This is a genomic window from Streptomyces sp. HmicA12 (assembly GCF_000373565.1).
Classification (GTDB): domain Bacteria; phylum Actinomycetota; class Actinomycetes; order Streptomycetales; family Streptomycetaceae; genus Streptomyces.
The window spans coordinates 1-57,671 of the sequence record NZ_KB891852.1 but is presented as its reverse complement, the minus strand read 5'-3'; the positions used below and the strand labels follow the sequence as shown (position 1 = coordinate 57,671).

The following is a 57,671-nucleotide window of genomic DNA, read 5'->3' as shown; positions in this document are numbered from 1 at the left end:
CTACCAGACCGAGCCGTACGGGCCCGGCGACGGCCGCCCCGAGGGGTCCCGCCGCCACCTCCTCTACGAAGCCGGGGACGTCGTCCCGCAGTCCGTCATCGACCGCCTGTTCACCGCGGCGACCATCGCCACGACCTCCCCGGCAACCGGCCCGGCGGCCGGCGGCACACTCGTCACCATCACCGGCACGGCGCTCGACGGAGTCTCCGCCGTGAACTTCGGCTCCACTGCCGGTACGAGCCTGCAGATCAAGTCAGCCACCCAGCTCACCGTGAAGGCCCCGGCGGGATCGGCCGGAGCCGTCAACGTCGTGCTCGTCGACGACGCGGGCAACATCACCAAGAGCGGCGGCTTCACGTACTCCTGATCGTGACGAAGGCCCGGCGGAGCGTGCGGTCAGCTCCACCGGGCCCTCACGCCCCCCCAGGCGGATCACCCACGATAGGCGCCGCTTTGAGCGCACGGAATGAGAACGCGACACAACGCTGTCCCGCTGTGCAGGGTGCGCCCGATTGGACCCGACCCTGCTGAGGAGCCTTCTTCCATGGCCACTGCCTCCCGCCCCCGCAAGACCGCCGCCAAGCCAGTCGCCGAGGACGTCCCGGCCGCGCCGACCGCCGAAGCAACCGCAACCGCCGAGCCGACCGCCGAGGCGAACGCAGCCCCGGCCGCGCCGGACGCCGCGCCGCTGGAGCCGCCGGTTGTCCACGAGGCGCCCGAGCCCCCGGCGCACCGCCTGTACGTCACCCCTACCGAGGTCATCCCGGACGATGAGAACCTGTCCGACGTCATCCTCGACGACGCCACGGGGCAGCCGCCCGTCGACGTCGACGCCGTGTTCGTGCCGCTGACCCCGCTCGGCTCCACCCTCCAGTGCACCGTCCGCCTGGTCGAGCGCACCTTCCTGGGCCCGCACCGCAACCCGGTCACCCGGCTCCTGCAGCCCAAGGGCGCCGTCGTCTCGGAGGGCATCGCCGCCCGCATCCGTGAGCAGCTCGCCGCGCAGGCCGCCCGCGTCGTCGCCGACAGCAAGTAAGGAGGGACGGGGTGTCGGTCTACGACCACAAACCCATGTGGGCCGGGGCGTTCTGCGACCCGGCCCCTGCCGGCGGCGCCGTGACCCGCCTCGCTCTTTTCTCGACACCGGGCCGCGACGGCGATGCAGCCGCCACGATCGCCACCGCCACCCGGGTACGGGCCGGGGTGTACCGGTTCGAGCTGCCCGACGTCGCACCGGGCCGCTACTGGGGCGTGGTCACCTTCACCCCCTCTGCGTCCGCCCAGCCCGTCACCGACACGTCGGTGCGCCTGGACCTGCCCACCGGTCAGGGCCTGGTCGGCTCGCCCGAGCAGATCGCCGACGCTCTCGGCGTGCCCCTGCCCCTCAGCGACACTCAACGCGCCGCGTACGCCGAGGAGATCCGTACGGCGCAGGCCGACGTCGCCATCTACCTGAACCGGCCGCTCGTGCCCAGCGTGACGACGATCCCCGGCCTCACACCGCGCTGGACCAGCGAACTCGACGACGTCGACACCTGGGGCGGTCTCCGCTTCGACGACGTTGCCGAAGTGCTCTCCTACCGGGCCAACCCGGATGGCACGTACGACGTCGACTTCCTGGTCGGTCTCGACGGAGCCAAGGAGGACGGCGTCGTGCGGTACGTCATCGCGCACGCCGCCGAAGGCATCCGGCAGCGCCCCGACGGCGGAGGCGGGTCCGGGCGCCGAGTCACCTCGGTGAGCGCCGAAGGACAGTCCATCTCCTACGATGCCGCGCCCACCGCCGGGCAGGCCGGAGCCCTGCCGACGCTCGACAGCCTCAAGAGGCTGCGTCGCCTGACCTTCCAGTCCATCGGACGCCCGGCCCACGCACCGTGGCCGTACTCACCCGGCCGTACGCGCCGCTGGTACTAGGAGGCAGTGATGGCGGTGGTCCTGGCAGACCGGCAACTGACGGTCCGCGTCCTCGATCACCCGTGGGCGCGTGACGCCAACGGGGTCCCCATACCACCGGACCCGAACCAGAAGCCCGCGGCGCGCGGCACCTGGCCCGGGGCCGCGCTGGAGCAGCAGGACGGTTCATGGTCCCTGCGCCTGGACCCGGCCGCGTGGCCGGTCGAGCCCGGCGACACCGTGGAGGACGAGACCGGGATGACGTGGACGATCACCACGGCCCGGGTGCACCGTGTGCCCGGCGTCCCGGCCGTCGACTACGTCCAGGCCACCGCCACCCTCAATCCGCCCGAGGTGCCGTGATGGCGAAGTTCCACCCCAACCCCGGCCTGGAAGCGGCGCTCGCTCGGATGATCGCCCCGCACGTGCAGCGGATCGCCCACCAGGTCGAGGTCGAGGCGAAGCGGCTCGCCCCGCCCACGAAGCGATGGGTCACCGTCGCCGACGACAAGGTGCGCCCCACGCACGTGGAAGCGCAGGGGCAGGTCGTGCCGGACAACTTGCGCTTCACGATCAACTCCATGGAATGGGACCGCAAGCACCGCGGCGTAGGCCCCAACACGTACATGCGAGTGCCCCGGGACCATTCCTCGCGCGCCGTCGCGAATATCAAGCACTGCCGGTGCAGTACGACCATCGACCCGGACGGCATCGCCCGGAACATCACCACCGGGCAGTCGATCATCACCGGGAAGAAGGTCACCGTGACGGTGTCCGTACGTGCCCCGATGGTCGTCGAGGCGGAAGTCGGCACGGTCTACCCCGGGAACCTGATCGCCGAGGGAACTCACTTCATGGCCCGCGCTGCCGCGGCCGTTGCCGTCCGAAGGTGACCCGCAGCCCCGAAAGGGGGGCGACTGGTAGTCACCTCCTCTGCGACAGGCCGCGACACAAGACGTTCCGGCTCCTCACAGTGCGCGGCATGACAACCAAGAGCACCGCCAAGAGCGCACCCGACACCGCGGCGGAGGTCGCCCCCTCCGACGAAGTGAAGACGGTCAACGTCACCACCCACATCGGCGCCACGATGGAGACGATCAAGCTGTCCCACCACCTCAACATCGAGGGCACCAGCTTCGCGCCCGGCGACAAGATCCGCGTGCCGGCCGACTACGCGCGCCGCCTGCGCCGCTCCGGCTACGTCGCCCGCACCTGATGGCCGACGCCTTCGCCGACGCCGACCCGGTCTCGGCGGTCCTGGCCTGGCTGCAGGCCCACCAGAGCGTGGCCGAGGCCCTGGGCGGGCCCGGCCGCGTCTCCGGGATCTCCGAAGCGCCCTGGCCCCACCTCCTCGTCGGGCACGGCTCCGGCGGCGACTTGCGCACCCTCACCTGGGCGACCGAGCCCGAGGTGACGCTGGAGGTGTACGGCGACCCCGGCGGCTGGCCCGGCAAGGCCGAGCTGCGCCGCATCATCCTCACGTGCGCAGCCGCGGCCACTGGGATACCCGAAGCACCTCAGCAGCTCGACCAGCCCGTGATCAGCGGCGTCCGCCCCTCCGGCACCCTCCTGTGGTCCCCGCTCGTCGACGGCCAGCCCCGCTGGATCCTCGGGCTGCTCGTCACCATCCACCCCTGAGGTGCTGTGTCAATGGCTTGGAGTCAAGGCCCATTCCTAAACCGGCACGATGTCTGATCGGTCCAGGGTCGGGTCGCTGCGGACCCGGTAGAGACCCGGGCTCACCTCATCGGACTGCTCGAAGACAACCGATTCCAACTCGGCAGGCCATTCCGTTCGCTCGTCCCAAGTTGCTCCCGGCGGAAGACGCATGTTCCTGGCACGTCGGAGACGGGTTCCGGTCAGATTCGCGCTACGCAGAGCAAGGTGGGCCAGATCCGTGGCGGTCAGATCCGCGCCCTTCAGGTTCGCGAGGACCATCACTGTGTCGTTCAGGTTCGCGCCGTTCAGGTTCGCGCCATCCAGGTTCGCGCGGAGTAGGTTCGCACCGCTCAGATCCGCGCCGCTCAGGTCCGCGCCGCTCAGGTCCGCGGCTCGCAGCTCCGCGTGGCTCAGGTTCGAGCCTCTCAGTGTGGCGCCGCGCATGTGAACAGAGGTGCGCTCCAGGGGCTCGCCAGACCTGGTCGATTTCACGCCGCTCAGATCCGCACCGTTCAGGTTCGCGCCGTTCAGGATTGTGTGCCGCAGGTTTGCGCGGATCAGGGTTGCATTGCTCAGGTCCGCGCGGATCAACCTCGCATAACCCAGCTTCGCGTTGCGTAGGTTCGCATGCGTGAGGTTCGCGCCGTTCAGGTTCGCGCTGTGCACGTCTGCGCCATGCAGGTTCGCGCGGGTCAGGTCCGCACCGCTCAGGTCCGCCCACCGCAGGTCCAGAGGGACGGGGCGATCTCCGGGTGGGTCTGTGAGGTGCGCGGCTTCGGGGACTGGGGCTAGGGGCGTCTGATCTGCGCACTCCGTGATGGCCCGAGCTGTTTCGTCGATCGCCGAGGGGAGGGCGTCGGGGCATGCGAGGTAGAGCAGCCCGCGCAGGGCCGCGGCGTGAGCTTCACGTTCGGCGTGAGTCACCACGCCTCCAGGGTAGGCTGAGAAGTCACAGGATCTCCCGCCCTTGTCTCTTGACGCAGATGGGACAGCGGTAGTCCGGCAACGTGTGCAGCGCAAGTAGAAGCTGGACGGCTTCGTTTTCGGCCCGGCGAATGATCCCCTTGATATCGGTCTGTGCAGGTGTGGCCGCCGCCATGATCACCTCGATCAGCTGAGTGAAATGCCTCTCTGCCCCATTCCAGTCCGGGGCGGAATTCGCGGCAGAGGCTGGGCCGTGACGATCGCCGAACGCTCGAACTGCACCCTTGACGGCCTCGTTGCCCCGCTCGTACACCTCATGCAGGGAGATCAACAGTCGTCCCCCGACGTCGCGGGCGGGCCGGGCCGTTCGGCAAGGCGGCGTAGCTCGTTAATAACGTCGCGTAGTTCCCGTGAACGATGCGCTTGGATCTGTTCGGTAATGACGTACCCCGCCGCCGCTCCCACAACTGCGGGGATCGCGGCCCAACCGGCCAGCGACAGCGGCCACGCACACCACTGAGGGTGGACAGCCGCAGGCGAGGTGATCCCTATGAGTAACTCATAGGCGCCGGCCCACCCGATCAGAAACCCGTTGAGTAGGTACAGCACCCCGGAGATCCCTAGGAGTAGGGTGCCTCGACTGAGTAGCCAGTAGCCGAACCGAGGCAGGGCGTGCCGATCAGCCCACCGCGCCCGTAGGCGCTGCCGCAGAGCAGGGCGCGGGGGGCCGCCTGGTGGCGGGGAGGCTGCTGTGGACACCCTGATCACGGTAGAGGCCGAACAGCCCGTACGGGAGGCGAAGGGTCAACTCCGAGGCGGAAATCGACCCTGAGCACGCGACGTTAGCTTCCTGCTCTCCTCAAGGTTCTGGTGCCCCCGATCACCGGACCCCAGGGAGAAGCCCTTCATGGCGAACGAGACCGCCAACAACAACGAGATCGTCATCCCGTCGATCACCCGCGTCTGGCTCGCCGAGGTCGGCACCACCGCGCCGGCCGACGCGACCTCGCCGATGCCCGAAGGGTGGTGGGCCGTGGGGCTCACCACAGAGGACAGCCTCAAGTTCAACTCCGAGCCCAACTTCGAGCAAGTCAAGAGCGCCCAGTCCTCCTACCCCACCCGTACGTTCCAGACGTCGGACGCCGCGACGATCGAGGTCGACCTGCAGCAGTGGTCCGGCCGGAACTTCCAGGCCGTGTACGGCGGCGGTGAGATCACCGTGGCCGGGCAGACCGGCGTGAAGCACTACAAGTTCACGCCGCCGCGCATCGGATCGCGCACCGAGATCGCCGCGTGCATCGAGGTCATCGATGGCGGCAAGCACTACCGCTACCCCATCCCGCGCACGATGCAGATGGAAGGCGTGTCCAAGGACCTCGCCAAGACGAAGGAGGCCATCCTGCCGCTGCGCCTGGCCGTCCAGGGCGGCGACGACACCGACGCCTGGTACGTGATCACGGACGACCCGGCGTTCGCCCCGGTGGCCGCCTGACCTCTCGTCGCGGCAGCGCGCGACGCAACCCCTACGGGCTTGCGAGTGTCCGCGCGCTGCCGCACTCCGCGACTCAGCTACGCACACACGAGAGGCCACCCACCATGTCGTTCGTCATCGACCTGGACGCCGAGCGCCGTGAGGTCCAGTACCCCAACGGCATCCCCGTCCTCTTCGGCGGAGAACAGTTCCTGTTCCCGGCGGAGCTGCCTGCCGAGGCCCTGGACCCGATCCTGTCCGACGAGCTCGACCTGACCGGCCTCCTCATGGAGATCGTGGGGTCGGCCGACGGTGACGGCGACGCCGGGTACCGGGAGATCGTCAACGCCCTGTTCCGGCGCCCCAAGCTGCCGCGCCGGTTCCTGGGCGCCGTACGCGACGTGTACGCCATCCTCCTGGGCGACGAGCAGTACGACGAGTTCCTCAAGGCCCGCCCGTCCATTGGCGACTACGTCCGCCTGACGACCGGCCTCGCGCGGGTCTACGGAGTTGAGCTGGGAAAGCTCTTTCGGTCGGCCGGCTCCTCCAACACCGATGGAGCGACGTCGAGTCCGACCTCAGCCGATTCCACGGAATCGACGCCCGACGAGTCTGGCTCCGCCCCGGCGAGCCCGGGTTCCTCGGACTCCGACGCCTGACCGTCCTTCTCGACGGTCTGCCGGAGGACTCCCGCGTCCGCTCCGCCCCCGTGCAGGGGTGGACGACGTCACTGGAGCTGCTGGCCCTGGCCATTGAGGAGATCGGGCTACTCGCCGCGGAGAAGCGGCGCGAGGAGCCCATCGTCATCGTCCGCCCCAAGCGCTCCCAGACGCCCGGACGGACTCGCTCCAACCGCCCGGCGCGGCAGCCGAATCCGGCTCCGCAGCCAGCGGCACCCCGCATGACCGGCCATCACGCGATGCTCGCGGCCGCCATGCAGAGAGGAATGATCCGCCGTGGCTGAGGGCCTGCAGGCCGGCCGCCTCGACGTCCCGGTCATCGCCGATCTGGCGGGCTTCGCCGCGAAGCTCCGCACGGAGGTCGAGACGGCCGCCGAGGGCCTCGCCGCGAAGATCAAGGTCGAGATCGACGGCAAGGGGCTCCGGCGGCGCCTCAAGGACGTCGTCAAGGAGGCCTCCAAGGGCGTCACCTCCACCGTCAAGGTCAAGGTCGACGAGGAACGCTTCCGGGCCGAACTCGACGGCATACGGCGGCGCCTCGACGACGCCGGCCTACGCGTCCCCGTCCGCACCGACGGGGACGGCGACAGCAGCCGTCGAGGCGGCCTCCTGGGCGGCCTGCGGGACCTGATCAGCGGGGCGCAGGGCGAGGCCGACCGGACACCGGTCAACGTGCCGGTACGGATGAACCTGCCCGGCGGCGGCCGCGGCTCGCTGCGGATGCTCGGCATCGGCGCGATCGTCTCCCTCCTGCAGCCCGCAGTCGCCCTCATCGGGCAGTACGGCGCGGGCCTGACCGCGCTGGTCTCCGCGGCCGCCCCCGCCGTCGGCGTCCTCGGCGCGATACCCGGACTGATCACTGCGGCGGGCACAGCCGCGATCAGCACCAAGGTCGCGTTCGCCGGGTTCGGGGAAGCTCTCAAACAGTCGCTGAAGGCGCAGCAGCAGCTCGCCGACGGCAGCAAGCTGACCAAGGCCGAACAGCAGAAGCTCGACCAGGCCGTCGGCAACCTCTCCAAGTCCGCCCAGAAGTCGGTCCGCACCGTCACGGAGCTGTCCGGCGCCTGGAAGGACGTCCGCAAATCCGTGCAGGAACGTTTCTTCTCACGGATCGCGGGCGAGATCAAGCCGCTCAGCAACGCGGTCCTGCCCCTGTTCAAGGGCGCCCTGTCCAGCACGTCGGACGCCATGGGACTGCTCGCGCAGCGCGGCGCGAAGGCGATGCAGTCCGGCCCGTTCAAGGCGGGCTTCCAGAAGGTCGCCACGACCAACGCCCGGCTCATGGGCAACATGAGCGACGGGGTGTCGAACCTGGCGGTGGCGGCCGGGCACTTCCTCGTCGCCGCGGGCCCGTTCACCGAGCGGGTCGGCCGGGCGGGCGAGCGGTTCACCCAGTACGTCCGGTCGTCCGCTCAGGCGGGCCGGGAAACCGGCAGCCTCGCCACGTTCCTGGACCACGCCGGAGACAAGGCCGCTCAGCTCGGCCGCACCACCGGCTCCCTGATCCATGGGCTCGGTGGGGTCGGCAAGGCCGCCATGGAGACCGGCAATGCGCTGCTCGACGGCCTGGAGGGCAGCGCGCTTCGGTTCGAGCGGTGGGCGAAGTCCGGTGTTGGCCAGAGGGCCATGAAGGACTTCTTCAGCGACGCAGAACCCGCGTTCCACGAGGTCAACCTCCTCTTCGGTGACCTCATGCGCGGGATGGGCCGGTCGATGAAGGACGGCGGCATCACCGACCTGGTCCGCCAGATCCGAGTCGAGCTGGTGCCGGCGCTCGGCACGTTCTTCAACGCGCTGGGAAAAGACGTCGGCCCCGCGGTCATATCCGTAATCTCCAACATCGCCACGGCCATCGGGCACGTGTCCGAAGCAGGGTCCGGGCTCGGGGTCCTCCTCGTGGCCTTCAGCGGGCTGCTGAACATCTTCAACTCGCTGATGAGCGTGGTCCCCGGCGCGAACACCGCACTGGCCGTGCTCCTGGGCACGATGCTCGCCCTAAAGGTCGTCACCGCAGTCGGGAACGCCCTGCGGTCTTTCGGCACGTCCGTCGCCGCCGCGGGGACCTCTGTCCGCGGGCTCGGCACGACGATGGCCGGGACCACGACCGCCGCCGGAGGCCACCTCAGCCTCTGGGGACGCATGTCCGGCGTCTACAGCCGGGTCTCGCAGCAGGGCAACCGCCTGACCGGCACGCTGCGCGGGATCGGCGCCGCGAACGCCGTCGCCTCGCGCGCCATCGGCGGCATCACCTCTGCGCTCGGCGGCCCGCTCGGTATCGCGATAGCCGGAGTCACCATCGGGCTCGGTCTACTCGCCTCCAAGCAGGAGGCCGCCGCCCGCGCCGCGCAGGCCCACAAGGAACGCGTGAAGTCGCTGACGGACGCCCTGACCGACTCCGGGGGCGCCATCGACGCGAACGTGCGCGCTCAGGCGTACCAGGTCCTCAAGAACACCGAACTCGCCGACGGTCAGGGCAACCTCATCGACGTCATGAAGGAGGCGGGTGTCGGGGTCGGCACCCTGACCGACGCCTACCTGGAGCAGGGCGGGAGCGTCGGCGGCCTGCAGAAGGACCTCATGAAGCTGGCCGAGGCGAACAAGGAGTACGTCGAGCACGGCCGCGACATGTACGTCCTCGACTACACCGACCAGGGCAAGAAGTACAAGGCCGCGGCTGACGCCCTGGGTGGCCTGAACGGCAACATCAAGGAGTCCAAGAAGAACGCCGACGAGCAGCGCGAAGCGCTGGAAGGCGCCGGGAATGCGGGGGCCACCAGCTTCGACCGACTTAAGTCGTCGATGACTCTCTTCAACGCCGAGACCGGTACCGCCGACCAGCGTGTGACCGCCCTGAAGTCGGCGCTCGATGCGCTCTCCGGCAACACCGAGTCCGTGCACGACGCGACCGCGCAAATGAACCAGGCGATCCTCGGCGCCAAGGATGCGATGGGGCAGGAGATCGCGAAGACGGAGGGCTGGGGCAAGGCCCTCATCGACGCGTCCGGGCAGGTGGACACCTCCACGAAGAACGGTCTCGCCTTCAACTCGCAGCTCCAGTCGATCCGAGACGGCATGCTCGGCGTGGTGGCGTCCGCGAAGCAGGCGGAGAGCGACGGCTTCATGACCATGTCGCAGGCCATGTACACCAGTTCCCAGGCCGCGAGCCGCAGCCGGCAGAGCGTCCTCGACCTGGCCGCCGCTTACGGCATCCCGAAGGCCGAAGCGAAGCAGCTCGCCGACCAGCTCGGTCTGGTCCCCGACGTCATCGAGTCGACCGTTTCCCTCAAGGGCGGCGACGCCGTGGACGTCGAAGTCGCCAGCATCATCGGCCGCTTGTCCTCCATGAAGGACAAGACGATCCGGGTCACCGCGCCCTCGGACGCGGCGCGCGCACAGCTGGAGGCCCTCGGCATCACGGTGCAGCGCGTGCCCGGCACGAAGGACCTCGTTCTCACTGCGAAGACGAAGACGGCCCGGGACAACCTCGCAGCCGTCAAGAGCGACATGAACAGCGTGCCCGGCGGCAAGAAGCTGACGGTCGACGCGGTCGTGAAGAAGGCGACCGGTGATCTCAAGGGTGTCCAGTCGTCGGTCAAGAACCTCAAGGGCAAGTCGGTAGAGATCAAGGCGCCGACGAAGACCGCGCAGGCCGCGCTCAAGGACCTTGGGTTCAAGATCAAGGACGTCGACAAGGGCGGCAAGCGCGTAAAGATCACCGTGCCGACCGGCTCACCGAAGGCGAACGTGGCCGCGATCCAGGGCGCCATTGACCGGCTCAAGGGCAAGACGGTCAACGTCGTCGTGAACTGGTCCGCCAAGGGCAAGGGCGCCGCGCTGTCCAAGGCGGACGGCGGGATCATTCAGTACGCCAACGGCGGTATTCGGCGCGCCGCGAGCCGCGTCCAGGCGTTCGCGAATGGCGCCGAGAACCACATCGCGCAGATCGGCAGGCCCGGTGACCTGCGCATATGGAATGAGCCGGAGACTCAGGGCGAGGCTTACCTCCCTTTGGCCAAGGCGAAGCGGCAGCGGTCCGAGGAGATCCTCGACTGGGTCGCCCGCTACTTCGGCGGCATGGTCGTCTACCCCGGGCGCGCGCTGCAGCAGTACGCCAACGGCGGTGTGCGCTCGACGAGTCCGGCCTCCAGCAGCCGTACCGCCACCACGCAGCAGGCGACGGCCGCGCTCGTCGGCGGCGACCTGAACCTGACGATGACCAGCCAGCCCACGACCCCGGGCGAGGCCCTCAACGACGCTCTGTTCGAGCTGCGTCGCATGCGCCGGGGCGGCGTGTATGTGTAGGAGAGGAGCGGCCGCATGGCGCTAGCAGAGGGCGAGTGGAACCTGTCCTACTCGGCGAACGGAGTACTGCCCGCAGCCAGTTTCACGTTCGGCACGTTCGACACCGGCTACTGGCTGATCGAGCCGTACGAGATCACGTACGCCGACCCGGATGTTGGCGACGCCGCGATGCCGCGCGAGGACAACACGCGCTTCGGTGAGGACTACCGCGGGCAGGCCACCCTGACGTTCGAGGTCGGTGTCGACACTGTCGATGCCGCATCCACACAGCGTGGGCGGCACGGCGCGAACCTGGACGCCGTGTCCGTGATGATGCAAGCGTGGGACGGCGAGGCCGTACGCAAGCGGGTGGCGACGCCGGCCGTGCTGCGCACCACGCAGGGCGGCCGCGCGCGCCGCTTCTACGGCAGGCCCCGCAAGGCCGCACCCGCGGGCTCCAAGCTCACCTGGCACGGGTACACGCCGGTCGTCGCGACGTTCGTGTGCGTGGACCGGACGGCGTACGACGACACCGAGAAGTCGATCCGTGTGGACCTGGTTCCGCCGCCGCACCGGGGCCTGGTCGGGCCGCTCAAGGAACCGCTGTCGATGACAGGTGAGGGGTCCTCCCTCAAGCCGGGCGCCGTCGTCATCGGCGGGCAGCGCCCCACGTGGCCGGTCATCCGGATCTACGGACCGATCTCGTCTCCGGCGTGCGAGGTGGCGGGGAGTTGGAAGGTGGAGCTGTCCGGGCTGTCGCTCGCTGCCGGGCAGTACGTGACGATCGACCCCCGGCCGTGGGCGCGCACGGTGGTCCGCAACAGCGGCGCGTCGGTGGCCGGGCAGTTGACCCGGGCGTCGCCGCGGCTGCGCGATCTGCGGCTCCCGATCGGCCGCCACGACTTCATCCTGCGCGGCACGGACCCGACGGGCAATGCGTACATGACGGTGGCGTGGCGGGACGCGTACTCGTACCTGTAAACCAAGATCGTTCTTGCCCAATTGTGCAAGGGCGATCTTGAACGCCGGGAGCGCGCGACACTAACGCCCGGCCCCGGTGAACCTCCGCAGTCCAACGACGAGCGGAGGAAGACTTCATGGCCTGGGACAGCGTGCCGTGGTTCACCGAGGGCGGCGCGGAGCACTCCAGCGAGGTGGCCCGCCTCCTCGCCTACGCCGCGTTCGGAGGCTCCGAGGGAATCATCGGCAACTCCGACCTGCAGGTGAAGGCCCTCTCCACCCCCGGTTCGAAGATCCAGGTCATGACCGGGGCCTGCGCCATCCTCAACAAGGGGACCGGCGGCAAGTACCAGGCGTACGCGGCCCGCCTCCCGTCCGCGGACAGCATCAGCATCGCCCCGACCACGAACAGCGCCCGCAGTGACCTGATCGTCGCCCGCATCGAGAACCCGTGGTCGGCCGGAGAGTCCTGGAACGAGCCCTCCGACGTCACGGTCGGCCCGTACGTCTACACCCGGGTCATCTCCTCGGTGCCCTCGACGACCAAGCGCGTCAAGCAGGTCCGACCCAGCGACAGCGCGATCACCCTCGCCCGCATCGACATCCCGGCGAACACCACGAACATCACGCAGTCGATGATCAAGGACCTGCGGGAGATGGCGAACCCCCGGCGCCGCCGCGTCGTCCGCGCGCTGCGTGGTGTGTGGGACGAGCCGGACGCCGTCGGCAACATCAAGTACCCGTCATGGGAGGAGTTCCCGCAGGGCGCCCGCTGGGACATTGAGGTCCCGGAGTGGGCGACGTCCGCCACGATCATGGCGACCTTCGCGGGCCTGGACCAGCGCAACGCCAAGGACGCGTACGGCAGATTGCGAGTCGACCTCGGGTCGTTGAGCACCGCAGAGACGCGCTTCAACTGCGACTGGGTCGGGAGCGCGCAGAGGTTCACATTCGTGGCGGGCGGGACCGTGTCCATCCCTTCCAGCATGCGCGGCAACGTCTACGACGCCGTCCTCATGGGAACCGGCGACACGTCGGCGGCCGGGCAACTCGAGGCCGACGGCGGCGCTTCGGTGTTCCTCGACATCGAGTTCGTTGAGGACCCGTCCGAGGACGCCATCTGATGCAGGGGTGGCGGTTCATCGCACAGCGGGCGACCACGGACCAGATCATCGACTGGGAGGTCCCGTTCGCGCTGTCGACCAACCCGAAGCGTGATCTGTCCGGGCCAGGCGCCATGGCGGGCACCATCACCCCCGAGTACGCGCGCATGATCGGCTCTGACGGTTCCCCGGTCCTGGAGGAATGGGGCACCAAGTTGTACTTGGAGATCGACGGCGATCTCCGGTGGGGCGGCCTGGTCACGAAGTGCGCGTTCGACGGTCCGCAGTTCACCGTGGGCTGCGAAGGCTTCTCCTCCTACCCGCACGGCATTCCGTACGAGAGCTACCTGATCTCCGGAAAGAAGATCACCCCGAAAGATCCGAACGCCGGCAAGGACAAGAATCATGACGGCTATTTCGATGGCGTGAAGCCGAAGAAGAAGGTGCCCAAGCCGCCCAAGAGCTATGGCGGGCCCCGCATCGACGTCTACGACGCGTTCCGTCACGTGTGGAGTCACGTCCAGTCCAAGCCCGGCGGTGACATCGGCATCGACGTCGACAGCCACGACCTTGGACAGCTCCTCGGCACGTCCGACGGTGAGGACCCGTGGGAGCTGGCCTGGTTCAACAACCCCGACTGCGGCGAGACGTTGGACACCTTGACCACGCAGACGCCGTTCGACTGGGTCGAGACCCACGAGTGGGCGGGCGACACGGGGAACACGATCAAGCACCGAATCCGGCTCGGCACGCCACGGCTGGGCCGTAAGCGGACCGACCTGCGGTTCATGGACGGCGAGAACATCAACGCCATCGCCAAGCCGGAGGGCCTCGGGGACGACTACGCCAATGAGGTCCAGGTCCTCGGCAAGGGCGAGGGCACGAAGATGAAGAGGGCGCAGGTCTACCGGCCGCGCGGGGACCGGCTGCGCCGCGTCGTCACCGTCACCGACAAGACCCTGTCGTCGGCGTCCGCGCTCCGCTCGCGCGGCGAGAAGGAACTCGCCGACCGCTCCGCCGAGCTGCAGATCCCTGCGATCCAGATCATCGACCACCCCAACGCACGCTTCGGCTCGTGGTCCCTGGGCGACGACATCCTCGTCCAGGTCGAAGTCCCCTGGCTCGGCGACGTCTCCATCTGGCACCGGATCGTCGGCGACGAGATCAGCGCAGACGGCTCCTGCACTCTCTCCCTCAAGCGCTCCAACAGCTTCCACTATTAGGGCACGTATCGGGTCGCGATCAATGAGCGGCTTTCCCCTCGCGCGGATCTTCGATCCGGTAGATCGTCTTGCATGACACGTGCGCAACTGGCCGACGTGGAGTGGGAGTTCATCGAGCCGTACCTGCCGGTCGGCGAGTATGGCCCGTACCCGGTGCGGCTGTGGCAGCAGTTCGAGGGGGTGCTGTGGCGCTCTCGGACGGGCGGGCAGTGGCGGGAAGTGCCCGCCGAGTGCGGTGCCTGGTCGACCGTCCACGACCGATTCCGGCAGTGGCGCGATGCCGGTGTCTTCGAGGCCCTGCTGGAGGGGCTGATAGCCGAGGCCGCGAAGCGGGGCAAGGTGGATCTGTCGCTGGTCAGTATCGATTCCACCACCGCCCGAGCCCACCACGACGCCGCCGGAATGCATCTCGATCCCTGCGTGCTCGACGCGCTGGAGAAGGCCACCGAGGAGAAGAGGCTCAGGTCAAAAGGGGCGGTTGCGAAGTGCAAAACGGGCGAAAGGCCGAAGGCGATTCCGGCGGGAGGAGCGACGACGCATCCGGCGCCGTCGCAAACTCCGACTGAAGGCTGCGCTCCTGGGACGCTCCCGGGGCGGGCAGACCAGCAAGGTCCACCTCGCCGCCGACCGCAGGTGCCGCCCACTGGCGTTTGTCCTGACTGCGGGGCAGGCCGCCGACGGCCCGCAGTTCATCCCCGTACTGGACAAGGTGCGCATCCACGGGCCCGTCGGCCACGACGCCGAGCTCTACAAGGAGAGAAACACCGTCGAGCGCCTGATCAACAAGCTCAAGGCGTGGCGGGGCATCGCGACCCGCTACGACAAGACCCCGGAAAGCTACCTCGCCGGGCTTCATCTGCGCGCCTCGGTGATCTGGATCAAAGACCTCACCCGAATGAGAGCCGAGAGCCGCGCAGGTCATCGAGGGACGTAGCTTGTCGGGATCGCAGTTGTGGACTCTCAGCGACAGCCGCATTCCCGGATGTTCGGATTCCGGTGGCCCGCTGCCGCCCGGGGGGTGTGGCTCGTGCGCCACCAGCGCCGTGTCGGCCCGCGGGTTCAGACAAGGGCGGCCGCCAGGCAGACGAAGGCGGCGATGATGACGGCGACGCGGACGTAGTGCCAGCGGTCCCAGCGATTCAGCTGCTCCTTCCAGTCGTCAGGCCGGTTGTCGGCGGTCCACGCCTTGACCCGGTTGTTGATCGGGACGAGCAGCGTGAGCGACATGATCACACTGAGGATCAGCAGCGCGCCGGCGGTGACGACGAGGCCGGTGCCGGGGTGGTCCCACCCACCGATGGCCCAGGCCCCGACGAGGACGAGCGAGCCGATGTACCAGAACGGCATCACGGCGCCGCCCAGTCGGGCCCCGTGGGTGCGGGCGCGCAGGCCGTTGTCGCCCGGGAGTGCGTTGAGGATCGGGTTGCTGAAGAAGGGGACGGAGAACTCCACCCCCACCATCACGCCGACTACCACGGTGGTGACGACCTCAAGTGCGTTGAGCATGATGACCCCTCCAGGAATCTAGCGGCGCTATGTAATGTGACAACGCTAGCACTGCTGCCGCTCGATTGCCTAGCGGTGCTAGGGTCGAATCATGTCGGTACAGGAACGCAAAGAGCGCGAAAGGGCGGAGCGCGAGCGCCTCATCGTGGCGACAGCCCGAGAACTCGCCGAGCAGCAGGGTTGGGAGGCGGTCACCACCCGCCGGCTGGCCGAGCGCATCGAGTACAGCCAGCCCGTCCTCTACAGCCACTTCCGCGGCAAACAGGAGATCATCGGTGCCGTCGCCCTCGAGGGCGCCGCCGAGATGGCCGCGGCGGTGCGGGCCGCGACCTCCGCCGCGACCAGTACGCGCGGCCGGGTCACGGCCCTCGCCCGCGCCTACCTCGACTTCGCCGAACGCAACCCGGCGCTCTACGACGCCATGTTCCAGCTCGACGGCGGCCTGGCCTTCGCACAGGAGGACACCCCGGAGCCGCTGAAGAACGCCTTCGCCGCCCTGCTGGAAAGCCTCAGCGAGGTCGCCGGGGACGGCGTCCACCCGGGGTTGTTCACCGAGCTGTTCTGGGCGGCCCTGCACGGGATCGCGACCCTGACCCGGGCCGGACGGCTGCCGCCGGAGTACGTCGAGCAGAGGGTAGAGCTCCTGGTGGACCGTCTCGCCGTGCTCTGACGCACCGTCTCGGATGGCAGGCAGCCGGGGCCCGTACCCCCGACGGGGCACCCGCCCCGGAAGCTTCGGTGCTCATTGATCACGACCCGATACGCGCCCTAGGTGCGCTCCCTAGCCTCTCGACCTTCGCGTTCGGCCCGGACCACGAACTCCCACACCGCCAGTCCGTACAGGTCGATGACATTGATCTCGCTCTCGAAGGCCAGCTTCTCAGCCCGGCGCCGCGTGTCGGCGTCCAGATAGAAGAACGTCGGCCATTCGTCCTTGGCCGGTTGCGGGCAGCACAGGCGCCGACTGCACACGTCCCTTTCCGGCTCTGTCTCTTCACTCGTCCAAGGGGGCACCGGATAGGCAGACAGCTTCTTGACTGCGGCCTGTTTGCGTTCGATCACGTCCACGGTGGAAGTCCGCAGAATCGTGCGGGCGAAATGGTGGCTGAACCAGCGGGTCCGGTCGACGTCGTCGATGGTTGCCCGGGTCGCTTCCATGCGATCGGACAGCTCCCACCAAGGGATATCCAGGACTACGCCCCGAGTTGAGCATCCGGCTTCCAGATGTACGCAGTGGCCACGACGGCAGTAGTTGGCCTGCTCCATCTCGTCGAACCAGTCATCCACGGTGAGCCGGCCCTTTGCCGAATTGCAGCGTCGGCAGACTGGAAAGAGGTTCTCGACGGCGTTCCGGCCACCCTCTGCTATCGAGTCCACGTGGTCGAGCGTCGTCGATCGCATCGCGTTGCAGTAGACGCACAGCCCTCGATTCGCGGTCAGAACCATGAGCCACACGTACTCCGGCTGATCTCTGTCTCCCATCTACTCCCCCACCAGAAGAGTGGCCTCCCCAGCCACTGGCACCGGCAGTATTCACTGCCGGTGCACGCGTGTCTCAGCTGAGGAGGCCGCGACACTAACCCTCCCTGCCGCGCAACGTGCCCGGCCATGGCGAACTTCCTCGACGACCAGACTGACGCGAAGCGCCTGGCGACCCTGCTCGCCGACTACGAACGGCGCCTCCAGGCACTGGAGCGCAGCACCCAGGCCGGATACACGTCCATTGAGGGCGGCTCTCTCGACATCTACGACGACGAGGGCACTCTCAAGGGCTCTGTCGGCGTCCAGGAAGACGGCACGGTCGCCCTCGTCCCGGTCAACAGCGGGCCGCCGCCAACGCCGACGGCGCCGGCCGTCTCGAACCAGTTGGCGGGCCTGCAGATCGGCTGGGACGGGGCCTGGGCCGACTCGTACACCACGCCCGCTGACTTCGCTCTGGTGCAGGTCCACGTCGGGCGCAGCGCCGACTTCACGCCGGACCTGACGACGCAGCTCGCCACGATCGGCGCGGCGCTCGGCGGCACCGTCACCGTCAAGGTCGACAACTACGAGCCGGTATGGGTGCGGCTGGTCGCCGAGAACACCGCCGCGGTCACCGGCCCGGCTTCCGACACGGTCCAGGGCACGCCACAGCAGGCCGTCGGCCAGGACCTGATCGACGGGATCATCACCGAGAACAAGCTTGCTGAGGCCGCGGTCACCGAGGCCAAGGTCGCTCTGCAGGCCATCTCCAACGAGAAGCTGCAGCAGGGCGCGGTCAACGATCTGATCCTCGCCGACGACGCGGTCACCGAGGCGAAGATCGCGACTGGGGCTGTGGGGTCGGCGGCGCTTGCCGACGGCGCGGTCCTGGCCGACAAGCTCGCCAAAGCGTCGGTGACGAAGGACGCGCTCGCCGCGGCGTCCGTGTCGCTGAACTCGCTGACGGGGGCGCTCGGCGACAGCATCGGCCAGCGGTACACGGATACGTTCCGCGACCCGACCGTGTGGGAGGCATTCTCCACGGCCACGGGCGCCACCTGGGCCGTGAACCCGTCCGCGACCGGCACCCCGTCCGGCGGCGGTCTCCTCATCGCGAACGGCGACGTGCAGCTCGCCGGCAAGGCGCTGATCGCCCAGGACACCGACACCCTGTACCGGGTCATGGTCCGCGTACGGGCCACGGCGCAGGACGCGTCCGGACCCGCCACCGTCTACCTCGGCGCGATCGGCGTTGCCGACGACGGCACCACGCTGGTCAACCGCTCGGGCGCGGCGTCGACGTCGATGCACTACTACTGCGCCTCCAACGGTGGCGCGCTCGCCGTCGCGGACGGCTGGAAGACGTACGTCGGCTACATCCAGGGCCGGGTCACGGACGGCGCGACGGCCCCCTCCGGCCCGCAGACCGACCCGCGCGTCCCCGGCGCCACCCACGCGAGCGTGCGCTTCCTGCGGCCCACGGTCTGGCTCAACTTCGGCAAGGGCACGGCCGCGGTGATGGAGGTCGACGCCTTCACCATCGAGCCGCTGCGCACCGGCGTCGTCGGCTCGTCGAACCTCGTCGCCGGGTCGGTCAACACGGCGGCCCTGGCGGCGGACGCCGTGGTCGCGGGCAAGGTCGCAGCCGACGCGATCACCGGCCGGGAGATCGCGGCGAACTCCGTGTCGACGTCGGAGTTGGTGGCCGGAGCGGTCACCACGGACAAGCTGACCGTCGTCGGCGGCGCGAACGTGCTCAACGATCCCTCGTTCGAGGGCGCCTACGCCGCGGCGCTCGCCGCGAAGTTCGCGTGGGCGGTCCAGGACCTCGCCTTCGGTAACGCCTCCGCCGCGTCGATGAAGGTCACCACCGACGGCACAGCCCAGTGGCGGGCCATCGAACTCGCCCTTCTGCCCGTCACCGCAGGCGACCAGCTGTACATCGCGGCCGACTACTACGCCTCCGCCGACTGGGCGGGCTCCGAGGTCAACGTCCACGTCCGGTGGGAGACCGAGGGCGGCACCACCCTCGCCACCGACAAGGGCAGCTCCCGGACGACGACACCGTCCAAGGGAGCGTGGGCGCGACTGGCCGCGACCTACACCGCCCCAGCGACCGCCACCCGGGCCCGCGTCCGCATCGAGACCGGTCTCGTCACCGCGGGTGCCACGTGGTTCGACAACGCGGCGTGCCGCCCCGTGGTCGGTGGCGTACAGATCGCGGACGGCGCGATCACCACGCCGAAGATGATCGCCAACTCGATTCAGGGAGACCGGATCGCGGTCGGCACCCTCAACGGCGACCGGGTAGTCGCCGGATCGATCACGACCAGCCAGCTGTCGGTGACCACCGCGGCGAGCGTCGTGCAGAAGCTCTACGACGCCGGCGCCGAAGCCTCGAAGTGGCGCTCCGCCGGTTCGAGCACCACGACCACGAGCGCAGTGTCCAACCTGACGTCGGTGACCGTGCCGGATGCGCAGTCCGGCGGCTACGTGATGCGCGCGGTCGGCGCCGTCAACAGCGTCTGGCGGCCGGACATCCTGATCCCGTTCGACCCGAACGTCCTCTACCGGATCAGCGTCACGGTGCGGCAGACCGTCGCAAGCACGGACACCGCACAGCAGCGGTTCTACTGCGGTGTCGCGGGCATTGCCGCAGACGGGGCGACGCTCGTCAACATCGACGGCAACGCGGCCGGGAGCTCACAGCACTACGTCGCAGCCGCGCAGCAGCCCCTCACCGCCGGAGCCGGATGGCAGCGGTACACCGGCTACCTCAGGGGCTATGCCGCGGCCGGAGCCAAGGGCACCACCGCGGCCTGCCCGTCTCCGACCGCTCCCGGCGCGCTGCACGCAAACGCCCGCTACATCACCCCCCTGTTCTACGCGAACTACCAGACAGGCACGGGCACGGCCGAGATCGACATGATCACGGTCGAGGTCCTGGAGACCGGCGCCGTACAGACCATCAACATCGCCGACGGCGCCATCACCGCGCCGAAGATCCTGGCTGGCTCGGTCACCACGGACAAGCTGGTCGCCTTGAGCGTCACGGCCGAGAAGATCGCATCGCTCGCGATCACGACGGACAAGCTCGCCGCGCTGTCCGTCACAGCCGCGCAGTTGGCCGCGAACTCGGTGACGGCGACGAAGATCCTCGCCGGGTCGATCGACGCCACCCACATCAAGGTCGGCTCCCTCACGGCCGACCGGCTCGCGCTGGGCACCGACGGCAACGTGATCGCCGACCCCAGTTTCGAGGGTGCCCTGTCCGACCAGCGGGTCGCGTCCCGCTCAACGTGGTCGATCGTTGCCGGGAACGGCACACCGCGGGCAGTGCAGACCGTGTGCACGGCGGCGGCCGCCACCACGCAGGCCCTGCAGCTCGCCGCCCTGGCGGGCATGCCGGGCCAGAAGGTGTGGCTGTCCATGGACTACCTCGCCTCAGCCGACTGGGCTGGCGAAAGCATCCGGATGTACGCGACGTGGCTGAACAGCTCCAACACGGCGCTGGGCTGGAGCACCCTCAACATCACTCCCGCGGTGAAGGGCACGTGGACCACCGTCAGCACCGTCCCCACCACCCCCGCGCCGACCGGCACGACGCAGATGCAGGTGTGGATCTCCGCCTTCCAGGCAACAACCGGCACGATCGCATTCGACAACGTCTCGTGCCGCGTCGTCATGGCCTCCGGCGCAATCGCCGGGGCGCGTGCCGAAGTCTCCCCACAGGGTCTGCAGCTGTTCGACGACAGCGGGGACGAGGCGGTCGCCCTGGTCACCGGCCGCCCCAACTACCTGACCTTGTCGACGGACGGCACGCCGGTCGCCACTATCGACCAGGACGGCGGCGCCGGATTCCAGCGCCTGGCCGTCGCAGACACCGTCTCCATCGGCGGCAGCGACCTCGCCGACGTCCTCGCCCAGTTCCCGCGCGGCATCCAGGCCATCGACTACCAGATCAGCACCCGCACCACGACCGGAACCGAGATGGGATTCGTGGAACTGGGCGCCACGATCGACACGAGCCGCATGTACCGATTCGTGTTCACCGCCCGCGCCAACCCCTCCTCGGATGGCGGGGAGTTGCGACTGCGGCTGCGCGACGGCGGCACTGGTGCACCGACGATCAACTCCCCTCAGATCTATGTCGCCGTGCATCACCAGGCGCTCGGCAACAGCTTCACCGCGGGCCTGGAGCACATTGCCTCCGGGCCGTCCCTCGGCGCAGGCGATCACCGATTCCTGATCAGCTTCGAGAACGCCCTGGCCCCGTCCGGGCAGAGCTGCGAGCTGTACGGGGGCGCCGACAACCACGGCGTCTTCTACGTCGAGGACATCGGCCCGTACATCCCGGAGACCGGCGGCTACAACAACGGCGGCGGCACGAGCGACCCGATCGTGAAGCAGTACGAGAAGACGTACACGGCTTCCTGGTCCGGCACCTACGCCAACCGCGGCTCGTACAACTCGTACTACGGGTCCAAGTGCATCCAGGGCTACTACTCCAGCACCAACGGCACGCAGGCAGCGCTGATCGGCTTCCCGTCGTCGCTGGCCAGCGACCTCGCGGGCGCCACGATCGTGAAGGCGCAGGTCTACATCTACTTCGACCACTGGTACGCGAACGCCGGCGGCAAGGCCGTCATCAAGGCCCACTCCCACACGTCGCGTCCGTCGTCGTTCTCCTCCGACTCCGAGTCGAAGACGATCTCGTGGGCCCGCAACGAGGGCAAATGGGTCGACATCACCAGTGTCTTCGACAGCACCAAGTGGCGCGGCATCGCCCTTGACCCGAACAGCAGTAGCTCGACGTACTACGGCATCGCCCGCGGCGTCGGCCAGTCCAATCCGCCCAAGCTCAAAGTGACCTACACCAAGTGAGGACCCTTGTGACGACTGTCCTGCCTCTGTCGCTGTCCGCGATCTGCACCCTGGCCTGCGAGCCGACGTTACTGCCACGCGTCCGCATGGCCATCGCGGTCATCGCGCAGGAGGTCTTCGCCGAGGACCCGACCACGCCCGGCTACCCGCTGCGTTGGAACCTGGCGAAGACCGCGCTCACCCCGACGGAGGCGCAGGCGGCGCAGATGGCAATCGGCCTCGTCGTCACCCCGCCGCTTCTGCAGGCCGCCGCGACATCAGGCAGCACGGCCGGACCCGAGATGGCGGCCGCGATCACCGACGAGCAGCTGCTCGGCGCGATACGGCGGGGCTGGAGCACCGTCGCCGGAGTCGCTCCTGCGGTGTCTGCGGCCGGCGACGGGCAGGGCGCGACGTAAACGACCGCGGTCGTGCACCGTTCGCGCTTGCGGGGAGCCGTGAGCCCTTTCCCCGGGGCTCCGGCTCCCGCGCACCCATGACCAACCGATATGAGGGAGCGCCAGTGGATGGGCTCGTCTCGCTGGCACCCGTACTTGCTCCCCTCTTCGGGATGCTCGGCGCACTCGGCGGCGCCTGGCTCGTGTACCGGCAGGGCAAGAAGAACAGCGAAGCCACGGCCGTGAAGAACCTGACCGACGGGTTCACCAGCCTCCTGGAGCAGCAACGCGCCTCCACTCAGCAGACGTTGGAGCGGATGACCACGCTGGAGGCGAAGTACGAGACGCTGGAGCGCAGCGTCGAGGAGCTGCGCGAGGAACAGCGCAAGTGGCGGCGCTGGAAGGCGGCCGCCGTCGAGTACATCCACGACCTGCAGGACGTGATCCGCGCCGCCCTGAACCGGCCCGCGCCCGCGCCGCCGGACGAGATCGCCTCCGACATCACCGGGCCGGACTGGTCCTGAGCAGGCGACGCAAGCAGTCCCCAGCGGTGACCGTGCCCTTCCGCATCACCTACGGAAGGGCACTCCCTTGTCGGACACGCTCGACTCCATCACCATCGGCGCCCAGGTCGGCGCCTTCCTCCCGATGCTCACCGCGATCGTGCAGCGGCCCGCCTGGTCGGCCGAGGTGAAGAAGGCCGTCGCGGTCGCGCTCGCCCTCATCGCGGGCGTCGGGACCGTCCTGGTCGCCGGGGGCTGGCAGCAGCTCCAGGACGGCCCGCAGGCGTGCACCACGATCCTCGCGGTGATCGCCGCCGCGCAGTCCACGTACGACCTGATCTGGAAGCCGACGACGATCGCCCCGGTCATTGAGTCGCTTACCAGCCGGAACAGCCAGGAACCGGCCGAGTAGCCGCACCAGGGCGGAGGCCCGCCGCGGGCCGGCGGGTATCATCCGCAGCGGTGGCCGTTTCGCCGCCGAACTCACTGCGTTGAGGGCAGCTGCCGGAACTCATGGGGTGTTAATCCTTTTCGTCCCAGGTCACTCCGGTGGTGACAAAGAGTCCGAGACCACTGCGCGCGTGCAGAGCGCCCAGGGCTGGAGAGCGGTCGCTCCTGCTATGACCCAGCACACGGGGTGAGTTCGGTCGCGAAGCGGCCACCGTTTACACGTCGCCGCTCCGCGCGGCACGGCTCGAGACCAGCGGGCCGCGAAGACCAGGAGGAACCCGGGGATGGCCGACGCGCAGCCGCCTGCCGAGCAGGTCACGGCAGAGGCCAAGCGCCTCACCGACATGACGCACCAGGCGTTCTACGAGGCGTGGATCGCGCACGTCCAGGACGGCGGCGTCAACGAGGTGCGGGCAGCAGCGTTCAGCTCTCCGGACGTGGCGGGACGCACGCTCCTGGCCGCTGACCGTGCAGGCCGGGAACTCAAGACCGCACTGCCCCGCCGGGACGGCGAATCGAAGCGCGAGTATCAGGCCCGCATGAGTGCCTTCCGGGAGCAGCTCCAGGCCGCGCGCGTACCGGTCGTCGCCGCGATCGAGGACTTGGCCGTCGACGAGGCCGAGTTCCTGGCGCAGCTCGACAACGAGGCGTTCACCGAGGAGTGGCTGGCGTTCGTGCAGCAGGCCGCGGGCGCCAGTGTGCGTGCCGGGCACAACTACGTGCAGGGCCTCGCGTTCCGCTCGCCGCAGGTCGCGGCGCGCACCCAAACGCTGGCCGTACGGATGATGCGCGCCACCAGTCGATTCCTTCCGCAGACCGAGGGCGAGTCCCGCAAGGCGTACGAGGCGCGCGTCTCGCAGCTCCAGTCCCGGCTGGAGGCCGAGCTGCGGTTCCTGCAGTACACGCTGAACTACATGACGGCGCGCTGGGGCCGGATGCCGACCGCCCCGAACTACCGGCTGCAGGCGATGAACCTGCTCGCCGAGAAGTACCCCGAGGAGTTCTCCCAGTTGCGCAACGCGGTGCGCGAGAACGCGGCCGAGGCGCGCGAGGAGGTCCGCCGGCAGAAGCGGCAGGCGCGCCGCGCCCAGGCGCGCCCGGCGAGCTGACGCCGCAACCAGCCTTCCCAGGGCGCGCCCGCGACGGGCGCGCCCTTCTTCATGCCCGGGCGCGCCCGCGCCACCAGGGCGCGCCACGTCGGTGCGCCTTGCTCAGGGCATGCCCTGGGTGGCGCGCTTGCCGGGGCGCGCTCCTCGTCGGCGCGCTTCGTTGGGCGCGCTTCAGGTGGCGCGCGGCCGGGCTGCAGGCGCGCCGACGAGTGGCGCGCCTGACGATTGCGCAGGTCAGAGGGTGGCGCGCCTGACGGTGTGGCGCGCCGCGAGCGTGAGCGCGCCGTCGGGGAGGGCGCGCCGTGGCGCGGGCGCGCCCGGCCGATGGCGCGCCTTCATGGCGTGGGCGCGCGGTGCGGCCGGGCGCGCCACCGACGTAGGCGCGCCCAGAGGAAGGCGGGCCTGCCAGCCGGGCGCGCCTGCGCGGAGCGCGCCGTACGGTGGCGCGCTATCGGGGAGGGCGCGCCGTGGCGCGGGCGCGCTCGGCCGGTAGCGGTTGGCGCGCTCCCCGGTGGCGCGCCTGATGATCAGGGCGCGCCATCGGTGGGCAGGCGCGCGCCACTACGTACGGCGAAGCGCGCGCCCAGACGGCGGCTGGAGCGTCCAGGCGCGCGCTTCGACGAGGTGACGTGACGTGATGTGGGGCGCGCCTCTCCTGCCCCCGTGGATCGGTTCAGGCGCGCCGGGCGCGCGTCACATCACGTCACCTCACCCGACGGTCGTCAGGTCGTTGTAGAGCGTCGAGAACATGTCGGCGATCTTCAGCTCCGGCTTGCCCGCGAGCCGGTACGCGTTGGCGATGTCCCGCTCGCCGCGATCCTCCAGCAGACCGATCACCATGGGCCGGTGCTCCAGGACGTGCGAGCGCAGCTTCGTCATCGGCGGCGGTGTCCCCTCCTCCGGTCCGGAGACCGGCTCCAGGAACTCCTGCATCGTCACGCCGAGGATGCGGGACTGGATCTCCGACTCGGTCAGCAGCACCGCCATCACCCTGTTGAGCTTGTTGGCTTGGGCGGGCCGGGGCCGGGGCAGGTCCTGCGGCTGCTCGGCCTCGCTGACGTCCTCGGGCCGCGGCTCGGGCTCGGTCGCCTCGGCCTGCGGGTCCGGGGGCGGCGGTGCCCCCTCGTCGACCGGCGGCTCGGGATCGGCCTGGGGTGTCTCGGCGGTGGCGGGCGCCTCCACGCGGGGCGTGTCCGGCGTCTCCTGCCCGCCCTCGGGCTGCCCTGCACTGCTCTCGGTGGACGACAGCTCGCCGGTCCCGGCGTCGCCGCCCTCCCTCGCTTCGGCCTCCGCGACCTTCTTCGCGAGGTAGTCGAGGGTCCGGGTGATCAGGGCGTCGGCGCTCATCACCCCCCACTTCGACTGGGTGCGCACGGCCTTGAGGGTGCGTCGGCCGTGCTCCTCGCGCACCTCGCGCAGGGCCTGCTCGGGGTCGTTGGGGTGCTTGAGCGCTTCGGCGATCAGGTGTGTCGCCTTCTGCTCGCTCAGGCCGGGGGCGGTGGGCTCGGCGGGCTCGGCCGGTTGGTCGGGCTCCTGCAGCGTGGCGTCGGGCCGCGTCTCGTACATGGCGCGGGACTCCACGGCGTCCTGCAAGCCCATGCGGCGCAGCAGCGCGTCCACGGAGAAGTCTTTGAACCGGCGGGTCTCGCCGGGCTGGAGGTCCATGTGGAGGCTGCGCACCCCGGTGAGCCAGGCTTCGCCGAGTCCGTGGAGGTCGAGGATCGCGTCGACGGCCGCGGGCAGGTTGCGCTCCGCCTTCACCTTGCGCGTGGTGTTCCGCGTCGGCTTGTCGTTCTCGAACGCGGTGACCACCTCGGTGCGGGCCAGCAGCAGAACCGGGCCCTGGTGGCGGCGCAGCAGCCACATGACCTTGCCCCACCTGTCCTTGGCGCGGTTCCACAGGTCGGGGTCGACGACGACCGGTTCGTCGGCTGCCGGCACCCGGCTGCGGTTGCGGTTCGCCTTGATGACGGCGCGGTTGCGGGCGAACATGGCGACTTCGTCGCTGAGCATGTCCCACACGGACGTCACGGAGTCCATGACGAGCATGTTGGGCTTGCCGTCGATGCGGGGCTGGGCGTTGACCCAGCGGATCGCGTCGAGGATGTCTTGGTACGAGCCGTCGTGCTCGACGATCTCGTAGTCGGCGCCGGGCACACGCCCGTAGTAGTCGGCGGTGCCCTCGTTTCCGCCGACTTCGATCCAGTACGTCTTGCCGATCAGGTCGGAGCCGCTGCCCTTGGCGGCTTCGTAGCTCTTGCCGACCTTCTCTTGACCGGTGATCAGGACGAGGGGCGGGTTCGGCAGGCCGGTGGGCTTCCGGCTCTTTCGGGTGCGTTGTGGTGCGATGAGTCCAGCCACGGAACGGGGGCCTTTCAGTTCAGGTCTTCCGGGTCGCTCTCCCGGATGCTGCGCCTGTCAGGCCCTTAGCTTCGCGTCCTGACGTGCGCTGTAATATCTTAGCCTGTCAGGGGCTGGTCTCAACCCTCGCGGAGCAGATCAGACACCGGACTTTCGGCGGCCGGATCGAAGTCCTCGCGGTGCCGCCGGTACCAGGCGTCCAGGTCGCGCGCGTCCCCCTCGGCGCCCTCGTACGCCGATGCCGGCGCCGCCTTCCACTCGGCCACCGCTTCCTCGTACTCGCCCTCGACCGTGCCCGGGTCGCGCCGCTTCAGCGCCTGGCTGATCTCCTCCCACGAGGCGCCGCCCAGGGCCTCGCCGAGCACGACCAGGTCGACGAGCTCGTTCACCATCACCCGCAGATGGCGGGCTGCAGCGATCCGTTCCGCAGGGGTGGCTGTCTCGCTGATGGCGCCAACGCCTTGCCGGGCAAGGTCCGACAGATCACGGTGCGCGCGGGCGGAAGCGAGACGGGCCAGGTTCTCGGGGGTCATGGAAAGGGGTCCGATCGTGACTGCGGCGGGCGCCCCCATGGGAGCGCCCGCCGCGAGTACCGTGCAGGTGCGGAACGTCAGGATGCCTGAGTGGCCCCGCTATTGGCTGCAAGCCCCTCGATGTCGATGCCCGCGCCGCCCTCCTCCAGCTTCTCCGCCTCGTAGCGGGACTCGAAGCGCGGCCCGACGTTCTTGCGGCCGTTCTGCGGCGACTGCCCCAGACGGCGACCGAGCTGAGAGGCGTTCAGGTCGCCGCGCGGCCCGAACCGGTGCCCCTCCCCCGCATCCTTCGCCGCCTTGTAGAGGGCGTACAGCTCCTCCTCGGTGACGACCTCCACGGGCTCAATCTGCGGGGTCTCCTCCGGCGCCGGATGCGGGCGGGGAGTCTCGGCGGGGACGGGGACAGGGTTCGCCGCGGCCTTGACGAGGCTGACCTTCTTCGGGGCGGGCCCGGGGACCTTGGCCGCGGGGCGCGGCTGCGGCGCGGGTTTCCGCGCAGGCGCGGCGGCCTGGACGGGAGCGGGCGCGGCCGCATCGAGCAGCGCGCCGGTCCCGTCTGCGTCGACCCAGTCCGATCCCGCGCCGCGCGCGCGGACGAAACCGGAGATGTGCAGGCCGAAGCTGCCGCCGAGCGGCACCATCGCGGCGACGGCCCCGCCGACGACGTACACGTACTCCTTGTGCGCGTTCATCAGCTCGGGTGCCCCGCCGGTGGCGAACCACTCCGACAGTGCGACCACGCAGTGCCCCACGTTCGCCGCGATCGAGATGCACAGCAGGAACGCGAAGATGCACCACAGCGACCAGTAGTAGCCGCCCTCACGACCGTTGTCTCCGCGCCGGCGGATCGAGGTGACCGCCCCGGCGTTGAACGCCAACAGCAGTTCGAGGGATCCGGCCATGGCGGCGGCCGCGAAGGTGGGGAACCCGATCAGCGTTCCGGCCCAATGGAGCTGGTATAGGGAGGCGAGCATCATTCCGAAGCCCGCGGCCGCGGCTCCGATACGCAGATTGCGGTGCCAATCGCGCAGCTCTCGCTCGCCCTGGGTGATGGCACGGAGGGTAGGCAGCTTCGGCAAGACACGTCCCTTTCGTTCAGGTCTCCCCGAGGGCCTACGCTCGTCGGTCCTCGGGCTGCCCAAACGATATAGGGTCCTCCGCCTCCAGCGCTGCCCCGCATTCCGCCCGACCGGTCAACACGGGGCCGGGCGGGCGGCTTTCACCAGTCGAGAGCCTTCTTGGGGGCGCGCCGGTCGGGGCCGACGACCTTCGCCAGATAGGCGCGGTCCTCGATCCGCGACAGCAGCCGCTCGCCGAGAATGGCGGCGATGCCGTCTCGGCGCAGGTTCGTGGAGAACGCGGTGGGCCGTCCGGCCGCGAGTCGGGAGCCGACCAGGTCGGTGGTCTCGCGGCGCACGAACTCGGTCTGGACGCCGTCCATCTCGCCGCACAGCTCGTCGACGATGAGCAGGTCGGGGTCCAGGACGTGACGCCTGCGGACCGCGTCGGTGCTCAGGTCGTCCGGCGCTCCGTCCGGGCGCCGCCACGCCAGGTAGGTAGAGTGCTGGACGAGCCGCACGAGCAGGCCGCGCTCGGCGGACTCGTTGCCCAGCGCGGCGAGCGACGTCGTCTTACCCGATCCGATGTTGCCCGTCATGATGAAGTGCATCGTCGAGGGGCGGGCCTTCTTCCGCTTCGCCTCCACCAGGGAGTCGAGCCATCCGGCCAGGGAACGCGGCTGCTGGTAGTCGTCGAGGTGCTCGAACCGGAACCGCAGGTAGTCGTCGTACGAGGCGCGCTTCATGCTGTTCGTCCAGGCCAGGGTGCGGGCGTGGGCCTGCGGCACGGACACGTCCTCCCACAGTTCCACGCCCTCGTCGTCCGCAGGTGCGGGAACGCCGAGCTGGGAAAGGTCCGCGCCGCCCCGCTTGAGCGCGGCGAGCAACCTGTCGGTGACCTCGAACAGTTGCTTCGGCTCTCGGCCGGGAACGATGCGCTCGGCTGCCAAGGTGCTCACCGCTCGTTCTCCTTCGTGCTAGGCGGGGTCGATGCCGAACACGGCGTCGTCGGGGGCGTCGGGCGTGGACGTGGGCGGGGCGCCGGGGCCGGGTGTGCCCCAGGTCTCCGCGTCGCTGTACGGGGCGGGACGTCCTCCGTACTGGCTGGGCATGGGCTTGTTGTTTCGCTCGTCGCTCAGCGCCCGCTGGAACTGGTGCGCGGTCGGGAAGTGGATACCGGTGCGCTGGAACGCCTTGGCGATCTGCTGCTTCGTGTATCCGGCCTCTATGGCCTGTTCGCTGAGCTTGAGGAGACCGAAGTACCAGCCGGACTTCTTGGCTCCCGCGTACGGGCCCAGGTGCTTGGTGGCGTGCTCGTAGTACCAGGTGGCGACCTCTTGGGCGGGCGTCTTCTTCTTCGCTTCGCCCTCGGTCGCCTTGTCCTCGGCGGCTGCGTCCGGCGCACTGTCCGTGTTGGCGGCGGCCTTCTTCTTGCGGGCGGACCGGGCGGCGGCCGGCGGCGTCTTCCGTGTCGGCTTCGGCTCCGGCGCTTCCTCCTGGGAGGGCTCGGCGTCGGGCTCCTGCTCCTCCATCTGGCCGGGGGCGAACCCGTCCGAGCCGAGGGTGTTGTCGGGGTAGCGGACTAGGAAGGTGCCGTCTTCCTGTTCGACGACGGGCACGTCGAGCTTCTGCCCGAAGGTGACGTAGTCCTGCGCCCACTGCTTGACGGGGTAGAAGCTGATCGCGGTGCCCATGGCGGTCGTGCCGTCTCGGAATCTTCGGCGTTCGAGCCGGTAGTACCCGGCCGCCGCCAGTTCGTGCAGGACCTTCCTTACGGCGTCGCGGCCCTCACGCTTCTTACCCTTGGACAGTTGCTCGGACCGCATCTGCCAGTCCGCGGGCTTGTTGAGCATGTGGACCAGGAGGCCGAGGGCGCGGTAGCTGATCTTGTCGTCGTTGGCCGTGTCGGACTCGATCGGGACGGTGTAGATCCGCTGGTTGACTCGGGTGCCGTCACGGCGGCTCAGGCGGGTCATGCGGCAGCCTCGCTGTTCGTCGCCGGGGCGAGACGGAAGTGGGTGTGCCACGTGGGGCGCCCCTGGGAGCCCTGCTCGTAGACGCGGCGGGACTCGACCATGCGGGCCTTGCGCAGCGCTGCGAGCGGCGCACGGACCTGGTGGTTGGTCAGGTTGCAGTCTTCGGCGACGTCTTGGACGCGGACCCATTCGCCGTCGCTGCTCAGGACGAGGACGCAGAAGACTTTGAAGGCGCGATCGGAGATGCCGTTGGCAAGTGCCGGTTTGATGGCGATGGCGGTGGACAAGTGCGTGAGTCCTTCGGGAAGGGGGCCCGGCGCCGCCGTGGAGTGCAGCGGCCGGGCCGTGGTGCGACGCGTCGGGGTGGCTACTGCTCGGGGCTCTCGTCGACCTCGGCGCCATGCGGCTCGGCGCCGGGCGGGGCGGGCAGCATGGGCACGCCGCTGAGCAGGCTGTGGAGCTGACCCGAGTGGTACGCGTCGACTACGGCTTCTTTGCCGCCGTCTTTCCAGGTCAAGGAGACGCTGCCGGTGGGCTTACCGCCGGGGATACGGACCATGCCGGGGATGACCTGGCCGGTCAGCTTGTCGACGATCTGGCCGGTCTCCTTGTCGAACTTGGCGCGCTTGATCATCGCCTCACGGAAGGAGGGGCGGGCCTGGATGATGACCTCGGCCTCGCCGCACTCCTCGGCGAACTCGTTGAACTTGTCGTCGTCGGCGACGTCGTACTTGTCTCGGGAGACGCTGACGGTCTGCGTGGCGACGGCGACGCCGTTGACCTTCACGTCGATGGACTTGGTGCCGCGCTCCGGGTCGTCGTACGCGGCGAGGAGCGGGGTCTTGACGGCGGCGATCTTCTTGTCGATCGCGGGCACCACGTGGTCCTTGAACAGCTTCGCGAAGGCCGACAGCAGCGCGACATCCCCCAGGGACATGTCGGGCTGGGGCTGCTCAGCGGCGTCGTGCGACATCGTGGGTCCTTTCTCACCCGAGGGCTCTGCCCAGGGCTTTTCAGGTCGTTTCCTGAGCGGAGCGCAACGGGCGTCACCCATAGGTACGGGCGGAAGATCAGATCCGTTACATCTAGGCTCAGGTAGCTGGGTCGCTCTCCCAGCCGTTGCCGAATAGTACAGCACACGTCACGGCGTGCGTCGAGGGGCAACCCAACTGGCGTCTTCTGCGGCCGCGCACGGAAGAACCGTGCGACACAAACACCTGGCGGCCCCTACGTTCCGCGTGGCCCTGTTCGCTCGGTGACGTCGCCGTACGGGCAGGGCCCCGGGGCGCGTCCCATCCGGAACGAGGACGAGCACCGGCCCGGTGGTGGGCGCGGCCCGGCCATGACGGCATGTCCCGCTTGCGAGGCGGGGCGCCGCGGTTGAAGTCCGCGGGCTCGCAGGCAACGCCCGCCGCCGGCACTCCCTTTGCCGCCGGAAGGACCACCGTGACCGAGACCGTGCACGCGCCCCGCTACACCACCTACGTGCCGCTCACCGACCTCAACCCCGCCCTGGGCAATCCGAAGAAGCACGAGGTCGAGCGAATCATCGAGAGCATCCGCACGCACGGCTTCGTGGACCAGCCCATCGCCGACGAGCGCACCGGCACCATCCTGGGCGGGCACGGCCGCCGCGAGGCCCTGATCGAGATGCAGGCCCGCGGCGAGCAGCTCCCCGCCGGTCTCCTCCTGGACCACGACGGCGGATGGCTCGTGCCCGTGCAGCGCGGGTGGGCCTCGCGCAGCGACGTCGAGGCGAAGGCCCTGAACATCAAGCTCAACTTGATTGGGGCCGACGGTGGTTGGCGGCCGCGCTCCCTGGCCGCGTACCTCGAAGACATCGTCACCGAAGATGCCGCCCTGTACGACTCCCTCGCGATCCCCGACGAGAAGCTGGAGGACCTGCTGCGCCAGGTCGACCCGGAGACGCTGCCCGGCGCCATCAACGAGGACCAGGCCCCCGTGCTGCACCTGCCCGACGACGGCGGTGACGGCGGCCTGGACGACGGCGGGCTCAGCGCCGACGACGAGGGCCGCGCACGACTGATCACCTGCCCTGACTGCGGGCACGCGTTCACGCCCGGACGCTAAGGAGCCTTCCAGTGTCACGTCGCAAGGAGCGCAGGCCCGCCGCGGGCCGCCCTTCTCTGCTGTCCGAGGACGTCGAGGCCCGCATCATCGCTGCATCCCGTACCGGTGTCGCCGTGGAGCTCGCCGCCGAGGCGGCGGGTATCTCGAGCGCCACCTACCGACGGTGGATGGCGCGCGGCCGCGCGGAGATCGAGGCCCGCGAGGAAGGCGCCGACCCCGACCCCGAAGAGGACCCGTACGTCGCCCTGTTCGAGCGCGTCCGTACCGCCCGCGCGATGGCCGCCACCCGCGCCATGGCGAACATCCGCAGGGTCGCCGACGGCGGGATCGTCACCAAAGTCACCACCCGCAAGTTCCGCGACCCGGAGACCGGGCAGATCGTCGAGGAGGTCACCGAGGACCGCACCGCGCCGGACTGGCGCGCGGACGCCTGGTACCTGGAGCGGCAGCACCGCCACCACTACGGCAAGGACGCTGCGCTCGCCATCGAGATCACCGGCATGCGCACCGCGGACACGCCCCGCGAGGAACACGTCGACCTGGACGCGCTCGCTGCGCGCCTCAACGAGTCGTTGTTCGCTGTGCAGTATCCCGACCCTCCCGAGCTGGAGGACGGCAGCGTCGTGGACGCCGAAGTCATCGACTGACCCCTCGGACCGGCCGACGGAACCTGAGCCACGGCGCGACGCTAAGCACCCCTCCCCTGCACGGTGATGCCTCCCCAACCGAGGAGGCATCACCACCATGACCGTCAAGGGCATCGACGTCAGCTCCTATCAGAGCTCCAGCTACTCCACCGCGGGCCTGTCGTTCGTCTTCGTGAAGGCGACCCAGTCGACCAACTACGTCAACCCGAAGATGGCCGCGCAGGCGAAGCGGGCGCGTGACGCCGGCGCCGTCGTCGGCTTCTACCACTTCCAGGTGGCGGGCAACGTCCAGGCGCAGGCGGAGTACTTCGTGGAGCGCTGCGCCAGCAAGGCGGGCGACATCCTGGCCTGCGACTGGGAGACCGATCCGAGCACCGGCAAGCACCCGTCGAACGCCGAGAAGGACGCGTTCATCAAGGCCGTCAAGAAGCTGCGGCCGGACCACAAGGTGGTCCTGTACTGCAACCTCTCGTCGTGGAAGGGCATCGACAAGACGTCGTACGTGGGCGACGGCCTTTGGATCGCGGACCCGAGCGCCCCGGCCGGGAAGCCGCGCGTGACGGCGCAGTGGCTGTTCCACCAGTACGGCATCCAGGGCACCGACGTGAACGTCGCCAACTTCAAGGACAAGGCGGCTCTCAAGGCGTGGGCCACCGGCGACCTCGACACTCCCACCGAGCCGAAGCCCAGCACGCCCAAGCCGACCACGCCGGCACCGAAGCCGAAGCCGCCGTTCCCCGGCGCCTCGTTCTTCGGCCCGGGCAAGAACAACGCGCACATCACCGCCCTGGGCAAGCAGCTCGTGAAGAAGGGCTACGGCAAGCACTACAAGACCGGCCCGGGCCCCAAGTGGACGGACGCCGACCACGACAACGTGCGCGCCTTCCAGCTCTCCCAGGCCCAGCTCAAGGGCGACCCGGACGGCATCCCCGGCCCGCTGACCTGGAAGATCCTGTTCTCCTGACCGTCCGTCCGGCCCGCCGCCGCGGGCCGATCCCTCCCCGAAAGGCCCGCTGTGGCAGGCGAGACCGTCATCACCGTCGTCGGCAACCTGGTCGACGACCCCGAACTCCGCTTCACCCCCTCCGGCGCCGCGGTCGCCAAGTTCCGCGTCGCCTCAACCCCGCGCACCTTCGACCGGCAGACCAACGAGTGGAAGGACGGCGAGAGCCTGTTCCTGACCTGCGCCGTGTGGCGTCAGGCCGCAGAGAACGCCGCCGAGTCCCTGCAGCGCGGCATGCGCGTCATCGTGCAGGGCCGCCTCAAGCAGCGGTCGTACGAGGACCGGGAGGGCGTCAAGCGCACCGTGTACGAGCTGGACGTCGAGGAGGTCGGCGCCAGCCTTAAGAACGCGACCGCGAAGGTCACCAAGTCCTCCGGCGCGGGGTTCTCACGGCCCGCCCAAGGCCAGGCGCCCGCGGGCGACCCGTGGGCGCAGGAGCCGCCGTTCTAGCCCCTCCACGACGAAGCGCCCCGTACGAACCACAAGTGTCCGTAGGGGGCGCTTCGTCGTGTCGTCAGGCTGCGGGCGCCATCCACGAGTTGGGCACGATCAGGAGATCCGATTCCTCGCCGTCCGCTGTGCTGCTCGCCGGGTCGGTGGGCGCGGGGTCCGTGGCCGGGGTCTCCTGGCTCGGGACTTCGACGGGCGGCTGCGTCTCCTGGCCCTCGTCGACGGGGTCCGTCGGCGCTGGGTTCTCCGCGGCCGGGGGCTCCGTTGGGCTCGGATCGGCAGGTTCGTCGACGGAAGGTTCGTCCGGGCCCGGCGCATCGACGGAGGGATCGGAGGGGGCGGCCCCGTCCGGCCCGGGCTTGTCGACGACCGGCTCGTCCGGCTCCGGGGTGGTGGGGTCCGGCTCGTCGACGACCGGCTTGTCCGTCGTCGACGTGTCCGACTCGTCGGCCGCGGGCGTCGGCGTGCTCGCCCCGCTCGTCGACGGGGTCGGCGAAGGGGTGCTCGCACCCGTGGACGTCGTCGCGGTCGTGGGCGGAGCCGGCGTGGTGTTCACGTCCGGCGCGGTGACCGTCACCACCACGTTCGTCGATCCCGCAGGCTCATCCGTGTTCAGGCCCGCCGCAAGAGCGACGATGTCGTCGCTGCTCCCCGCGGCCGACGGTGTCACGGTCTCGTCGAGGCCGAGCACGGCGCGTACTGCCAGGAGGACTGGCTCGTCGTCGTACGACGCCGGCACCGGGACGGTCAGCGACGTCGCGAGCATGGTGTTCAGCTCGTGCTCGTCGACGCCGAGCGTGCCCAGTGTCAGGGCAGCCAGCCGGGGCGGCAGGGGCTGCGCGCCACCCATCACGTGTGTGGCCGCGGGGTTGGCCGATTCCTTGAGCAGGGTGGCGTACTCGTCCAGCCGGTCCTTGTCGGTGCCCCAGAGCACGTAGCGACCCAACTGGGTGAGGTGGTTGTAGGACGCCTGCGAGCCGTCCTGGCGGGCCCACGTCTCGGCGTAGTCCCGGTCCTGGAAGATGCGCAGGCCGAGGCGCTCAGCCCCGTAGGAGAACGTGAAGATGGTGCTGTCGGGGCCGATCGCCGCCTTGGTCGACATCACCATCCCGTCAGCGTCCGTGCACTCGGCTTCCAGCCGTCCGCTCGCCGTGCAGTCGATCTGTCCGGCCTTGGAGAAGTCCAGGAAGTCGTGCGCGGTGAACGGTTTCGGGCCGCTGACGCTGTTCTTGTTACTGACCTCGCTCGTCGCTGAGTCCGGGGCGCTGGCCATCGTCGCCGCGTTCGTGCTGATGTTGGTGAAGTGGCCCAGTGCCCAGCTCCCTGCAAGGGCGGGAACCAGCGCCGCGGCGATGGCCCACTTCTTGCCCCGCCGAGGTCGCATCGCGGCAGCCGGGACCAGCGCCGGCGGCTGCACAGGAGCGGTGGGACGAGTCGGCTCGGCGAGTCCGAGAAGGTCGTCGAAGTCCCCCAGCTCGGCGCAATGCTCGCGCACCAGACGCTCTACCTGCTCCAAAGGCAGCTCAGGCATCACGGTGCTGACTTGCCGAACAGCAGACTCGAACGGTTGCAGAGTCAGGAACAGGTGTCGTTCACCGTTCATGTTGACCAAGCCCACATCCGCCAAGGGCACGTCATCAGCGGTCTCGGCCGGATCCACCACATGAATCTTGATCGGCGGCAATGCGGAAGTCACAGCGTCCCCCCGTCAAACCGGCCGCCAGGTATCGCGCCGCTCAACTCTGCCGGTCCCTCTGCTCACTGTCCTGAAGAATCCGCGCATAGTAGGCAGCGGTCTTCTCGGCACGTTCAGGCGTGATGCTCTCAATGTCCGTCAAGATCGCCTGCCCGCCGCCAGGAAGTTCCACTTCCTCGCGGTGGATCTCGACCTCGTCCAGGCCATCGCCGGTACCGGCATCCTCACGGGCTTCCTGCGGGTTTTGGCCTCGCATGTACTCGCGGAGCATGGCCTCACGGGTGGCTCGTACCCGAGAAGGACTCCGCCGATTGCCAGGACTCAGGGCCCCAGCGGCAGCCACCATGGAACGAGTTTCCTCATCATGGGGCGTCGGCCCGCCGTCCAGTGCGCGCTCCAGGCGCTCGCTCTCATCGCGTCGCGACATGCGCCGTAGCCTCTCCAGTTCGAACACGCGTTCCCAAAACTTTGCCTCTGCTCACGGCAACCGTCAGCAGACTCTCGACGAGCTGAGCAGAGGACTCCCCCGAGGGCATGACCGTTGCCAGCTTGCGCAGCGCCCTCAAGGTCAAGGTACGCACCGCGCCGTCCGTTTTCCCCATAATCTCAGCTGTACGCGCGGGAGTTTCCCCGTCGAAGAAGCGCAGGATCAGGACTTGCCTCTGCTCGGGGCGCAGCTTATTCAGTCGGGTCGCAACAGCTTCAGCCAAGGCCCGCATCTCTGCGTACTCCTCCGGACCCCGTCCGACGCGCGGACGGTCCAGTTCGAGGTGATCCGCGTAGAGGACTTCGGATGGGCGAGCCTGCATCGATCGCAGGTAGTCCAGTGCACGGTTCTTCGTGATCGTGCGCAGCCAAGCGTGGAAACTGGTGCCAGGACGGTACTTCCCAATGTTGCGTGCGACCTTCAGCCAGACCTCTTGGCACAGATCCTCCGCGACATGCACGTCCCGAACGTAGAAGCGGATCCAGTTGGACACCTTGTCGTTGAGCTCGTCGTACAGCGCTGCGATGGCATCCGCCCCATCCGCGCCCCCTGCTGCCGCACGTGCGGCCAGAACATCCAGAACGTCTGACACGGCGTAGTAACCCCCCATAGGCCGGATTCATGCAGATCCCCAGAACGCCGCCGACGGGTCGGCACACCCCAACTCCCCACTGGACGGCCAGATTCCGTCGCGACGTCGAGGCAGCATAACCGGCGATTTGCCGACTTGATCGAACGGGCTAGCGATACCGGTGACGCGTCCTGTGCTATATCGTCGCCGCACGCCGGGAGAGCGACCCGGCACGACCACAAAGGACCCTCCAGGCATGTCACCGCGAGCAAGTGCCACCGACCGCACCCTCATGCAGCTCCCCTTGAACCAGTGGGTCACCGTCCAGGCCGCCGCCCAAAGCGCCCGGATCGATCACCAAGCGATCCTGGGGATCGTCCGTGCGGGCCGCCGCCGAGGCGTGCTCCGCACCCGCCTGACCGGATCCGAGCAACAGGTCATGCGCATCTACCCGGCCCCCCGCCGCCCCGCGCGCGCCACGTAGCACTGCTCGCTCACAGCCCTCGCCTGGCCGGCCGCCTGATCGCTGCGATCCACAGGACGATCACTCAGGCCGCGGCCAAAGGTGTAACAGATCTTGTCGAGGCCCGTACTAACCAGTGCCGGACCGTACGTATCCGGCTCCGTCCGGCCGTATTAGTCCGCCGGGGGACCTCAACGAGTGGACAGGGACGACGACTATGCCTCGCGGTGGCTCCAATGTGCTCCTGAGCTTCGAGACGATCGCCGAGCGGATGGAACTCACTAAGCGCACGCTCCTCGAAAACTACCGAAGCTGGGAAATCCCGGTAGTGCGCGTAAGCGACCGCATCTTGCGGGTCCGAGAGCGCGATTTCGAGGCGTGGATCGACGCCCGCACGGAGTGAATTCCGCTTTCCCTGCGACGAGTTTTCCCGGCCTTACCGGGGCCTGCCCCAAGCGCCACCGCGGCACATCCGACGGCTTGACCGGTCACGGCAGCTCGTACGTACAGTCCCTGTCCCTGGCCAGGGAGACCCGAACCCATCGAGCGTGAGAGGCGTCCGTGGCCCGCAAGCCCACCGTCTACAAGCGATGCGACTGCCCCGACCAGAACAGGCCCAAGAAGTCTGGCTGTCACCACAGCTGGTCGTACAACCGCACCACCGATACCGGAAACCGCACGCGGGCGACGATCCCAGAGTCGATCGGCCTCACTCAGGCCCAAGCCCAAGCAATCCTCGACGGCATGAGCCCGGGCTCCGGGCCCGACCCCGTCGAGAAGAACCTCACCTTCCGACAGTGGGCAGAGGATTGGCTCACCCGCCGCCGCGCGAAAGAGACCAGCGTCCAGAGATACGAATCGGCTGTTCGCCTACATCTCAACCCGCGCTGGGGCTCACAACGCCTACGAACCATCAAGAAGGCCCAGGTCGAATCATGGGTCCTGGAGATGGAGGCGAACGAGCAACTCGCCAACTCGACCGGCGACGGGCACTGGAAGGTATTCAAGATGATCATCAAGGATGCTCATCTGAACGGCCAGATCCCCAGCAACCCCACCTATGGCGTCGACGGGCCCTACGTAGGCGACACGACCTTCTACGTCTTCAGCCCCGACGAGTGCTGGGCGATCTACGACGCCTTCCCGGCGCTCTACAGGCCCCTTCCGATGCTCGGGTATTCCTGCGGCGTCCGGCAAGCAGAGGCATTCGCCGTCTGCGACGACGCCATCGACAGCAAGAAGAAGCTGCTCACCGTCCACCGCCAGGTCCTGAAGATCAAGGAGCTGAGGTATCGGCCCACGATCGTCGATCGGCTGAAGACCAGTCCCCGCCTCAACACCAAGACCGTGCCGACACCCCAGCATCTGCTGGACGCCTTGGGCGAGCACGCCGAGCGATTCCCCCTGCAGCCTGAGCCGAACGTGTTGTGGGAGCACAAGAAGACCATCGCCGACTGCAAGCGCGGACTGGTACTCCCCCACTTTCGGGCCCGCCGCAACAACCTCATCTGCCGGCACCACTTCAACGAGAGTGTGTGGAAGCCCACACTGACCAAGCTCGGCATCAAGGACGAGAACGGGGACCTGCCGACCTTTCACGACCTCCGGCACACGTTCATCTCCACCTGCCTGCAGAACGGGATCCCCGAGCACACCGTGGCCGCGTGGGTCGGCGACTCCGTCGAGGAGCTGCGCCGCACCTACAGCCATCTACTGCGGGACCATGCCGATACCCACGGAGCTACCGCCGCGGCGCTCACGGCCCGTCCCGCAGCCGCGCCCCGAGCGGCCTGAGAGCACGGCGCGGCACGACCGTAGAGCACCCCCACAAGCGGGGCCCAGACCAATCCCGGTCTGGGCCCCGCTGTCGTTGCGCCGACAATCCCTGCTGGCCACCGCTCGGGCCCGCTGCATGCCCTCGCATCAGGCCGAACACGGCGGCGCGATCCGAACGACTTCTTCAACGTCTCGTAGGGCGCAACCAGCCCGGCCGCCTGGCCCTCACCAAGAGGTCACTCGAAGAGGTATTGGCCACGTAGGGCTACGTATCGACTCGATCGGTGCCACGAAGGCTGCACGACGTTCCTGGCCAGGGCGATGCTGGGGGAAGATTCGCTGGTGAGAGGGGCCACGACACATCCTGTGCCACGGCTACATTCGTGGCTACGTACGTAGCCGTGGACCCCCGTATGTACCCGTACGGACCGGGGCGATCGCACGCGCCGATCGGCACCAAAAAAGGGCCCCTGACCAGCAGATTCGCTGATCAAAAGCCCCTGGTGGCTACGGAACCGGTCAGTACCCCCCGTTCTGTTCCGTATCCTGTGCCCGCCCATTCCCAGTACGTTCGCCGGAATGCCCTCCGACCAGCTCTTCCGTGAGCAGTCCGAGCACGCTCCGTACACTCTCCCTACGGATTTCCGCCCGGTCGCCGTTCAACCGCAGCTCGAGCACTTTGCGGCTACCAGCGAAATTCCGTGCGAGTGGGGAACTGTCCGTTTCGGACTCGGTCGGGCCCGCCAGGGCGACGAAGACGGTGCCCACCGGCTGCCCGTCCTGCGGCTCGGGGCCGGCGACGCCGGTCGTGGCGATCCCCCAGTCCGCGCCGAGCGCGTCGCGCACTCCGGACGCCATCTGCAGCGCGACATCGGGGTGGACGGGCCCGCGCGCGGCGAGCAGCCCCTCGTCCACAGCGAGCAGCTTGTGCTTGAGCTCGGAGGCGTACGCGGTGACAGAGCCGCGGAAGGCCTTCGAGGCCCCCGGTACGGAGACCAGCTCCGCGGCCACGAGGCCACCGGTCAGCGACTCGGCGACGGCAAGGGTCTCCCCTCGCTCCACCAACAGCCGCAGCGCCTCGGCAGCCCCGTACGTCACTTCTCGGCCGCCTCCGAAGGTGCCGGACCGGAAGCCGCCTGACCGGCCGCGGCCTGGGAGAGGGCCGCGGCGGCCTGCGCCTCCGCCATCCCCGCGCGGCGCAGCACGACCGCCTGTCGTACGTAGTCGAGCCCGGTCACCACCGTGAGCACGACGGCGACCGCCATGACCCAGAACCGGAACGTCGCGAGCGGCCCGGTGAGCGCGAGCACGTACATGCCCACGGCCGTGCCCTGCGCGAGTGTCTTCATCTTGCCGCCGCGGCTGGCCGGGATGACGCCGTACCGGATCACCACGAAGCGCAGCAGTGTGATCCCGAGCTCCCGCCCGAGAATCACCCCGGTGACCCACCAGGGCAGGTCACCGAGCGACGACAGACAGATCAGCGCCGCGCCCATGATCGCCTTGTCGGCGATGGGGTCGGCGATCTTCCCGAAGTCGGTGACCAGGTTGTACGTACGGGCCAGATGTCCGTCGAAGACGTCCGTGATCATGGCGACGGCGAACGCCGCCCAGGCCCAGGCCCGCATGACCGGGTCGTACCCGCCGTCGGCGAGCAGCAGCATCACGAAACCCGGCACGAGCAGCAGCCGGATCATGGTCAGGATGTTGGCGATGTTCCACAGGCTGGCCTGATTCACGGCCGCAGCGCCCAGCTTGCCGCCGGGCGCCGGCCTACCGGTGCCACCCGCGGCGGATGCCGGCACTCCGGTCATCTGCCCGCCTCCTCAGCAACGTCGAGCGGCTCGGCGACGAGGTCCACACCCTCGGTGCCGACCACCTTTGCCACGACCATACGGCCGACGCTCAGACCTTCGCCGCTCGTGAGCCGCACCTGGCCGTCCGTCTCCGGGGCCTGGTGCGCGCCGCGCCCGAGGACACCGTCCTCGTCGTCCACCGACTCGACGAGGACCTCCACGGTCTCGCCCAGGCGCCCCTCCGCCCGCTGGGACACGAGCTGCTCGGCAAGGCGCGACACGCGCGCGAGCCGCTCGGCGACGACGTCCTCGTCGAGCTTGTTCTCGTACGTGGCCGCTTCCGTGCCCTCCTCGTCGGAGTAGCCGAAGACACCGATGGCGTCCAGCCGCGCGCCGTTCAGGAACCGCTCCAGCTCGGCGAAGTCGGCCTCGGACTCACCGGGGAAGCCCACGATGAAGTTCGACCGGACACCGGCCTGCGGCGCCTTGCTCCGAATGGTGTCGAGCAGCTCCAGGAAGCGGTCGGTGTCGCCGAAGCGGCGCATCGCGCGCAGCACGCCGGGCGCCGAGTGCTGGAAGGAGAGATCGAAGTACGGGGCGACCTTCTCGGTCCCCGTCAGGACGTCGATGAGCCCGGGCCGCATCTCGGCGGGCTGCAGGTAGCTGACGCGGATCCGCTCGATCCCGTCGACGGCGGCCAGCTCGGGCAGCAGCGTCTCCAGGAGGCGGATGTCGCCGAGGTCCTTGCCGTACGAGGTGTTGTTCTCGGAGACGAGCATGACCTCCTTGACGCCCTGCTCGGCGAGCCAGCGCGTCTCACCGAGGACGTCGGAGGGCCGCCGCGAGATGAAGGAGCCGCGGAACGACGGAATCGCGCAGAACGAGCAGCGCCGGTCGCAGCCGGAGGCCAGCTTCACGGAGGCCACGGGCGCCCCGTCGAGCCGGCGCCGCAGCGGGGCGCGCGGCCCGGACGCGGGCGCGACGCCCTCGGGCAGCTCGGTCAGGTCCACCGGCGCGTGCCCGGGCAGCGCGATCCCGGCGCCCGCCTCCTGGCGCTCGGCCGGGCTGATGGGCAGCAGCTGGCGCCGGTCGCGCGGGGCGTGGGCCTCGACGTTGCCACCGGACAGGATCGTCTGCAGACGGCTGGAGATGTCCTCGTAGTCGTCGAAGCCGAGCACACCGTCGGCCTCGGGGAGGGCGTCGGCGAGCTCCTTGCCGTACCGCTCGGCCATGCAGCCCACGGCCACGACGGCCTGGGTTCTGCCATGGCCCTTGAGGTCATTGGCTTCGAGCAGGGCGTCGACGGAGTCCTTCTTGGCGGCCTCTACGAAGCCACAGGTGTTCACGACGGCGACATCGGCGGCTTCGGCGTCCTCGACGAGCTCCCAGCCGTCCGCCTCCAAGCGGCCTGCGAGCTCCTCCGAGTCCACCTCGTTACGAGCGCAGCCAAGGGTGACAAGTGCGACGGTACGGCGTTCGGGCATGGACTCAAGACTACTTTGTTCCACTGACAGCCCTCGCCGCGAGGGTTACCGAAGGATCGCCGAGGTCAGCGGTCAGCCGACTTCGGGGTCGCCCTTCGTGTACGTGAGGCGCTCGACCTGGCCCGGCTGGAACTCGTCCTCGATCTGCTTTCCGTTCACGAAGAGCTGGACGGCACCGGCGTCACCGAGGACCACATCGACCTTCTGGTTGTCCTGGAAGGTCTTCGACTGACCCTGTTCGAGTACTCCGTCGAACAGCAGCCGTCCGTTGTGGTCCTTCGCGGAGATCCAGCTGCGCCCGTCCGCCGCGCTGATCTTCACGGTGACCTTGTCGCGCGGGGCGGCCGCGATCGCGCTGTCGGAGGGGTTCGGCTTCGGGTCGGCCGGCTTCTTGGTGCTGGGCTTCGGCTTGGGGCTGGCGGGCTTGCTGGTGCTGGGCGTCGCACCCTCGGCGGCCTGCTGCTTGTCGCCGTCGTCGCCGCTGAAGGCGGTGTAGCCCACGAAGGCGATGACAGCGACGATCGCGGCGACCATGGCCGCCGTCCAGTTGGGCCGACGGGGCTCGGAGCGGATCCGCTCGGCCTCGAACAGCGGGGTCGCGGGCGTCGGCGCGGGCTGTCCGCCGTGCTCGGCACCGAACTGGGCGAGCAACGGCTCGGGATCGATACCGACGGCACGCGCCAGGGTGCGGATGTGGCCACGTGCGTACACGTCGCCGCCACAGCGCGAGAAGTCGTCCTGTTCGATAGCGTGCACGATCGGGATGCGCACCCGGGTCGACTGGCTGACCTCGTCGACGGTGAGACCGGCGTCGATGCGTGCCTGCTGAAGGGCATGACCGATCGACGGCCGATCGTTGTCCGCGTGCGGGATGCGGTCTTCCGAAGGGCGGTCGTCTTCAGGGGAGTTGCCGATGGACACGAGGGCGCCTTTCGAGCGTGTAGCCACCTGCTGGAGGTTCAGTCTAGGGGGGGTGCGAAAGGGTGGGGCAACCGGGCGGTCGGACTTTGTACGCCATCAGAGCCACCGGAACGACCCGACGACCTGATGGTGGAAGAAGCAGTCGTCCCTCCCCTCAACTTGACGTACTCGTTGGGGAAACGGTTGCCCCGGATTCCCTTACGAGTGACATCGAAATCGAATCGTTCTAAGGCTGAGCCTCCCCGCGGATCACCGCGAGCACTCCATCGAGCTCGTCCGCCTTCACGAGCACGTCCCGTGCCTTCGAGCCCTCGGTGGGCCCGACGATGTTCCGCGACTCCATGAGGTCCATCAGCCGCCCGGCCTTCGCGAAGCCGACCCGCAGCTTGCGCTGCAGCATGGACGTCGACCCGAACTGGGTGGAGACGACCAGCTCGGCCGCGGCGCACAGCAGCTCCAGGTCGTCGCCGATGTCCTCGTCGATCTCCTTCTTCTGCTTCGTCCCCACGACGACGTCCTCGCGGAAGACGGGCGCCATCTGGTCCTTGCAGTGCTGCACGACGGCGTGGATCTCGTCTTCCGTGACGAAGGCGCCCTGCATACGGGTCGGCTTGTTGGCACCCATCGGGAGGAACAGGCCGTCACCCTTGCCGATGAGCTTCTCGGCGCCGGGCTGGTCGAGGATGACGCGGCTGTCGGCGAGCGAGGACGTGGCGAAGGCGAGGCGTGAGGGCACGTTGGCCTTGATGAGGCCCGTGACGACGTCGACCGAGGGCCGCTGCGTGGCGAGCACCAGGTGGATACCGGCGGCACGCGCGAGCTGCGTGATCCGCACGATCGAGTCTTCCACGTCCCTCGGCGCGACCATCATCAGGTCGGCGAGCTCGTCGACGATCACCAGCAGGTACGGGTACGGCTTCAGCTCCCGCTCGCTGCCTTCGGGCGTCTTGAGCTTGCCGTCCTTGATCGCCTGGTTGAAGTCGTCGATGTGCCGGTACCCGAAGGCGGCGAGGTCGTCGTAGCGCAGATCCATCTCGCGCACGACCCACTGGAGCGCCTCGGCGGCCCGCTTGGGGTTCGTGATGATCGGCGTGATCAGGTGCGGGATCCCCTCGTACGCCGTCAGCTCGACGCGCTTGGGGTCGACGAGGACCATCCGGACGTCCTCGGGGGTCGCCCGCACCATGATCGAGGTGATCAGGCAGTTGATGCAGGACGACTTGCCGGAGCCGGTGGCACCGGCGACCAGGATGTGCGGCATCTTCGCCATGTTGGCCATCACGTAGCCGCCCTCGACGTCCTTGCCGAGCGCGACCAGCATCGGGTGGTCGTCCTCGGCCGCGTCCGCGAGGCGCAGCACGTCGCCGACGTTGACCATCTCGCGGTCGGTGTTCGGGATCTCGATGCCGACCGCGGACTTGCCGGGGATCGGGCTGATGATCCGGACGTCGGGGGACGCTACGGCGTAGGCGATGTTCTTGGCGAGGGCCGTGATCTTCTCGACCTTCACGGCGGGGCCGAGCTCGATCTCGTAGCGCGTGACCGTCGGACCGCGGGTGAAGCCGGTGACGGCGGCGTCGACCTTGAACTCGGTGAAGACGTTCGAGAGGGAGTCGACGACGGCGTCGTTGGCGGCGCTGCGCGACTTCCCCGGTCCGCCGCGCGTGAGCAGGTCGAGCGACGGCAGGGCGTACGTGATGTCGCCGGCGAGCTGGAGCTGCTCGGCGCGCGGCGGCAGGTCCCGCATCTGGTCGGGCGCGGACTTGGTGAGGTCGGGCACGGCGAGCTTGGACGGCGTGTCGGGCTCCGTCGCGACCCGCTCGGCCTTCTTGGCCCGCGCGGTCGGTACGGGCGCCGTGCGCTCCGGCGTGGAGACGTCGCCCGAGCGCTCTCCCGCCTTGCGTTCCCCGCCGACACCCTGGGTGAGGTCGGCGACGAGCGGCGACGGCGGCATGCCGTGCAGCACGGCCCCGTCGAGGGCGGCGGCAGCGGCGGCCGCCACGTCGACGGCGTCCATGGGCCGGTCCATGGCGGGCTGCACGGACGTGCGCCGGGGCCTGCGCCGCTTGGAGAGGGCGTCTTCCTCTATGCGGTCGGGGTCGTAGTCCTGCGGGGCGTCCAGAGCCGCGGAGCGCCGCCTGCCCCGCACGGGGGTGGCCTCGCGCCACTCGTCGTCGTACTCCCCCGCCACGGCGTCCTCGACGATCGTGTCGTCGTGCACGATGCCGAGGCGCACACCGAGCAGCCGCAGCCGCTGCGGGATCGCGTTGACGGGCGTCGCGGTGACCACCAGGAGCCCGAAGACGGTGAGCAGCACGAGCATCGGGACCGCGAGCACCTGGGTCATGGTGAAGCTCAGCGGTGTCGCGACGGCCCAGCCGATCAGGCCGCCCGCGTCCCTTATGGCCTGCATGCCGTCGCTGCGCGCGGGCGAGCCGCACGCGATGTGGACCTGCCCGAGCACGCCGACGACGAGCGCGGACAGGCCGATGACGATCCGCCCGTTCGCCTCGGGCTTCTCGGGATGCAGGATGAGGCGCACGGCGATGAAGCCGAGCAACAGCGGCACCAGGAGGTCGAGCCGGCCGAACGCGCCGGTCACCAGCATCTCGACGAGGTCGCCGACGGGGCCGCGCAGACTGGACCAGGTGCCGGCGGCGCAGATCAGCGCGACGCCGAGCAGCAGCAGTGCCAGACCGTCCTTGCGGTGCGCCGGATCGAGCCCCTTCGCGCCACGCCCTATGCCGCGGAACATCGCTCCCACACTGTGCGCGACCCCGAGCCACAGGGCGCGTACGAGCTTGTACAGGCCCCCGGTGGGGTTGGGTGCCGGCCTGGGAGCGACCTTCTTGGCAGCGGCCTTCTTGGCGGGCGCCTTCTTCGCCGCGGTCTTCTTCGCGGGCGCTTTTCTCGCAGGGGCCTTCTTCGCCGGAGCCTTGGTCGGCGCGGCCGCCTTCTTCGCGGGCGTCTTCTTGGCTGCGGGACGTGAGGCCATAGGTGTGAGGTTACCGGGGGAGGCCACCAGGGACACGTGTGCCCGCGGCTTCACCCTTTTGTGTCGCGGACCGACGCCGTAAGAAGTGACGCTCCCTCAAAGCCTGGTCGAGGGCTCAGTTCTGGGACGGGAGGGACGGCGTACCGCTGCCCGTACCGGGCTCCAGCGCGTCGAGCGCCCTGCGCAGCCCGGTGAGTTTGCGCTCCAGATGCGCGGCCGTGGCCACCGCCGCCGCGTCCGCCGACTCGTCGTCGAGCTGCTTGGAGAGCGCCTCGGCCTGCTCCTCGACGGCCGCGAGCCGCGCCGACAGCTCGGCGAGCAGCCCCGCGGGCTCCTTCGCGTCGCCGACGGCCTTGCCGCCGCCCTCCAGCTGGAGCCGCAGCAGCGCCGCCTGCTCACGGAGTTGGCAGTTCTTCATGTAGAGCTCGACGAAGACCGAGACCTTCGCGCGCAGCACCCACGGGTCGAACGGCTTGGAGATGTAGTCCACCGCGCCGGCCGCGTACCCACGGAAGGTGTGGTGCGGCCCGTGGTTGATCGCCGTCAGGAAGATGATCGGGATGTCCCGTGTCCGCTCCCGACGCTTGATGTGCGCCGCGGTTTCGAAGCCGTCCATTCCCGGCATCTGGACGTCCAGCAAAATGACCGCGAAGTCGTCCGTGAGCAGCGCCTTGAGCGCTTCCTCCCCGGACGATGCCCGCACCAGCGTCTGATCGAGCGCAGAGAGGATGGCCTCCAGCGCCAGCAGATTCTCCGGCCGGTCATCGACCAGGAGGATCTTGGCCTTCTGAACCATGGCCCGCCCTCCTCGCCCCGGCATGGGGCCGCCCCTGTCCGCAGGACTCGGGGAGGCTCCTGTCGCCGCCCCGGGGAACGACTCCCTTGCGCCGCCCGTCCTTGTGCCGGTCATGGTAGCCGCACCCCGCCTGTCGCCACACCCTGTCACCGCGATGTCACTGTGCACGTAGCAGAAACGCAGTGGGGGACCAGAAGGTTCCCCGAATACCGCACTTCTACACGGCTTCGGCCACACTCAGTCAGCAACTCCGCGTGAATGTTCCGGTTTCCGGTCACTCACCGCGCATCCACTGCTCCATCACAGAGAGCAAATGATCCGGATCGACCGGCTTCGTGACGTAGTCGGACGCACCGGACTCGATGGCCTTCTCCCGGTCGCCCTTCATCGCCTTCGCGGTGAGCGCGATGATCGGCAGTCCGGCGAACTGCGGCATCCTGCGGATCGCCGTCGTCGTCGCATAGCCGTCCATCTCCGGCATCATGATGTCCATCAGCACGACCGTCACATCGTCGTGCTGCTCCAGGACTTCGATGCCCTCACGGCCGTTCTCCGCGTACAGGACCGACAGGCCGTGCTGCTCCAGGACGCTGGTGAGCGCGAAGACGTTGCGGATGTCGTCGTCGACGATGAGCACCTTCTCGCCGCCGAACTGGAACCCGCGTCGCACCTTGGGCGCGGCATTCTGCTCGGCCACGGCCTCCCACGGCTCCTGAGCAGGCTCGGGCCGCCCCGGAAGCGCGGCACGCTGCTCGGGGGGCGTCGTGGGCCTGCGACGGCGCCTGAAGAGCGCTGCGGCGCCGTTCTGCGTCTCCTGGTACGACTTCACCTCCGCCGGTGTCTCCACCTCGGCGGCGGGCTCCGGAGCGGCGTCGAGCGCGAGCGGCCGGCCCGGCTCGACGGCCGGGGCGAGCTGCGCGTAGCCCTGGGGCGGCAGTTCGCTCGGATGCAGCGGCAGGTACAGCGTGAACGTCGACCCGCGTCCGGGCTCGCTCGCCGCGTGGATCTCACCGCCCAACAGGCGCGCGATCTCCCGGCTGATGGACAGCCCGAGGCCCGTACCGCCGTACTTGCGGCTGGTCGTGCCGTCGGCCTGCTTGAACGCCTCGAAGATGACGCGCATCTTGCTGGCCGCGATCCCGATACCGGTGTCGGTGACCGAGAAGGCGATCAGATCGGCGTCGGCCTCCCGCAACGACCCTGCTTCCAGGAGCTGTTCACGGATCGCGTTCGGTACGTCGTTGCCGGCCGGCCTGATGACCAGCTCCACGGCGCCGGAGTCGGTGAACTTCACCGCGTTGGAGAGCAGGTTGCGCAGCACCTGCAGGAGGCGCTGTTCGTCGGTGTGCAACGTGGTGGGCAGTTCGGGCGAGACCCGTACGGAGAAGTCGAGTTGCTTCTCCGCGGTCAGCGGCCGGAACGTGGCCTCCACGTAGTCGACGAGCTGCACCAGGGCGATGCGCGTCGGCGAGACGTCCATCTTGCCCGCCTCGACCTTCGACAGGTCCAGGATGTCGTTGATCAGCTGGAGCAGGTCGGAGCCCGCTCCGTGGATCGTCTCGGCGAACTCGACCTGCTTCGGGGTGAGGTTCGCGTCGGCGTTGTCGGCGAGCAACTTGGCAAGGATGAGAAGCGAGTTGAGCGGCGTACGCAGCTCGTGCGACATGTTGGCGAGGAACTCGCTCTTGTAACGCATCGAGACGGCGAGCTGCTCGGCACGCTCCTCCAGGACCTGCCGCGCCTCTTCGATCTCGGTGTTCTTCACCTCGATGTCGCGGTTCTGCTGGGCGAGGAGTTCGGCCTTCTCCTCCAGCTCGGCGTTGGACGCCTGTAGGGCCTTCTGCCGGTTCTCCAACTCGGCCGAGCGCTCACGGAGTTGCTCGGTCAGCTCCTGCGACTGCTTCAGGAGGACCTCGGTCTTCGTGTTCACCGAGATGGTGTTGACGCTGGTCGCGATCATCTCGGCGATCTGGGCCAGGAAGTCCTTCTGGATCTGGGTGAACGGCGTGAAGGACGCCAGCTCGATCACGCCGAGCACCGTGCCCTCGAAGAGCACCGGAATCACGACGACCTGCGCCGGGGGCGCCTCACCGAGTCCGGAAGCGATCTTCAGATAGCCGCTGGGCGCGTTGTCCACGAGGATCGTGCGCCGCTCCTGCGCGGCCGTCCCGATGAGCGTCTCGCCGGGCCGGAAGGACGTCGGCATGGAGCCCATGGAGTAGCCGTAGCTGCCCAGCATGCGCAGCTCGTACGCGTCCTCCGGCGCGATCGCCGCGTCGGCGCCGTCCTCCAGCGGCATCGCCAGGAAGAACGCGCCGTGCTGCGCGGAGACGACCGGCGTCAGCTCGCTCATGATGAGCGAGGCCACGTCGTCGAGGTCGCGCCGCCCCTGGAGCAGACCCGAGATACGGGCCAGGTTGCCCTTGAGCCAGTCCTGCTCCTCGTTGGCGATCGTGGTGTCGCGCAGGTTCGAGATCATCTTGTTGATGTTGTCCTGCAGGACCTGGATCTCGCCCGCCGCGTCGACGTCGATCTTGAGGTTGAGATCACCGCGGGTCACCGCGGTGGCGACGGCCGCGATGGCGCGCACCTGACGGGTCAGGTTCCCGGCCATCTCGTTCACCGACTCGGTGAGGTCGCGCCAGGTGCCGTCGACGTCACGCACGCGCGCCTGGCCGCCCAGCTGGCCCTCCGTGCCCACCTCGCGGGCCACGCGGGTCACCTGCTCGGCGAAGCTCGACAGCTGGTCGACCATCGTGTTGATCGTGGTCTTCAGCTCGAGGATCTCGCCGCGCGCGTCGATGTCGATCTTCTTGGTCAGGTCACCCTTGGCGATGGCCGTCGTGACCATCGCGATGTTGCGCACCTGGCCGGTCAGGTTCGAGGCCATGCCGTTCACGGACTCGGTGAGGTCCTTCCACGTACCGGACACACCGGGTACGCGGGCCTGACCGCCGAGGATGCCGTCCGTACCCACCTCGCGGGCCACCTTGGTGACCTGGTCGGCGAACGAACTCAGCGTCTTCACCATCGTGTTGAACGTGTCGGCGAGCTGGGCGACCTCGCCGCGCGCCTCGATGGTGACGGTACGGGTCAGGTCGCCGTTGGCGACGGCGTTGGCGACCTGGGAGATGTTGCGCACCTGCATGGTCAGGTTGTTGGCCATCAGGTTCACGTTGTCGCTCAGGTCCTTCCAGATGCCCGTGACACCCGGAACCCTTGCCTGACCGCCCAGTTGGCCCTCGGTGCCCACCTCACGGGCGACCCGGGTCACCTGCTCGGCGAAGCTCGACAGCTGATCGACCATCGTGTTCACCGTCGTGACGAGTTCGAGGATCTCGCCCTTGGCGTCGACAGTGATCTTCTTGGAGAGGTCGCCGCGCGCCACAGCGGTAGTGACCTCGGCGATGTTGCGCACCTGAAGGGTGAGGTTGTTGGCCATGCCGTTCACGGACTGCGTCAGGTCCTTCCACGTACCCGACACACCCTGCACCTCGGCCTGCCCGCCGAGGATGCCGTCCGTACCCACCTCGCGGGAGACGCGGGTCACCTGCTCGGCGAAGGCCGAGAGCTGGTCCACCATCGTGTTGAGGGTGTTCTTCAGCTCCAGGATCTCGCCGCGGGCGTCCACGTCGATCTTCTGCGACAGGTCACCGCGGGCCACCGCGGTCGCGACCTGCGCGATGTTGCGCACCTGAGCCGTGAGGTTGCCGGCCATGCCGTTCACGGAGTCCGTCAGATCGCGCCACACACCGGCGACGCCGGGCACCTGGGCCTGCCCGCCCAGGCGTCCCTCGGTACCCACCTCGCGGGCCACACGGGTCACCTGGTCGGCGAACGCGGAGAGCTGGTCGACCATCGTGTTGATGGTGTTCTTCAGCTCCAGGATCTCGCCGCGGGCGTCCACGTCGATCTTCTGCGACAGGTCACCGCGCGCCACAGCCGTAGTGACCTGAGCGATCTGCCGCACCTGTGAAGTCAGGTTTCCGGCCATGAAGTTGACGGAGTCGGTGAGCTCCTTCCACGTACCGCTCACCCCGTCCACCCGGGCCTGACCGCCCAGACGGCCCTCGGTGCCCACGTCGCGCGCCATACGGGTCACCTGGTCGGCGAAGCTCGACAGCTGGTCCACCATGGTGTTCACGGTGTTCTTCAGCTGGAGCATCTCGCCGGAGACGTCCACGGTGACCTTCTGCGACAGGTCGCCGTTGGCCACCGCCGTCGTGACCTGGGCGATGTTGCGCACCTGCCCGGTCAGGTTCCGGAAGGCCGTGTTGACGGAGTCCGTCAGGTCCTTCCAGGTACCGGCCGCGCCCGGCACCAGCGCCTGGCCGCCCAGCTCACCCTCGACACCGACCTCGCGCGCCACGCGCGTGACCTCGGAGCCGAAGGCCGACAGCTGGTCCACCATCGTGTTGACGGTGTTCTTCAACTCCAGCATTTCACCGGCGACATCGACGGTGACCTTCTGCGACAGGTCACCGCTCGCCACCGCGGTGGTGACCGTGGCGATGTCACGCACCTGGGTCGTGAGGTTCCGGAAGACGGTGTTGACGGAGTCCGTCAGGTCCTTCCACGTCCCGGCCGCGCCCGGCACATTGGCCTGGCCGCCGAGCTGCCCCTCGGCCCCGACCTCGTTGGCGACACGGGTGACCTCGTCCGCGAACGTACGCAGCGTCTCGGTCATCTGGTTGATGGTCTCGGCGAGCTGCGCGACCTCGCCCCGCGCCGACACCGTCACCTTCTGGGACAGGTCACCGTTCGCCACAGCTGTGGTGACCTGAGCGATCCCGCGCACCTGGGCCGTCAGGTTGCCGGCCATGAGGTTCACCGAATCGGTGAGGTCCTTCCACACACCGGCCACACCGGGCACCTGCGCCTGTCCACCGAGCTCGCCCTCGGTGCCGACCTCCCGGGCCACACGCGTGACCTCGGACGAGAACGACGACAGCTGATCCACCATCGTGTTCACGGTGTTCTTCAGCTCGAGCATCTCGCCCGCGACGTGGACGGTGACCTTTCGGGACAAGTCACCCTTGGCCACCGCGGTGGTGACGAGAGCAATGTCACGCACCTGCGCGGTGAGCCGGTACGCCATCGTGTTGACGGAATCCGTCAGATCTTTCCACGAACCCGACATTCCGCGTACGCGTGCCTGACCGCCGAGCTTGCCCTCGGTCCCCACCTCGCTGGCCACACGCGTGACCTCGTCGGTGAACGTGGAGAGCTGGTCGACCAGGTTGTTGACGGTCCGGCCGACCTTCAGGAACTCACCGCGCAGCGGATGCCCGGTCCCGTCCGGCACCTGGGACCGCAGCTCCATGCGCGGAGACAGGTCACCCTCGGCAACCGCCGTGAGCACTCGGCCCACCTCGGACACGGGCCGTACGAGGTCGTCCACGAGCGCGTTCGAGGCATTGATCGCGGCGGCCCACGAACCCTCACAGGCGCCCGTCTCCAGCCGCTCGGTGAGCTTTCCCTCACGTCCGACCATGCGCCGCACCCGCGACAGCTCCCCGGTCAGATGCAGATTCCGGTCGGCCACCTCGTTGAAAACGGCCGCGATCTCCGACATCACGCCATCGCCGTTGACCGTGAGCCGCTTGCGGAAATTACCGTCCCGCATCGCGACCAGACCGGCCAGCAGCCGGTTCAGTGCCGCGGAATCGACCGTCGTCGTGCCACTGCCATTGCGCGATTTCCGCTGTTTCGTCAGGGACTGTCCGCCTTCTGCGCGCGTCTTTTTGCCCCGCGTCGCTGCGCCAGACTCCACTGTGTCCCTCCCGCAGGGATCGACCTGTACTGCTCGGGTAGCTCGGCTGTGCCCAGATGCGCTTCTACCGCCGCATCGACCGTTCGATGCGTCATCTCTTGAAGCTTGCCCAGTGTTTCACCATGGCTGAACCAGGCCATAACAGTTCGGCAGCTTCGCACACCGTCCGCACACCCTCCGGACGGAAACACTGGTGACCGGCATCCGCACGGACGGCGAAGGTAAGTAACCTTGGCAGCGGCTGTCCACCCACCCCGGTCCGCCCGGCTGGGCGGTGGCGGAAAACGAGCGGGCTATCGAGCAGGCATCGGAGGGCGGCCGAGACATGGGTACGGGAGACCTGGGCCTCGACATTCGTACAGCGAGTACAACGAGTACTGCGAGTACAACTCGTACAGGGAGTGCTGTGATCACCGCGCGCGCGGCTGCCACCTTCGAACCTGTCGGGCGGTCCGTCGCGACGGCCCGGTCCTTCGTGCGCGACACCCTCCAGGGGTGGGGCCACTCCGACATCATCGACGATGCGGTGGTTCTGACCAGCGAACTCGTGACAAATGCCGTGGTTCACGCGGGCACATCCGCGGAGGTTCTGTGTCTACGTGGTGAGGACCACGTCCGCATCGAGGTCTCCGACCGCTATCCGGAACGCGAGATCCCGCTCCAGTCCTCGGCGATCAACATGGGCAGCCCCGACCGCGAGGGGGGCCGCGGCCTCCAGCTGTGCGCGGCGCTCGCGGGCCGCTGGGGCGTCGACTATTCGGCCACGCACAAGCAGGTCTGGTTCCAACTCGACCTGCCCGAACGCTCGGTGGGCACGCGCGCCGCGGGCCCCGTGCTCCCCATCGACCTCCTCCCCCTCGCCGACGAGAAGGTCCGCGTCGCTGTCGTGCAGATCGACAAGACCGGCGTGGTGACGTCCTGGAACGAGGACGCGGAGCATCTTTTCGGGTACGCCGCCGAGCAGGTCGCCGGCAAGCCCCTCACCGATTTCGCGGCCTGGCCGCACACTCCGGGCACCAGCACCGGCATCGCCGACGCGCTCCAACTCTCGCGCTGGGAAGGCAGTTACGGCATCCGCGACGCCAACGGCCGCGTGATCCCGGTCTACGCCTCGCACCTGCGTGTCCGCGACACCGACGGCGACCCGTCCACGGTCTGCCTTCTGGTGCGCGACCACGAGCGCGCCGTCCTCCAGACGCCGCTGCGGGTCCCCACGTCCGACACGGCGTCCTCGGACGGCCAGGGCTCCGACCCCTTCGAGGTCTTCATCGGCTCGCCGGCCCCCGACGACCTGGACGGCCTGCTCCAGCGCACGGTCGAGCGCGCCCGCGACATGCTCGACGGCGACTCGGCCTTCCTGCTCCTGGCCACTGACGACGAGACGGAACTCGAGGTCCGCGCCTCCACGGGCCTGCCCTCGGCCCGCCAGCGCTTCGCCCGCGTCCCCGTCGAGGTCGGTCCGGGCCGCTACGGCTCGGCCCGCATGCCCGCCGTCCACGAGGACCTCACCCAAGTCCCGGGCGCCGTACCGCTCTTGAACGGCACCGGCATGCGTTCGGTGGTGACCGTCCCGCTCAAGGTCGAGGGCCGCCTCACCGGCTCCCTCGGCGTCGCGGCCGAATCCCCGGACCGCTACTCCAACGAAGAGGCGCTGCGGCTCCAGTTCGCCGCGGACCGCATCGCGCTGGCCGTCGAGTCGGCCCGCCTCGGCGAGCTCGAGAAGCTCCGCCGCGGTTCCCTGAGCTTCCTGGTCGAGGCGTCCGACCTCCTGGCCGGCACGCTGGATCGCGACCAGACCCTGGCGCTCATGGCCCAGATGACGGTTCCGACGCTGGCCACGTGGTGTGCGGTCTACACGATCGCGGACCAGGCCTCGGAGCCGTATCTCTCGTACGTCCTGCACGAGGACGAGGAGCGCATCGACGGCCTCAAGGCGCTCCTCTCCAAGATCGCTCCGCCGGAACCGGTCCCGACGCCGGGCGCCCGCGTCTGGCCCGCCCCCGCGGACGCGGCTCATCAGGCGGCATTGCGTACGTCGATGAGGAGCCTCGGCCTCAACGAACCGACGAGCGTCAGCTCGGGCATCGGCACCACACTCGCCACGGCGGCCGCGGTCGGCGGTGAGACGGTGGTCCTCCCCCTGGTGGCCCGCAACCGGGTCATCGGCATGTTGACCCTCGGCAAGCCCACGGACGAGCACTTCCGCCAGGAAATCCTGGAGCTGGCCGAGGACTTGAGCCGCCGAGCGGCCCTCGCCCTCGACAACGCCCGCCTGTACTCGGAGCGCATGGCGATCAGCCAGTCCCTCCAGCGCAGCCTTCTCCCGCCGGAGCTCCCGGACGTCCCCGGTGTCGAGGTGGAGGTCATCTACCGTGCGGCCGGCGAGGGCAACGAGGTGGGCGGCGACTTCTACGACCTCTTCCCGATCCGCGACGGCGCGTACGGCTTCGCGATCGGCGACGTCTGTGGCACTGGCCCGGAGGCCGCGGCCGTCACGGGCCTGGCCCGGCACGCCCTGCGCCTGCTGGCCCGCGAGGGCTTCGGCGGCCCCGCGGTCCTGGAGCGCCTGAACGCGGCGATCCTCGACGAGGGCGCCCGCAGCCGCTTCCTCACGCTCCTCTACGGGGAGTTGTGGCCGCAGGAGGACGGCTCGGCGGTGCTGAAGATGGTCTGCGCCGGCCACCCGCTGCCCTTGCGTCTGCGTCAGGACGGCACGGTCGTCCCGTTCGCGGAGCCGCAGCCGCTGCTCGGTGTGATGGACGACCTGGAGCTCTACGAGCAGACGATGACGCTCGACGCGGGCGATGTCCTGCTCTGCGTCACGGACGGCATCACGGGGCGCCGCGAGGGCAGCCGTATGCTCGGCGACGACGGTCTCGCCGAGGTCCTGTCGACGTGTACGGGCCTGACGGCCGGAGCGGTGGCGGCCCGCATCATGCGCGCGGTGGAGCGCTTCGCAGCTGACGCTCCGTCCGACGACATGGCGATCCTGACGATGCGTGTTCCGGGTCTGCACCACGACTGATACCGGAGGGGGCGGGGGAACGAAAAAGGCTCTCGCCCCATATTCGGGGCGAGAGCCTCAATTCCTGAGCCCCCAAGCGGAATCGAACCGCTGACCTTCTCCTTACCATGGAGACGCTCTACCGACTGAGCTATAGGGGCCTGTCGCTTTCGCGGTTTCCCGCTCGGCAACGAGATAAAGCATACCTGAAGTTGGGGCCGCTTCGAACCATCGCTCGGTCGGACAGCGGGGCCGCTCTAGAAGGCCGGTTGAAGCAATCCGCCCAGCGCATTGCAGGTGGATACGACCCGCTGCAACTCGCGCCGCGACAGCCTCGCGTCCACGGGCAGCGCGAGCGTTTCGTCGGCCGCGCGTTCCGTCTCGGGCAGCGCCACATCGCGCCGGAAGGCGGGCATGCGATGCACCGGCGTCTTCACCGGAACACGGCAGTCAACTCCCTTGCCCCGCAGCACCCGGGCAAAAGCGTCCCGGTCCGGCCGCCCATTTCCGGGCACGCGCACGACGTACTCCTGATACGTGTGCCTGTCGCCACCCACGGGCGTCCTCAGACCGCTGAGCCGACCGCTCAGATAGGCGGCGTGGGCCCGCCGTTGGGCCACTTCCTCGTACGGCTTCCAGGACTCCCCGTGCTCCAGCACGAGCAGCCCGTGCCGCTGCCCCAGCCGCCTCAGGCTCTCGATATCAGCGCGGTGCCCGAAGCGATGCACGGCGACCACGGCCACCGTCCGCTCACTCACGCATGCGCTGACGCATGAAGGATCGACGCAGTACGTGTCCGGGTCGATGTCGGCGAAGACGGGGGCGGCACCGGCCAGCACGACGGCTTCGGCGACCTCCGGGTTGCCGAAGGCCGGCACGATCACTTCATCGCCTGCGCCGACTCCTGCGGCCTGCAGCATTCCAACTGTGCCCATGGCCTCGATGGTGGTGGCGCAATGTGAACGACGAGTGACACAAAACAAAAAAGAGCTGGTCCCCGAACCAAAGGTTCGGGGACCAGCTCTTTATCAAAATTTGTTCGGCGGCGTCCTACTCTCCCACAGGGTCCCCCCTGCAGTACCATCGGCGCTGTAAGGCTTAGCTTCCGGGTTCGGAATGTAACCGGGCGTTTCCCTCACGCTATGACCACCGAAACACTATGAAACTGTCAACCGGAGTCGTGGCCCATGACTACGACGGTTGTTCGTGGTTTCAGAACCAACACAGTGGACGCGAGCAACTGAGGACAAGCCCTCGGCCTATTAGTACCGGTCACCTCCACACCTTACGGTGCTTCCAGATCCGG

The 57,671-nt window shown here is 68.9% G+C and carries 48 protein-coding genes, 1 tRNA gene, 1 rRNA gene and 4 pseudogenes (1 of these 54 running past the window's edge); 29 read left to right on the top strand and 25 right to left on the bottom strand.

Annotated features, from left to right (window positions below; genetic code table 11):
• The 7 genes from B072_RS0140935 to B072_RS0140905 all read left to right on the top strand — a co-directional run.
• A protein-coding gene (locus B072_RS0140935; protein WP_018535805.1) for an IPT/TIG domain-containing protein crosses the window boundary here: on the top strand, positions 1 to 367 show its 3' portion. It extends 95 nt beyond the left edge of the window; only the last 367 of its 462 coding nucleotides appear in the window; the start codon falls outside the window, past its left edge; its stop codon occupies positions 365 to 367.
• A 177-nt stretch (positions 368 to 544) separates the two neighbouring features.
• Positions 545 to 1,036 (top strand): hypothetical protein, encoded by a 492-nt coding sequence (locus tag B072_RS0140930; RefSeq protein ID WP_018535804.1) that lies wholly within the window; start codon positions 545 to 547, stop codon positions 1,034 to 1,036.
• Between the two features lie 11 nt (positions 1,037 to 1,047).
• A complete protein-coding gene (locus B072_RS0140925) occupies positions 1,048 to 1,914 on the top strand; it encodes a hypothetical protein (protein WP_018535803.1) in 867 nt (288 codons plus the stop codon).
• A 9-nt stretch (positions 1,915 to 1,923) separates the two neighbouring features.
• Positions 1,924 to 2,256 carry a hypothetical protein gene (locus tag B072_RS0140920; protein WP_018535802.1) on the top strand — a complete coding sequence of 111 codons (333 nt, stop codon included), beginning with the start codon at positions 1,924 to 1,926 and terminating at the stop codon, positions 2,254 to 2,256.
• A complete protein-coding gene (locus tag B072_RS0140915) occupies positions 2,256 to 2,786 on the top strand; it encodes a hypothetical protein (RefSeq protein WP_018535801.1) in 531 nt (176 codons plus the stop codon). The genes B072_RS0140920 and B072_RS0140915 overlap by 1 nt, the downstream gene beginning before the upstream one ends.
• Positions 2,787 to 2,875: 89 nt before the next feature.
• The gene (locus B072_RS0140910; protein WP_018535800.1) at positions 2,876 to 3,109 is read left to right on the top strand and encodes a hypothetical protein; all 234 of its coding nucleotides are present in this window, start codon (positions 2,876 to 2,878) and stop codon (positions 3,107 to 3,109) included.
• Positions 3,109 to 3,531 (top strand): hypothetical protein, encoded by a 423-nt coding sequence (locus B072_RS0140905; protein WP_018535799.1) that lies wholly within the window; start codon positions 3,109 to 3,111, stop codon positions 3,529 to 3,531. The genes B072_RS0140910 and B072_RS0140905 overlap by 1 nt, the downstream gene beginning before the upstream one ends.
• Positions 3,532 to 3,567: 36 nt before the next feature.
• Here B072_RS0140905 and B072_RS45190 read toward each other — a convergent pair whose 3' ends face one another.
• Genes B072_RS45190 through B072_RS50055 form a run of 3 tightly spaced genes read right to left on the bottom strand, consistent with a single transcriptional unit; the run spans position 3,568 to position 5,235 of the window.
• The gene (locus B072_RS45190; RefSeq protein WP_158689306.1) at positions 3,568 to 4,479 is read right to left on the bottom strand and encodes a pentapeptide repeat-containing protein; all 912 of its coding nucleotides are present in this window, start codon (positions 4,477 to 4,479) and stop codon (positions 3,568 to 3,570) included.
• 22 nt (positions 4,480 to 4,501) lie between these two features.
• Positions 4,502 to 4,807 (bottom strand): hypothetical protein, encoded by a 306-nt coding sequence (locus tag B072_RS48500; protein ID WP_018535797.1) that lies wholly within the window; start codon positions 4,805 to 4,807, stop codon positions 4,502 to 4,504.
• A complete protein-coding gene (locus B072_RS50055) occupies positions 4,804 to 5,235 on the bottom strand; it encodes a DUF6313 family protein (protein WP_420707621.1) in 432 nt (143 codons plus the stop codon). The genes B072_RS48500 and B072_RS50055 overlap by 4 nt, the downstream gene beginning before the upstream one ends.
• A gap of 148 nt (positions 5,236 to 5,383) precedes the next feature.
• Between B072_RS50055 and B072_RS0140890 the strand changes: the two genes are divergently transcribed.
• The 7 genes and pseudogenes from B072_RS0140890 (at position 5,384) to B072_RS47210 (ending at position 15,128) form a co-directional block, all read left to right on the top strand.
• The gene (locus tag B072_RS0140890) at positions 5,384 to 5,968 is read left to right on the top strand and encodes a hypothetical protein (RefSeq protein ID WP_018535796.1); all 585 of its coding nucleotides are present in this window, start codon (positions 5,384 to 5,386) and stop codon (positions 5,966 to 5,968) included.
• A gap of 104 nt (positions 5,969 to 6,072) precedes the next feature.
• Positions 6,073 to 6,606, top strand: coding sequence for a hypothetical protein (locus B072_RS0140885; protein ID WP_018535795.1), 534 nt, complete (start codon positions 6,073 to 6,075; stop codon positions 6,604 to 6,606).
• Positions 6,607 to 6,903: 297 nt separating this feature from the next.
• Positions 6,904 to 10,929: a hypothetical protein gene (locus B072_RS0140875; protein ID WP_018535793.1), complete on the top strand. Its 4,026-nt coding sequence runs from the start codon at positions 6,904 to 6,906 to the stop codon at positions 10,927 to 10,929.
• A gap of 15 nt (positions 10,930 to 10,944) precedes the next feature.
• Positions 10,945 to 11,889 carry a hypothetical protein gene (locus B072_RS0140870; protein WP_018535792.1) on the top strand — a complete coding sequence of 315 codons (945 nt, stop codon included), beginning with the start codon at positions 10,945 to 10,947 and terminating at the stop codon, positions 11,887 to 11,889.
• Between the two features lie 116 nt (positions 11,890 to 12,005).
• Positions 12,006 to 12,992 carry a hypothetical protein gene (locus B072_RS0140865; RefSeq protein ID WP_018535791.1) on the top strand — a complete coding sequence of 329 codons (987 nt, stop codon included), beginning with the start codon at positions 12,006 to 12,008 and terminating at the stop codon, positions 12,990 to 12,992.
• Positions 12,992 to 14,194: a hypothetical protein gene (locus B072_RS0140860; RefSeq protein WP_018535790.1), complete on the top strand. Its 1,203-nt coding sequence runs from the start codon at positions 12,992 to 12,994 to the stop codon at positions 14,192 to 14,194. The genes B072_RS0140865 and B072_RS0140860 overlap by 1 nt, the downstream gene beginning before the upstream one ends.
• 72 nt (positions 14,195 to 14,266) lie before the next feature.
• A pseudogene (locus tag B072_RS47210) lies at positions 14,267 to 15,128 on the top strand (transposase).
• Positions 15,129 to 15,253: 125 nt separating this feature from the next.
• On the opposite strand, the gene B072_RS0140850 reads toward B072_RS47210, so the two are convergent.
• Positions 15,254 to 15,700: a DUF1772 domain-containing protein gene (locus tag B072_RS0140850; protein WP_018535788.1), complete on the bottom strand. Its 447-nt coding sequence runs from the start codon at positions 15,698 to 15,700 to the stop codon at positions 15,254 to 15,256.
• Positions 15,701 to 15,791: 91 nt separating this feature from the next.
• Between B072_RS0140850 and B072_RS0140845 the strand changes: the two genes are divergently transcribed.
• Positions 15,792 to 16,370 (top strand): TetR/AcrR family transcriptional regulator, encoded by a 579-nt coding sequence (locus tag B072_RS0140845; protein ID WP_018535787.1) that lies wholly within the window; start codon positions 15,792 to 15,794, stop codon positions 16,368 to 16,370.
• Positions 16,371 to 16,468: 98 nt separating this feature from the next.
• On the opposite strand, the gene B072_RS45185 is transcribed toward B072_RS0140845, so the two are convergent.
• Entirely contained in the window at positions 16,469 to 17,146 is a 678-nt protein-coding gene (locus B072_RS45185; protein ID WP_158689305.1) for an HNH endonuclease signature motif containing protein, read from the bottom strand.
• A gap of 162 nt (positions 17,147 to 17,308) precedes the next feature.
• On the opposite strand from B072_RS45185, the gene B072_RS45180 reads away from it, so the two are divergent.
• From B072_RS45180 to B072_RS0140815, 5 genes are all read left to right on the top strand, one after another.
• On the top strand, positions 17,309 to 22,045 hold the full coding sequence (locus B072_RS45180) for a hypothetical protein (protein WP_020573027.1): 4,737 nt from the start codon (positions 17,309 to 17,311) through the stop codon (positions 22,043 to 22,045).
• A gap of 8 nt (positions 22,046 to 22,053) precedes the next feature.
• Entirely contained in the window at positions 22,054 to 22,443 is a 390-nt protein-coding gene (locus B072_RS0140830; RefSeq protein ID WP_018535785.1) for a hypothetical protein, read from the top strand.
• Positions 22,444 to 22,547: 104 nt separating this feature from the next.
• Positions 22,548 to 22,946: a hypothetical protein gene (locus B072_RS0140825; protein WP_018535784.1), complete on the top strand. Its 399-nt coding sequence runs from the start codon at positions 22,548 to 22,550 to the stop codon at positions 22,944 to 22,946.
• A gap of 67 nt (positions 22,947 to 23,013) precedes the next feature.
• Complete coding sequence (locus B072_RS0140820; protein ID WP_018535783.1) at positions 23,014 to 23,337, top strand: hypothetical protein; 324 nt, start codon at positions 23,014 to 23,016, stop codon at positions 23,335 to 23,337.
• A 322-nt stretch (positions 23,338 to 23,659) separates the two neighbouring features.
• Complete coding sequence (locus B072_RS0140815; RefSeq protein WP_018535782.1) at positions 23,660 to 24,484, top strand: hypothetical protein; 825 nt, start codon at positions 23,660 to 23,662, stop codon at positions 24,482 to 24,484.
• 708 nt (positions 24,485 to 25,192) lie between these two features.
• Here the strand turns inward: B072_RS0140815 and B072_RS45860 are convergent.
• The 7 genes from B072_RS45860 to B072_RS0140780 form a co-directional block, all read right to left on the bottom strand.
• A complete protein-coding gene (locus B072_RS45860; protein WP_018535781.1) occupies positions 25,193 to 26,845 on the bottom strand; it encodes a hypothetical protein in 1,653 nt (550 codons plus the stop codon).
• Positions 26,846 to 26,964: 119 nt separating this feature from the next.
• Entirely contained in the window at positions 26,965 to 27,237 is a 273-nt protein-coding gene (locus B072_RS0140805) for a hypothetical protein (protein ID WP_018535780.1), read from the bottom strand.
• Positions 27,238 to 27,455: 218 nt separating this feature from the next.
• The gene (locus B072_RS45170) at positions 27,456 to 28,457 is read right to left on the bottom strand and encodes a hypothetical protein (protein ID WP_018535779.1); all 1,002 of its coding nucleotides are present in this window, start codon (positions 28,455 to 28,457) and stop codon (positions 27,456 to 27,458) included.
• Between the two features lie 140 nt (positions 28,458 to 28,597).
• A complete protein-coding gene (locus B072_RS0140795) occupies positions 28,598 to 29,395 on the bottom strand; it encodes an ATP-binding protein (RefSeq protein ID WP_018535778.1) in 798 nt (265 codons plus the stop codon).
• A gap of 18 nt (positions 29,396 to 29,413) precedes the next feature.
• A complete protein-coding gene (locus B072_RS0140790) occupies positions 29,414 to 30,412 on the bottom strand; it encodes a hypothetical protein (RefSeq protein ID WP_026246861.1) in 999 nt (332 codons plus the stop codon).
• On the bottom strand, positions 30,409 to 30,699 hold the full coding sequence (locus B072_RS0140785; RefSeq protein ID WP_018535777.1) for an Rrf2 family transcriptional regulator: 291 nt from the start codon (positions 30,697 to 30,699) through the stop codon (positions 30,409 to 30,411). Before B072_RS0140785 ends, B072_RS0140790 begins: the two co-directional genes overlap by 4 nt.
• 80 nt (positions 30,700 to 30,779) lie before the next feature.
• Positions 30,780 to 31,385: a hypothetical protein gene (locus tag B072_RS0140780; RefSeq protein ID WP_018535776.1), complete on the bottom strand. Its 606-nt coding sequence runs from the start codon at positions 31,383 to 31,385 to the stop codon at positions 30,780 to 30,782.
• A 473-nt stretch (positions 31,386 to 31,858) separates the two neighbouring features.
• Between B072_RS0140780 and B072_RS48495 the strand changes: the two genes are divergently transcribed.
• The 5 genes and pseudogenes from B072_RS48495 to B072_RS0140760 all read left to right on the top strand — a co-directional run.
• The gene (locus B072_RS48495) at positions 31,859 to 32,503 is read left to right on the top strand and encodes a ParB N-terminal domain-containing protein (RefSeq protein WP_018535775.1); all 645 of its coding nucleotides are present in this window, start codon (positions 31,859 to 31,861) and stop codon (positions 32,501 to 32,503) included.
• A gap of 11 nt (positions 32,504 to 32,514) precedes the next feature.
• A complete protein-coding gene (locus B072_RS0140770; protein ID WP_018535774.1) occupies positions 32,515 to 33,150 on the top strand; it encodes a hypothetical protein in 636 nt (211 codons plus the stop codon).
• Between the two features lie 97 nt (positions 33,151 to 33,247).
• Positions 33,248 to 33,802: pseudogene (locus tag B072_RS49545) on the top strand (glycoside hydrolase family 25 protein); the annotation flags it as partial.
• 93 nt (positions 33,803 to 33,895) lie between these two features.
• Positions 33,896 to 34,114 (top strand): annotated as a pseudogene (locus B072_RS49540) (peptidoglycan-binding protein); the annotation flags it as partial.
• A gap of 51 nt (positions 34,115 to 34,165) precedes the next feature.
• A pseudogene (locus tag B072_RS0140760) lies at positions 34,166 to 34,526 on the top strand (single-stranded DNA-binding protein); the annotation flags it as partial.
• Between the two features lie 141 nt (positions 34,527 to 34,667).
• On the opposite strand, the gene B072_RS45855 reads toward B072_RS0140760, so the two are convergent.
• The 3 genes from B072_RS45855 to B072_RS0140745 form a co-directional block, all read right to left on the bottom strand.
• On the bottom strand, positions 34,668 to 36,134 hold the full coding sequence (locus B072_RS45855; protein ID WP_158689304.1) for a hypothetical protein: 1,467 nt from the start codon (positions 36,132 to 36,134) through the stop codon (positions 34,668 to 34,670).
• A 205-nt stretch (positions 36,135 to 36,339) separates the two neighbouring features.
• On the bottom strand, positions 36,340 to 36,570 hold the full coding sequence (locus tag B072_RS0140750) for a hypothetical protein (RefSeq protein WP_018535771.1): 231 nt from the start codon (positions 36,568 to 36,570) through the stop codon (positions 36,340 to 36,342).
• A 139-nt stretch (positions 36,571 to 36,709) separates the two neighbouring features.
• Complete coding sequence (locus tag B072_RS0140745; RefSeq protein WP_158689303.1) at positions 36,710 to 37,378, bottom strand: RNA polymerase sigma factor; 669 nt, start codon at positions 37,376 to 37,378, stop codon at positions 36,710 to 36,712.
• A gap of 235 nt (positions 37,379 to 37,613) precedes the next feature.
• Here B072_RS0140745 and B072_RS0140740 point away from each other — a divergent pair, with 235 nt between their 5' ends.
• From B072_RS0140740 to B072_RS0140730, 3 genes are all read left to right on the top strand, one after another.
• The gene (locus B072_RS0140740) at positions 37,614 to 37,841 is read left to right on the top strand and encodes a hypothetical protein (RefSeq protein ID WP_018535769.1); all 228 of its coding nucleotides are present in this window, start codon (positions 37,614 to 37,616) and stop codon (positions 37,839 to 37,841) included.
• A gap of 217 nt (positions 37,842 to 38,058) precedes the next feature.
• The gene (locus tag B072_RS48490; protein ID WP_018535768.1) at positions 38,059 to 38,223 is read left to right on the top strand and encodes a hypothetical protein; all 165 of its coding nucleotides are present in this window, start codon (positions 38,059 to 38,061) and stop codon (positions 38,221 to 38,223) included.
• A 158-nt stretch (positions 38,224 to 38,381) separates the two neighbouring features.
• A complete protein-coding gene (locus tag B072_RS0140730; protein ID WP_158689302.1) occupies positions 38,382 to 39,614 on the top strand; it encodes a tyrosine-type recombinase/integrase in 1,233 nt (410 codons plus the stop codon).
• Between the two features lie 501 nt (positions 39,615 to 40,115).
• Here B072_RS0140730 and B072_RS0140725 read toward each other — a convergent pair.
• The 7 genes from B072_RS0140725 to B072_RS0140695 all read right to left on the bottom strand — a co-directional run bounded on the left by B072_RS0140725 (position 40,116) and on the right by B072_RS0140695 (position 53,361).
• On the bottom strand, positions 40,116 to 40,694 hold the full coding sequence (locus tag B072_RS0140725; protein ID WP_018535766.1) for a CinA family protein: 579 nt from the start codon (positions 40,692 to 40,694) through the stop codon (positions 40,116 to 40,118).
• On the bottom strand, positions 40,691 to 41,410 hold the full coding sequence (gene pgsA / locus B072_RS0140720; RefSeq protein WP_018535765.1) for a CDP-diacylglycerol--glycerol-3-phosphate 3-phosphatidyltransferase: 720 nt from the start codon (positions 41,408 to 41,410) through the stop codon (positions 40,691 to 40,693). Before pgsA ends, B072_RS0140725 begins: the two co-directional genes overlap by 4 nt.
• Positions 41,407 to 42,876: a 30S ribosomal protein S12 methylthiotransferase RimO gene (gene rimO, locus B072_RS0140715; protein WP_026246860.1), complete on the bottom strand. Its 1,470-nt coding sequence runs from the start codon at positions 42,874 to 42,876 to the stop codon at positions 41,407 to 41,409. Before rimO ends, pgsA begins: the two co-directional genes overlap by 4 nt.
• A 72-nt stretch (positions 42,877 to 42,948) precedes the next feature.
• Entirely contained in the window at positions 42,949 to 43,797 is an 849-nt protein-coding gene (locus tag B072_RS0140710) for a helix-turn-helix domain-containing protein (RefSeq protein WP_018535763.1), read from the bottom strand.
• A 226-nt stretch (positions 43,798 to 44,023) separates the two neighbouring features.
• Positions 44,024 to 46,792 (bottom strand): DNA translocase FtsK, encoded by a 2,769-nt coding sequence (locus tag B072_RS0140705; RefSeq protein WP_018535762.1) that lies wholly within the window; start codon positions 46,790 to 46,792, stop codon positions 44,024 to 44,026.
• Positions 46,793 to 46,907: 115 nt separating this feature from the next.
• Positions 46,908 to 47,588: a response regulator gene (locus B072_RS0140700; protein ID WP_018535761.1), complete on the bottom strand. Its 681-nt coding sequence runs from the start codon at positions 47,586 to 47,588 to the stop codon at positions 46,908 to 46,910.
• A 274-nt stretch (positions 47,589 to 47,862) separates the two neighbouring features.
• The gene (locus B072_RS0140695; RefSeq protein WP_086020463.1) at positions 47,863 to 53,361 is read right to left on the bottom strand and encodes a HAMP domain-containing protein; all 5,499 of its coding nucleotides are present in this window, start codon (positions 53,359 to 53,361) and stop codon (positions 47,863 to 47,865) included.
• A 406-nt stretch (positions 53,362 to 53,767) separates the two neighbouring features.
• On the opposite strand from B072_RS0140695, the gene B072_RS0140690 reads away from it, so the two are divergent.
• Positions 53,768 to 56,386, top strand: a complete 2,619-nt coding sequence (locus B072_RS0140690) for a SpoIIE family protein phosphatase (protein WP_018535759.1) — start codon at positions 53,768 to 53,770, stop codon at positions 56,384 to 56,386.
• Between the two features lie 67 nt (positions 56,387 to 56,453).
• On the opposite strand, the gene B072_RS0140685 is transcribed toward B072_RS0140690, so the two are convergent.
• The 3 genes from B072_RS0140685 to rrf form a co-directional block, all read right to left on the bottom strand.
• Positions 56,454 to 56,526: transfer RNA gene (locus B072_RS0140685), tRNA-Thr, on the bottom strand.
• Positions 56,527 to 56,622: 96 nt separating this feature from the next.
• On the bottom strand, positions 56,623 to 57,348 hold the full coding sequence (locus tag B072_RS0140680) for a DegT/DnrJ/EryC1/StrS family aminotransferase (protein ID WP_324603845.1): 726 nt from the start codon (positions 57,346 to 57,348) through the stop codon (positions 56,623 to 56,625).
• Between the two features lie 54 nt (positions 57,349 to 57,402).
• Positions 57,403 to 57,519 (bottom strand): 5S ribosomal RNA (gene rrf / locus B072_RS0140675).
• Between the last annotated feature and the right edge of the window lie 152 nt (positions 57,520 to 57,671).

Bases quoted from the DNA above. Each gene is read 5' to 3' on its own strand.
- B072_RS0140930 (WP_018535804.1), top strand. From the start codon at position 545: ATGGCCACTGCCTCCCGCCCCCGCAAGACCGCCGCCAAGCCAGTCGCC.
- B072_RS0140920 (WP_018535802.1), top strand. From the start codon at position 1,924: ATGGCGGTGGTCCTGGCAGACCGGCAACTGACGGTCCGCGTCCTCGAT.
- B072_RS0140915 (WP_018535801.1), top strand. From the start codon at position 2,256: ATGGCGAAGTTCCACCCCAACCCCGGCCTGGAAGCGGCGCTCGCTCGG.
- B072_RS0140910 (WP_018535800.1), top strand. From the start codon at position 2,876: ATGACAACCAAGAGCACCGCCAAGAGCGCACCCGACACCGCGGCGGAG.
- B072_RS0140905 (WP_018535799.1), top strand. From the start codon at position 3,109: ATGGCCGACGCCTTCGCCGACGCCGACCCGGTCTCGGCGGTCCTGGCC.
- B072_RS0140890 (WP_018535796.1), top strand. From the start codon at position 5,384: ATGGCGAACGAGACCGCCAACAACAACGAGATCGTCATCCCGTCGATC.
- B072_RS0140885 (WP_018535795.1), top strand. From the start codon at position 6,073: ATGTCGTTCGTCATCGACCTGGACGCCGAGCGCCGTGAGGTCCAGTAC.
- B072_RS0140870 (WP_018535792.1), top strand. From the start codon at position 10,945: ATGGCGCTAGCAGAGGGCGAGTGGAACCTGTCCTACTCGGCGAACGGA.
- B072_RS0140865 (WP_018535791.1), top strand. From the start codon at position 12,006: ATGGCCTGGGACAGCGTGCCGTGGTTCACCGAGGGCGGCGCGGAGCAC.
- B072_RS0140860 (WP_018535790.1), top strand. From the start codon at position 12,992: ATGCAGGGGTGGCGGTTCATCGCACAGCGGGCGACCACGGACCAGATC.
- B072_RS0140850 (WP_018535788.1), bottom strand. From the start codon at position 15,700: ATGCTCAACGCACTTGAGGTCGTCACCACCGTGGTAGTCGGCGTGATG.
- B072_RS0140845 (WP_018535787.1), top strand. From the start codon at position 15,792: ATGTCGGTACAGGAACGCAAAGAGCGCGAAAGGGCGGAGCGCGAGCGC.
- B072_RS45185 (WP_158689305.1), bottom strand. From the start codon at position 17,146: ATGGTTCTGACCGCGAATCGAGGGCTGTGCGTCTACTGCAACGCGATG.
- B072_RS45180 (WP_020573027.1), top strand. From the start codon at position 17,309: ATGGCGAACTTCCTCGACGACCAGACTGACGCGAAGCGCCTGGCGACC.
- B072_RS0140815 (WP_018535782.1), top strand. From the start codon at position 23,660: ATGGCCGACGCGCAGCCGCCTGCCGAGCAGGTCACGGCAGAGGCCAAG.
- B072_RS0140805 (WP_018535780.1), bottom strand. From the start codon at position 27,237: ATGGTGAACGAGCTCGTCGACCTGGTCGTGCTCGGCGAGGCCCTGGGC.
- B072_RS0140790 (WP_026246861.1), bottom strand. From the start codon at position 30,412: ATGACCCGCCTGAGCCGCCGTGACGGCACCCGAGTCAACCAGCGGATC.
- B072_RS0140780 (WP_018535776.1), bottom strand. From the start codon at position 31,385: ATGTCGCACGACGCCGCTGAGCAGCCCCAGCCCGACATGTCCCTGGGG.
- B072_RS45855 (WP_158689304.1), bottom strand. From the start codon at position 36,134: ATGCCTGAGCTGCCTTTGGAGCAGGTAGAGCGTCTGGTGCGCGAGCAT.
- B072_RS0140750 (WP_018535771.1), bottom strand. From the start codon at position 36,570: ATGCTCCGCGAGTACATGCGAGGCCAAAACCCGCAGGAAGCCCGTGAG.
- B072_RS0140740 (WP_018535769.1), top strand. From the start codon at position 37,614: ATGTCACCGCGAGCAAGTGCCACCGACCGCACCCTCATGCAGCTCCCC.
- pgsA (WP_018535765.1), bottom strand. From the start codon at position 41,410: ATGACCGGAGTGCCGGCATCCGCCGCGGGTGGCACCGGTAGGCCGGCG.
- rimO (WP_026246860.1), bottom strand. From the start codon at position 42,876: ATGCCCGAACGCCGTACCGTCGCACTTGTCACCCTTGGCTGCGCTCGT.
- B072_RS0140705 (WP_018535762.1), bottom strand. From the start codon at position 46,792: ATGGCCTCACGTCCCGCAGCCAAGAAGACGCCCGCGAAGAAGGCGGCC.
- B072_RS0140700 (WP_018535761.1), bottom strand. From the start codon at position 47,588: ATGGTTCAGAAGGCCAAGATCCTCCTGGTCGATGACCGGCCGGAGAAT.